We start from the raw sequence: 57,671 nt of genomic DNA, 5'->3' as shown, positions 1-57,671 counted from the left end.
TCAGGCCGTCCAGCTCGTCGACGGTGACGTCCGGCAGGCCGGCGAAGGCGGCCTTCACGGCGGCCGTGCGGGCCGTCTGGTCGGCGACGGTGGAGTTGATCTCGCCGGAGCCGACGTAGCGGTCGTACGCGGCGACCAGGCCGGACAGCGGGCCGTCCTGGCTCCCGAGGGCGGCCAGCACGTGCAGCGCGGCGAGCATGCCCGTGTCGGCGTTCCAGAAGTCCTTGAAGTAGTAGTGCGCCGAGTGCTCGCCGCCGAAGATCGCGCCGGTGCGGGCCATCTCCTCCTTGATGAAGGAGTGGCCGACCCGGGTGCGGACCGGGGTGCCGCCGTGCTCGCGCACGACCTCCGGGACGGACCAGGAGGTGATCAGGTTGTGGATGACCGTGCCGGAGCCGCCGTGGCGGGCCAGCTCGCGGGCGGCGACGAGCGCGGTGATCGCGGAGGGGGAGACGCCCTCGCCGCGCTCGTCGACGACGAAGCAGCGGTCGGCGTCGCCGTCGAAGGCGAGGCCGAGGTCGGCGCCCTCGGCGAGGACGCGCGCCTGGAGGTCGACGATGTTCTTCGGGTCGAGGGGGTTGGCCTCGTGGTTGGGGAAGGTCCCGTCCAGCTCGAAGTACATCGGTACGAGGTCCAGCGGGAGGCCGGCGAAGACGGTCGGGACGGTGTGGCCGCCCATGCCGTTGCCCGCGTCGACGACCACCTTGAGGGGCCGGATCGAGCCGAGGTCCACCAGGGACTTCAGGTGTGCGGCGTAGTCGTCGAGGGTGTCGCGGCGGGTGATCGTGCCGGTCGTGGCGGCGGGCTCGGGGGCGCCGCCGTCCAGCCAGCCCTCGACCAGCTCGCGGATCTCGGTCAGGCCGGTGTCCTGGCCGACCGGGGCCGCGCCGGCCCGGCACATCTTGATGCCGTTGTACTGGGCGGGGTTGTGGGAGGCCGTGAACATCGCGCCGGGCAGGTCCAGTTGGCCGGAGGCGAAGTACAGCTGGTCCGTGGAGCACAGGCCGATCTCGGTGACGTCCGCGCCCTGGGCCGCCGCGCCGCGGGCGAACGCGCCCGACAGTTCGGGCGAGGAGGGCCTCATGTCGTGGCCGACGACGATCGCCGCGGCGCCGGTGACCCGGACGAACGCGGCGCCGAACAGCTCCGCGAGCGATGCGTCCCACTGGTCGGGGACGACCCCGCGTACGTCGTACGCCTTGACGATCTGCGACAGATCAGCAGCCACGGCCTGCCCTCCTGAGCTCCTGGGTGGTCCGCCCCAACCTACCCGCAGGAGACGAACGCGAACTGTGGGGTGGCCGTCGGAGTCCCGTCGGTTTCGAGCCGATCCCCCGTGAGGCGGAGCCGGCCCGCGTCAGGAGTCGGGCGAGCGCAGGACGCGCAGGTGGCCGCGGCGGGTCTCGGAGACCACTGCCTGGCCGGAACCGCCGCCCGCCTCGGCCGCCCGCTCGTGCGGACGGGCCGCCTCGCGCACGGCGTTGGCGAGCGCTTCGAGGTCGTCGCCGCTGGGGCGGGAGGGCGCGGAACCGTCGGAGAGGCGTACGACCTCCCAGCCGCGCGGCGCGGTCAGCCGCTCGGAGTGCTCGGCGCACAGGTCGTAGCAGTGGGGTTCGGCGTACGTGGCGAGCGGGCCGAGGACTGCGGTCGAATCGGCGTAGACGTACGTCAGTGTTGCGACGGCAGGGCGGCCGCACGCGGTGCGCGAACAGCGACGTACAGGGCTCACGACGTTGGACGGTACCGCACTCTTGACCGGGCCGCGACGACTCTCCCCCAGCTCACTCCCCCGTGTCGTGGCGTGATCTCGGCCATACCGGCTCCGGCGGCAACTGGCCTGACCTGCACGGTGCGGTGGCCGGGAGGCGACCTCCGGCGCGGATCGCGGTCACCACTCGGTACGAATCCCATCAATCGGGGCGAGGTCGTCGGTCAGGGGAGGTTCCGGAAGCGATCGAAAGCTTGGCCGGAATGTTCAAGCTCCGACATGCGGTGGGGCCGGTGGATCACCAGGCCCCGGGGGTCCGTCGGAGGCTACCCTGCGTGAGTGATGGACAGTTCCGTACCGCCCCCGCCGGCCGAGCGCCCCTCCGAGCCCCGTCCGCGCCGCCGCGACCGGCACGGCCGCGGGATGCGCGGGCCCGTCGCGCCGCCGCAGGTCCCGCTGTCCGCGAGCCGCGCGGAGCTGTTCGGCGACCTGGTCCAGGACTCGGTGGAGCGGCTGGAGCGCCGCTGGCCGCAGCTGGCCGACGTGGAGTTCATGGTGGCCGAGGTGCCGCGGCCGGGCGGCCCGGAGAGCGGCTGGAACGACGAGGCGGTGCCGCTGGGCGCGGTGTTCCAGGGGCGCTCCGGCGGTCCCGCGCGGATCGTGGTCTACCGGCGGCCGGTGGAGATCCGTACCAAGAACCGCGACGAGCGGGCCCTGCTGGTGCACGAGATCGTCGTCGAGCAGGTCGCGGAACTGCTGGGGCTGTCCCCGGAGACCGTCGACCCGCGGTACGGACAGGACTGACCCGGCCCCGGGGCGCTCGCCGGCGCCCCGGGACCCGGTGCGGTCAGCCGCCCAGGACCGAGAGGTCCTGCTCCGCCTCGGGCACGGCCACCGTGCCCCGGTCGTCCGGCAGCGTCTGGACCGTGAACATCGGGATGCCGTCGGCGGGCAGGGCCAGGGTGCGCGCGGCGTGCACCGGGCCGCCCGAGACGGTCTCCACGGTGAGCGCGTACGAGCCCTTGAGGCCGGCCGGCACGGGCGGCTGCACGGCCAGCGTCGAGCCCGCCTTCACGGTGTACGTCTTCGTGGCCGGCTCCCCGGCCTGGGTGCCCGCGGAGGCGGTGACCTTGACGACGGCCTCCGCGCCCGGCGCGGTCAGCGAGAGGGTGCCCCCGGTCGCGCGGTTGTCGGCCGCGGTGGCCCGGTCCCCGACCGGCCCGGTGGCCGGCACGAACGCCAGCTCCTGCTTCTCGCCGGTGCCCCGGACCACCCGCAGCGCGGCCACCACCGGCGCCGCACGTCTGGCGTCGGAGGGGGACAGCACCAGCGACCCGGCCTCGCCGCGGGTGAGGTCCTTGAGGTCGGCCACGGCCGTCATGCCGGACTTCACGTGCAGCTGCTCGTGGCCGGCCGGGGAGAGGGAGCCGCCCGGTCCCGCCAGCTTCACCGTGAGGTCCGCGTCGTCCTCGCCGGGGGCGAAGGCGACCAGCCGTACGGAGGTGGCGTCGGCCGGGATGCCCGGCAGCACCAGCGCGCCCGAGGGGTCGGCGGAGGCGGGCAGCCAGTCGGCGCCGACGCCGTCCTCCAGGACCTGCACGGCCGCGCCGACCCGGCCGGTGCGCGTGGTCACGTGCACCGTGAGGTCCGCGACCGGCGTCGTCGTGAGCGTCGAGAGGAGCACCGGAACGGAGGACTTGGCGGGGACCGGGATGCCCTCACCCGCGCCGGACTCGGACTTCAGCCGGCCGTCCGGCCCGTACAGCTCGATGTCGACGACGGCCGTGCTGTCGTCGGGGTTGGTGACGTGCAGGTAGTCCTGCCGGGTCTTGGCGGTGCTCGCGCCCGGGAACCAGAAGTCCGTGTCGGGCGCCGAGCAGCCGACCCCGAGCACCCCGCGGGCGGAGCCGACCGGCACCACCGTGGTCTGCTGCGCGGCCCAGCCCGGGGCGAGCGCCCCCTCGGCCGCGCCGGCCAGGGCCGGGGCCTCGGCGCCGGAGGCCGTGGCGGCCACCGGCTTGCCGGGCTCCTTGAGGGTGAGCAGCGGCTTGACGGTCTTGCCCGCGGTGAGCAGCTGGGCGCCCGACCTGCCGCCGGCGGGTGCCCGGCCGGAGCCGCCCGCGGGGGTGACCGAGGTGTACGCGGTCTCCGCGACGTCCGAGCCGCTGGGCGCGGGGCACAGCAGCGCCGACCGCTCGACCGGCATCCGGACCGCGGCCTTCGCGGTGGTGCCACCGGGCGCGCCGGGCGCGGTGAACGAGGCGATGCCGGTGACGGCCGCGAGGGCCGCGGCCACGGCGGCGAGGGTCAGGGGTGCGCGCTTCACTGCTGGGTGCTCCCGTCGGGACGCCGGTTCTCGTGGCCGTGGGGGTCGTGGCCGTGGGGGTCGTACGGGGCGCCGTCCTGGCCGTACGCGCCGTCCTGGCCGTAGGCGGTGTCCTGGCCGTAGGCGGTGTCCTGGGCGTACGTGCCGTCCTGGCCGTACGCGGCCTGCCGGCCGTGGGGGTCGTCCTGGCCGTGGGGGTCGTACGCGCCCTCCTGGCCGGTGCCCGCGCCGTACGGGTAGCCCTGGGCGTCGGTGCCGTACGGGGCCCCGGGGTAGCCCTCCGCGTACCCGGGCTGCCGGTAGCCGCCCTGGTACGGGGTCTCCTCGTAGCCGGGCTGCTGGTAGCCGCCCTGGCCGCCCTGCTCGTACGGGGTGCCGGCGAAGGGGTCCTCGTACCCGCCCTGCCCGTACGCGTACCCGGCGGCCTCCTGGGCCGGCCGGTCGGCGTACGCGGGGGCCGGGGTGTCCCACTCGCCGTACGACGGCTGCTGCGGGACGCCCCCGAAGGCGTCGGCGGCGTCCGCCGCGGGCTCGGCGGCGTACGGGTCGGCCGTCTCGCCGTACGCGGCGGACTCCGGCGCGGCCTCCTGGGCCTCGGCGCGCAGCCGGCGGGCGCGGCGGCCGGTGCCCTCGGCTCCCTCGGCGGGGGCCTCCGGCTCCTCGGGCAGGTCGTCGTCCAGCTCCCGGCGGCGGCCCGGCAGGGCCATCACCAGCAGGACCACGGCGAGCGAGCCCTGGGCCCAGTGCCAGGCGGTGTGGCCGAGGTCGGCGCGGTACTCGAGGTCGAGCCTGCCGCCCTCGCCCGGGAGCTCGAAGCCCTGGGCCCAGCCGTCGACGGTCTTGGCCGTCAGTTCGCGTCCGTCGAGCGTGGCGTGCCAGCCGGGGGCGGCGGTGTCGGCGATGCGCAGCACGCGGCCCGCGGGCCCGGCCGGGATCTCGGTGTGCGCCTCGACCGGTCCGGAGGCGACCGGGATCGGGTCGTCGCCGGACTTGCCGGAGATGATCACGGCGCGGGCGACCTGGCGGTCCACCCGCCACAGGGCGCTGCCGTCGAGCTGGCTGAGGCGGCTCAGGCCGGGGGTGGCGTCGAGGACGCGGCCCACCTGCTTGGGGGCGCCGTCGCGGACGAGCACGTAGCGGATGGCGAAGGCGCCGAGCTGGTCGGTCTGGTCGGCGCCGGAGCCGGCGACGAGGTTGGAGACGACCTTGTCGAGGCGGGCGTCGCTGCCGGTGGCGGCGGCGATCTCGGCGTCGCCGAGCTGTCCGCCGGAACCCCGGACGAGGGTGTAGGCGATCTTGGCGGGCGAGTCGCCGCCGAGGACGAGCGTGCGGGCCTGGTCCCGGGTGCGGCTCTCCTCGGCCACGAAGGCGGGCACCTGGACCGGGTCCCGGCGCTCGACCGGGCCCGCGGCACCGCTGATCACCCAGCCGGCGGCGCCGAGCAGCGGCCCGGCCGCGGCGGCGAGGGCGATCAGCGCGGCCAGGGGCTGGCGCCAGCCGAAGGACTGGGCGGCGACCCGGGAGCGTACGCCCTCCGCGCCGACGGCGGCGGCGGTGAGCAGGGCGATGCCGTAGACGAGGGTGGCCGGCCCGGCCCAGCCCTCGCGGTTGAGGACGACGGCACCGGCCAGGCCGGTCAGGGCGACGGCCCAGGCGGCGCGGACGGTGAAGGCGCGCTCCTCGCGCAGCAGGGCGGCCAGGGCGGCCAGCACGATGCCGACGAGCAGCAGGCCGCCGGCGGTGCGGGGCCCGCCGGGGCTGATGCCGAGCAGGTCGAGTGCGGTCGCGGAGCCGGTCCCGTACGGCAGGCCGGCCTCGCGCAGGAGGGCGGCCGGGTCGGTCAGGAGGGTCAGGGACCAGGGGGCGAGGACGAGGAGGGGGACGGCCAGGTTCGCGAGCAGGCGGGGCGCGTGGGTCTTGAGCGCCGAGCGGTTCACGGCGAGGGCGGCGATCCCGAGGACCGCCGCGAACAGCCAGGCGACGGGCGTGAAGGCGGTGGCGAGGGTGAGGAGGAGGGTGTACGTCCACACCGCGCGCCAGCTGCCCCGGGCGCCGTCGGAGCCGCCGAAGCCGTACGCGGCCACGGCGGACCGCGCGAGCAGCGGCAGCAGCACGGCGAGCACGGCGGTGCCGAGGCGGCCGCCGGCGAGGGCTCCGGTGACCGCGGGCAGGAAGGCGTACGCGACCGCGCCCCAGGCGCGCAGCAGCCGGGACTCGACGAGCGGCCGGGAGGCGAAGTACGCGGTGAGGCCGGCCAGCGGCACGGAGCAGACCAGCAGCACGGTGAGCGCGAGCTGGGTGCTGCCGAGGAGCAGCCCGGAGAGCGCGGCGAGGACGGCGAGGTAGGGCGGCGCGGTGGCGGTGCCGCCGGTGCCGACGGGGTGCCAGGCGTCGAGGTACGAGCTCCAGAGCCCGGAGGCGCCGGGCGGTGCGGGCAGCAGCGCGCCGCCCATCAGCGAGCCGCCACTGAGGAGTTCGCGGCAGGCGGCGAGGGAGAGGACGAGCAGCAGGGCGAAGAGGACGGGCGCGGGCTTGCGCGCGATCCGCTTCAGGCGCGCGAACTGCTCGATCTCCAGGTAGTCCGCGTCGTCACCGCCGGGGCCGGACTCGACGGCGCCGCCGTGGCGGCCGGCCCCGGCGGAGGCGTCCTCGGAGCCGCTGCCCAGGTACCCGGCGACCTGTTCGACCGTGGCGCGGAGGGTGGCTCCGGGCGGCGGGAACAGGGGCCGCAGTTCGCCCGCGGGGACCGTGGACCGGCCGCGGCGGCGGCGCGCGCCGAGGATGCGGCCGGGCACGAGGAGGGTGCGCAGGAGTCCGCGCACCTCGTCGACGGCCTGGCCGGGGGCCTTGCCCACGAGGTAGGCGAGGGTGCGCACGAGGGTGCCGAGCACGAGGCGCAGCAGTACGTAGGGGAGCGCGGCGGCGCGGGAGTTGACCAGCATCGTGTAGACGGCGCCGGACTTGTCGACCCGGTGGGGGCTGGCGACGGAGCGGCCGGCGCAGTCGATGGGGCGGCGTTCGCGGGCCGACGCCTCGGCGTGCCGGAGCACGGCGTCGGGGGCGATGAGGACGCCGTGGCCGGCGGAGTGGGCCCGCCAGCACAGGTCGACGTCGTCGCGCATGAGGGGCAGGCGGCGGTCGAAGCCGCCGAGCTCCTCGTAGACGTCGCGGCGGATCAGCATGCCGGCGGTGGAGACGGAGAGGACGGGGCGGACGCCGTCGTGCTGGCCCTGGTCCTGCTCGCGGCGGTCGAGGCCGGTCCAGCGGCGGCCGCTGCGGGCGATGCTGACGCCGGCCTCCAGCAGCTGCTTGCGGTCGTACCAGCCGCGCAGCTTGGGGCCGATGACGGCGGCCTCGGGGTTCTCCTCGGCCACGCGGAGCAGCTCGGTGAGCGCGTCCGGCTCGGGCGCGCAGTCGTCGTGCAGCAGCCAGAGCCACTGGACGGGCTCGCCGTGGGGCAGTTCGGGGAGGTCGTACGTGTCGTCGCGCCAGGTGCGGCTGACGGGGTCCCAGCCGCTGGGGCGCTTCAGGTACGGGAGGTCCTCGGGGGTGAGGACGCCCGCGGTGCGCACGGCCTCGTCGACGGCGGCGCCGAAGCCGGTGCGGCGGGCCAGGTGGAGCACCCGGTCGTCGCCGAACGCGTCGGCGAGGAGGCGGGCGGAGTCGTCGGCGCTCCCGGTGTCGGCGGCGATGTGGTTCTGGACGGGCCGTTCCTGGCCCTGCAGGCCGGCGAGCGCCTGGGGCAGCCAGCGGGCGCCGTCGTGCGCGACCAGGACCGCGGTGACGACATGCCTCGGGAACTCGGGGGTGGCGGCCGCCGCATAAGGGGCCGTCGAGTGGCTGTGCACGGACATCGCGGTACGGGCCCTCCGGGCTGGGGGGTCCCCGGGCGGGGCCGGGGAGGGTCCGGGGGGCTGGGCCCCGGGAGGCTGCTGGACAGCGCCCCACACTAACGGCTGCGCACAAAGCGGTCCGCCTCCTGCGGGGAAGGGGCAGGAGGCGGACCGCTGGTCTGTATGGCCGGTGCCGCTGGCGGCTCGTGGCGTTTGTGAGGCTTGTACGGATCTCGGTTCGTACGATGCGCCGTCACGCGGGGCAAGTCGCGTGGCGGAAGCTTCGGTTTCCGGTCAGACGGCGGCCTTCTTCAGGCGGCGGCGCTCGCGCTCGGACAGACCGCCCCAGATGCCGAAGCGCTCGTCGTTGGCGAGGGCGTATTCGAGGCACTCGGAGCGGACCTCACAGGCGAGGCAGACCTTCTTGGCCTCGCGGGTCGAGCCGCCCTTCTCGGGGAAAAAGGATTCGGGATCGGTCTGGGCGCACAGGGCGCGCTCCTGCCATCCGAGCTCCTCGTCCGCCTCCTCGACCAGCAGTTCCTGAAACAGCTCGGTCATGTGCGCCCCTCGTCTGTCTTCGCGTCCCCGTGATGTTGCCGCCACCGATTTCCGGCCGAACGACACGAGTGAAATTACAAGTGTGTGTATCCGGGGCAGTCAAGCCGAGATCTGCTATTGGGCCCCTTATTCACTCTGCGGAACCAAGCGTATGCAGAAAGTGTTCATATCGCCAAAAATCGTGACACATGCCACATGCATCACCGGCATCCGCAGCGTCACCCATAACGGACGCGTCACGACGCGCCCGGGTTGCAGCCGCACTTGCCCTGGGCGTGTCTGCACAAACCTTTCTCCGCACACAGTAACCGGATGAGGTGAAACTTTTCCCTCAAACCGGACATTGGGTTGACAGTCGCCTCCCAAACCCGCTCTCCTTGTTTTCATGTCAGCGACCGCAGCGCACTCCCAGGCCCCCCTTCGTGGGCTCCTGAGCGCTGCCCTGGTCCGCTGTTGCTGTTGCAGCTGTTGATGCCGTAGAGCGTCCGGCTTTCTCTCCCCCTGGCTCGCGTACGAGCCGTCCGGCTCGTTGAAGAGCCGTCCTTGCGACACCCCGACAGCCCGTACTCCTGCCGAGGAACCCCCGCACATGAACAGCAGCAGCACTCCCCAGGCGGCCCCCCAGACGGCCCCCCAGATGGACCTCCGGATGGACAGCGACCTCCAGATCGCGGGCGACATCCTCGCCGTCCAGCACCTGCTCCAGCCCGCCAAGGAGCACCCGGCCACCGTCGCCGACTTCGTCGGCCTGGCCCGCTCCCTCGCCGGCGACCGCGCGCGGTGGGAGCACCTCGTCGAGTACGACGCCACCAGCCGCTGGTACCACCGCCTCACCACGGGTCCGGGCTACGAGGTGTGGCTGCTCAGCTGGGTGCCCGGCCAGGGCAGCGGACTGCACGACCACGGCGGCTCGTCCGGCGTGCTGACCGTCCTTCAGGGCGAGTTGACCGAGCGCACCGAGCGCGGCCGCCGTACGCTCGCCGCCGGCAACCAGCGCGTCTTCGCCCCCGGCTACGTCCACGAGGTCGTCAACGACTCCCTCGAACCCGCCGTCAGCCTGCACGTCTACTTCCCCGGCCTGACCGAGATGCCGATGCACGAGCGCGCCGCGGGCGCCTCGCAGTGCTCCCCGGCCGCACTGGACACCGTCCGCGCCTGACAAACTGCGGGGCATGCGCATTGTTGTTCTGGCAGGCGGTATCGGCGGGGCACGCTTCCTCCGCGGACTGAAGTCGGCCGCGCCCGACGCGGACATCACGGTCATCGGCAACACCGGTGACGACATTCACCTGTTCGGGCTGAAGGTCTGCCCCGACCTCGACACGGTGATGTACACGCTCGGCGGCGGCATCAACGAGGAGCAGGGCTGGGGCCGCACCGACGAGTCCTTCACCGTGAAGGAGGAGCTCGCCGCGTACGGCGTCGGCCCCACCTGGTTCGGACTCGGCGACCGCGACTTCGCCACCCACATCGTGCGGACCCAGATGCTGTCCGCCGGCTACCCGCTCAGCGCCGTCACGGAGGCCCTGTGCGACCGCTGGCGGCCGGGCGTCCGGCTGCTCCCCATGTCCGACGACCGGGTCGAGACCCATGTGGCGGTCGAGGACGGCGGCGAGCGGCGCGTCATCCACTTCCAGGAGTACTGGGTGCGGCTGCGGGCCTCGGTGGACGCCCAGGCCGTCGTCCCCGTCGGCGCCGACCAGGCCAAGCCGGCCCCCGGCGTGCTGGAGGCGATCGAGGCCGCGGACGTGATCCTCTTCCCGCCGTCCAACCCCGTGGTCTCCGTGGGCACCATCCTCGCCGTGCCCGGCATCCGCGAGGCCGTGGCCGCGGCGGCCGCGCCCGTCGTCGGCCTCTCCCCCATCGTCGGCGGCGCGCCCGTGCGCGGCATGGCCGACAAGGTGCTGGCCGCGGTGGGCGTCGAGTCCACGGCCGCGGCGGTGGCGAAGCACTACGGAACCGGACTGCTGGACGGCTGGCTGGTCGACAGCAGCGACGCGGAGGCCGTGGCCGAGGTCGAGGCGGCCGGCATCCGCTGCCGCGCGGTGCCGCTGATGATGACCGACCTGGAGGCCACCGCTCTGATGGCCCGTGAGGCCCTGGCGCTGGCCGAGGAGACCCGGTGACCGCACCGGCCATCCACGTCCGGGCCGTGCCCGGGATCGGCGAGGTCCGGCCCGGCGACGACCTCGCCGCACTGATCGCGGACGCCGCGCCCGACCTGCTCGACGGGGACGTCCTGCTCGTCACCTCGAAGATCGTCTCCAAGGCCGAGGGCCGGATCGTCGCGGCCGACTCGCGCGAGGCGGCGATCGACGCCGAGACGGTACGGGTGGTCGCGCGCCGCGGCACCCTGCGCATAGTGGAGAACCGGCAGGGCCTGGTGATGGCCGCCGCCGGGGTCGACGCCTCCAACACCGAGCCGGGCACCGTCCTGCTGCTCCCCGAGGACCCCGACGCCTCCGCGCGGGCCATCCGCGAGGGGCTGCGGGAGCGGCTCGGCGTGACGGTCGGCGTGATCGTCACGGATACCTTCGGCCGGCCCTGGCGCGCCGGGCTGACCGACGTGGCCATCGGCGCGGCGGGCGTACGGGTCCTGGACGACCTGCGCGGCGGCACCGACGCGTACGGCAACCCGCTGAGCGCCACCGTGGTCGCCACCGCCGACGAGCTGGCCGCCGCCGGCGACCTGGTCAAGGGCAAGGCCGGCGGGCTGCCGGTGGCGGTGGTGCGGGGACTCGGCGGTGACGTGCTCGGCGAGGGCACGGCGGCCGAGCTGATCCGGTCCGCCGCCGACGACATGTTCCGCCTGGGCACCTCGGAGGCGATCCGGGAGGCCGTGACCCAGCGGCGCACGGTCCGCTCCTTCACCGACGCGCCGGTCGACCCGGGCGCGGTACGGCGGGCCGTGGCCGCGGCCGTCACCGCCCCCGCCCCGCACCACACGACGCCGTGGCGGTTCGTCCTCCTGGAGTCGGCGGCCGCGCGGGTGGAACTGCTGGACGCGATGCGGGACGCGTGGATCGCGGACCTCCGCCGGGACGGCAAGTCCGAGGACTCCATCGCGAAGCGGGTGCGGCGGGGCGACGTCCTGCGCAACGCCCCGTACCTCGCCGTCCCGTGCATGGTCATGGACGGTGCCCACCACTACGGGCACGCCCGCCGGGACGCGGCGGAGCGCGAGATGTTCGTGGTCGCCACGGGCGCGGGCGTCCAGAACTTCCTGGTCGCCCTGGCCGCGGAACGCCTGGGCTCGGCGTGGGTCTCGTCGACGATGTTCTGCCGCGACGTGGTCCGCAAGGTGCTGGGCCTCCCGGACGACTGGGAGCCCATGGGCGCGGTGGCGATCGGCCACCCGGCCGACGCCCCGGGCCCCCGGCCGGAGCGGGACGCGGAGGCGTTCATCGAGGTGCGGTAGGGGGTGCCGGCGCTGGGCGCGGGCGCTGTGCCGCTTGTGCCCGGCACCGGGACCGCCGGGCTTCGGGCCTGCCGGGCTTGGGGCCTGCCGGGGAAGTGCCCGCCCGCTCGCGTCCGGGCGGGCCGGTCAGAGGCGGCCGATGTCCGTGCGGGGCATGCGGGGTTTGCGGCGGGGCGGGGTGAGGCCCGCCAGGAGGATCAGGCGGGTCGCGCGGTGGCGCTGGCCCTCGTACGGGGCGAGGAGTTCCAGCATGGCCGCGTCGTCGGTGGTGCGGTCGCCGGCGAGGGCGAAGCCGATGATGCCGGGCAGGTGGAGGTCGCCCACGGTGACCGCGTCCGGGTGGCCGTTGCTGCGCTGGAGGGTTTCGGCGGAGGTCCAGGGGCCGATGCCGGGGACGAGTTCCAGGCGGGCGGAGGCTTCCGGGAGGTCCATGCCGGCGGCCTCTTCGAGGCGGGGGGCGACGCGGGCCGCGCGGAGGATGGTGCCGGAGCGCTTGCTGTCCACGCCGGCCTTGTGCCAGTCCCAGGAGGGGATGCGGCACCAGGTACGGGCGTCCGGCATCGCGTACATCCGGTCCGGGGCGGGACCGGGGGCCGGGGTGCCGTACTGGCGGACCAGGATGCGCCAGGCGCGGTAGGCCTCGTCGGCGGTGACCTTCTGCTCCAGGACCGAGGGGATCAGCGACTCCAGGACCAGGCCGGTGCGGGTCAGGCGGAGCCCCGGGCGGCTGCGGTGGCTGGCGTGCACGAGGCGGTGCCGGGGGACGAAGGCGGCGGGGTCGTCCTCGGCTCCGAGGAGTGCGGGGAGGCGGTCGAGGAGCCAGTCCGCGCCGGGGCCCCAGGCCTCACCGGTGACCGTGCCGTCCGCCGCGCGGGCGGTCACCCGGAGCGTGCCGGGGCCGGCGGGGGTCTGGCTGGCCCGCCAGACCGCGCCGTCCGGGGTGACGCGGAAGGTGGGGTCGTGCGGGCCCCTGCGGAGCGGGCCGAGGACCAGGCCGAGGGTGAGGGGGCCGGGGGGTGTGTAGTGGCGGGTGCGGGGGGCCGTGCCGGTGGCCGCCTGCCCGTTGATGCCGCCGGTGGCGGTGCGGGGGCGGGCTCCGGTGCCGGTCTTTGCTCCGGTGCCGGCCGTGCCGCCCGTGGCGGTGGCGTTCGGCGTGGCAGGCGTCGGTGCGGGTACGCGGGTCGCGCCACCGCGCACGGTGGTGCGGGTGAGGGGATCGAATCTGCCGGCCACCCTCTGAGCGTAGTCCCGGCGGGGCGGTGGCCCGGGCGGTCCGAAGGGTGGCGTTCGGCACGCCCCGCCGTGCCCCGGGGCCGCGGGTCCGGTGTCTGCGGCCCGGCCGACGATGCGCCGGGTGCGGGGCACCGGGGTCGGTACGGGGCCCGGGCGTGCGGGAGGCGCGGGGGGCCGGCGGTGCGGTGCGGTGGTGACGGTGCCGGCCGCCGGAGCCACGCTGCGCGGACCCCCTGGGTCGGCGGTGGGCCGTGGCGTGCGAGGGCCGCGGGGCGGGCCGGTCGGTCCGGCCGCGTGAGGTGGGGCCGGGGGTGCAGGGCGGGCGGCGCCGGGGTGGTGCCCTGCGGGGCCGGCCCCTCCCCGCCCTTCTCCCGTTCACCGGGACTCCGCCCCGGACCCCTCCGGGGCTCCGCCCCGGACCCCGCGCCTCCCACGCCGGCGGGGCTGGACAGGGACACGGATGCCCGGCCGCAGGTCGGCCCCTCGGGGCGGGCTGCAGCCGCGACCCCGGCGGGAGGTGGGGGGTGGGTTACTGGTCCGACGAGAAGCGGATCGTGGCGGCCGGGAGGGTGGCTTCGCACCAGATTCTCGTGCCCTCGCGGAGTTCGTTGTCCGGGCCCACCACGGCCGCGTCGCCGACCACGGTGCCCGTCAGGTGGGTGCGGGCGCCGACGCGGGCGCCCGCGCCGATCAGGGAGTCCGTGACCACCGCGCCCGGCTCGACCACCGCGCCCGCCAGGACCGCGCTGCCGTGGACCCTGGCGCCGGCGCCGACCTCCGCGCCCTCGGCGACCACCGTGCCGCCCGAGAGCTTGGCGTCCGGGGCCACCACCGCGCCGGGCAGCACCAGCGACTCGCCCGTGCGGCCGGGGACGGCCGGGGACGGGGCGCGGCCCAGGACGAGGTCGGCGGAGCCGCGTACGAAGGCCTGGGGGGTGCCCAGGTCCAGCCAGTACGTCGAGTCGACCATGCCCTGGAGGTGCGCGCCGGCGGCGAGCAGGTCCGGGAAGGTCTCGCGCTCGACGGAGACCGGGCGGCCCGCCGGAATGGTGTCGATGACGGAGCGCCGGAAGACGTACGCGCCCGCGTTGACCTGGTCCGTGACGATCTCCTCGGGGGTCTGCGGCTTCTCCAGGAAGGCCGTGACCCGCCCGGTCCCGTCCGTCGGGACCAGGCCGAAGGCCCGCGGGTCCTCGACCCGGGTGAGGTGCAGGGAGACGTCCGCCCCCGAGGACCGGTGGGTGTCCAGGAGGGCGGGGATGTCCAGGCCCGTGAGGATGTCGCCGTTGAAGATCAGGATCGGGTCGTCGGGCCCCGAGTGCAGACGGGAGGCGACGTTCCGTATGGCGCCGCCGGTGCCGAGGGGCTCGACCTCGGTGACGTACTCCAGGTGCAGTCCGAGGGAGGACCCGTCGCCGAAGTACGGCTCGAAGACCTCCGCGAGGTAGGAGGTGGCGAGCACCACGTGCTCGACGCCGGCCGCCCGCGCCCGTGCCAGCTGGTGCGTGAGGAACGGGACGCCCGCCGCCGGGACCATCGGCTTCGGCGTGTGCACCGTCAGCGGGCGCAGCCGCGTTCCCTTGCCGCCCACCAGGAGGATCGCTTCAGTCAACTTCGCTCTGCTTCCTGCTGGGTCTGGCCTGGGACGGAGCCGCGGCAGGGCCGGGGCGGGCGGCCAGTTTATGCAGAGGTTTTCCTCACCTGCCCTGCAATCGCGCCGATGTGGACCGGGCCGTACCGAGCTTGCCGTAGAGCTTCTTGCCGGGGCACTCGGTGGCGAATCCGTCGCGGTGTCCGGAGATCACGTTGAGTTTGACCTGCTTTCCCTTCGGATACAGGTTCCCGCCACCGGACTTGAGGGTCGTCTTGCCGAGCGGGTTGGCCCCGTAGAGGCCGAGCTTCCACGCCGTGAGCTGCGCGATGGCCTTCACCGCGGCGGCCGGCGGCGCACTGGAGGTGAAGGTGCCGATGACGGCCACGCCCATGCTGTTGGTGTTGAACCCCATGGTGTGGGCGCCCAGGACGGCCTTGGCGACGCCGCCCGCGCGGCCCTCGTAGACGGTGCCGCACTTGTCGACGGCGAAGTTGTACCCGAAGTCGCGCCAGCCGCTGCTGACGACGTGGTAGCGGTACAGGCTGCGCAGCACGGCCGGCGCCTCGGAGCACTTGTAGTTGTTGCCGGAGGCGCTGTGGTGGACGAAGGCGGCCTTGACGCTGCCGGTGTAGACGAAGCCCTTCTCGCGCAGGGACTCGTTGGCGCCCCAGCCCTTGCGGGTGACGATGCGCGGGCGGGGGCCGATGTACGGGCGGGCGGCGACGCCGACCTTGCCGTCGGAGGCGATGAGCACGTCGGACGCGGAGCCCGCCTTGTCCCGTGCCTCGATCGCGTCCGCGCCGAGCGCGGCGAGGCCGAGGTTGGCGGCGGAGGTCTCGATGGTGGCCTGGCTCATGGCCGGGAGGACCGCGGCCTGCGCCGCGCCGGCGGTCTCCGCCGCCCCGGCTGCCTCGGCCTTCTCGTCGGGGCCGGGTCCGTCGAAGCCGGTGGCGGGCTCGGCGACGCCGGTGGCGGGGTCCGCGAAGCGGGCCGGCCAGGCGCCGTGGCGGGCCGCCCGGCTCCGGACGCCGTCGGCGGCCGGGAGCGGGCGCGCCCCCTCCTCGGCGGGCGCCGGGGTCCTGCCCGGGTCGACCAGTTCGATCCGCATGCCGGTGGGGAGCGTCTGGAGCCCGGGCTCCGCGGCCCGGTGGCCCGCGGCGTCGGAGGCCTCCCCGGCCTCCGGCGACACGGCCGCACCGGGGGCCTCGCCGGGTTCCGCCTGCACCCGCACCTCGATGCCGTCCGACTCGCCGACCCAGAGGGGCGCGGTGGCCCCCCTGACCCGGCCGGAGGCGCCTTCCGCGGTGCCGGGGTCGGCCGCGTGCTCACGGTTGTGGATCTCCACGTCCTGCCATTCGGTCCAGGTGCCCGTGTGGGCGGCCCGGGTACGGACCTGGACGCGTCCGTGGAGTTCGGTGCGCGCGTCGTCCCAGACGACGCCGACCATCGAGAAGGTGCCGGTCCCGCGGGCGGAGAGCCCCATGGCGGGGGTCTCCGGCAGCCGTGCCGACATGCCGGGGAAAGCCCGGTCGGACCGCGGGGTGAGCGGGGTCAGGGGGAGCGACTGGGTCGAGCCGGGCACGGCCGGCTCGGCCGCGACGCCGGCGGCGGGCACGGCGCCCGGTACGGCCGGTTCGGCGCCGGGTACGGCCGCCACGGCACCCGGAGCACCGGCCGGGGCGGGCGGTGCGCCCGGTCCCGCCGCCAGGGACGGAGAGGTCAGCGCGAGCGGGAGGGCCAGTGCGGCCGCCGTCGCGACGCCGATCGAGGAAACCAGGAATCCACGCATGCAGCCGATGCTGAGCACACCTCTGACGGCCCGCCAGCCGAGACCTGACGGACCATCGGATCCCGGGGCGGCGCCGTTCCCCCGTACGGCCGAGCGGGCGGCCCCCGTACGGGCGACGGACCCGCCCCCGTACGGGCGAGGGAGCCCCGGCGCCCCCACGTACGCTTACGGCGTGAACGCCAACGACCGCACCCCTGCCGACCTGCTGCGATCCGCGCTCGCCGCCGATCCCGGCCGCCCCCTGGTCACCTTCTACGACGACGCCACGGGCGAGCGCGTGGAATTGTCCGTGGCCACCTTCGCCAATTGGGTGGCCAAGACCGCCAACCTCCTCCAGGGCGACCTCGGCGCGGAGCCGGGCGACCGGCTCGCCCTGCTGCTGCCCGCGCACTGGCAGACCGCCGTCTGGCTGCTGGCCTGCGCCTCGGTGGGCGTGGTGGCCGAGGTGGGCGGGGACCCGGCCGACGCGGACCTGGTGGTGAGCGGCCCCGACAGCCTGGAGGAGGCGCGGGCCTGCTCCGGCGAGCGGGTGGCCCTCGCGCTGCGGCCGCTGGGCGGGCGCTTCCCGCAGCCGCCGGCGGGCTTCGCGGACTACGCCGTGGAGGTGCCGGGCCAGGGCGACCGGTTCGCGCCCTTCGTCCCGGTGGACGCCGACGGGGAGGGGCTGGCGGTGGAGGGGGCGGAGTTCTCGTACGCGGAGCTGGTCGACCAGGCGCGGCAGGACGCCGGGAAGCTCGGGTTCGGGCCCGGGTCCCGGGTGCTGTCGGGGCTGGGCTACGACACCTGGGAGGGCCTGTCCGCGGGGCTGTACGCGCCCCTGGCGGCCGGCGGCTCCGTGGTGCTCTGCCGGAACCTGGACCGGCTCGGGGCCGACGCCCTGGCGCAGCGGATCGAGAGCGAGCGGGTCACCCATACCGTGTAAGGGGGACCGCCCCGGCCGGGGTCCGGGGGTCACCCGGATCGCGTCATCGCAGGTCACCCACTCTGCCGAGGCTCCGTTCACCCACACCGCCCAAGGGCGGGGCCATCGCGTTTGTCACCCACATGGCGGAACACAGGGCCCCGCACCAGGGCTCTTTCCGCCGCGTCGGTGGGATGATCGACGGAAGGCCGCATACCGGACGCTCTACCCCAAAAGCAGCCGGGCCCAGCGGCCGCCGCCGACCGCCGAGGATGGACGCAGACGTGACCGATGCAGCGGGCATGCCGGGCGTGAACGGTCCGGACGGAGGCGGCAGCAAGCCCCCGTCCGGGCGCAGGCGACGCTTGCTCCGCTGGGTCGGACTGGCCATGGCCCTGATGGTGCTGGTCGGAGCGGGCGCCGCGTGGTGGCTGTACCGCAAGCTCGACGCCAACATCACGCCGGACACGTCGGCCGCCGCCGAGCTGGAGCGGTACGAGAAGGAGCGCCCCACCCAGGCCGTCCGGGGCGCCCAGAACATCCTGCTCATCGGCTCGGACTCGCGGGCCGGCAAGGAGAACGGCCGCTACGGCCAGGACGGCGGCACCCAGCGGTCGGACACCACGATCCTGCTGCACGTGGCGGCGGACCGGAAGAGCGCCACCGCGGTGTCGATACCCCGCGACCTCATGACGGAGGTCCCGAGCTGCCGCAGGGCCGACGGCAGCCGGACCACCGAGCAGTTCGCCCAGTTCAACTGGGCCTTCCAGTTCGGCGGCGCGGCCTGCACGATCCGCACGGTCGAGAAGCTGAGCGGGATCCGCGTCGACCACCACATGGTCGTCGACTTCGGCGGCTTCAAGAAGATGATCGACGCGGTGGGCGGCGTCGAGATCTGCCTGAAGCGGCCCATCGACGACACCGAGGCGAAGCTGAAGCTGCCCGCGGGACGCCAGACCCTGCGCGGCGAGCAGGCACTGGGCTTCGTACGCGCCCGCTACAGCCTCGGCAACGGCAGCGACACCGAACGCATGTCCCGCCAGCAGCAGTTCCTCGGCGCCCTCGTGAAGAAGGTGCAGAGCAACGGCGTCCTGCTGAATCCGGCCAAGCTGTACCCGCTGCTCGACGCGGCGACCTCCTCCGTCACCACGGACCCCGGGCTCGCGTCGCTGCGCGGCCTGTACGAACTCGTGCGCGACATGCGGGACATCCCGATCGACCGCACCCAGTTCCTCACGGTTCCGCGCAAGCCCTACGAGGCGAACCCGAACCGCGACGAACTCCTCGAACCGGACGCCTCGCGCCTGTTCCTCCAGCTGCGGATGGACCGCCCGGTGACCGTCTCCCCCGCCCAGCCGGCGCAGGCCGCGGCCGACCCGAAGCAGCCCGGCGAGGCCGCCGCGAGCACGTCCTCGCAGGTGACCGGGAGCGCCACCCCGGCCCCCACTTTCACCGGCACCACGGCCGACACGGCAACCTGCCGGTAAAGCAATCCAAAAAGCCGGGGGCCCGGCCGTGCGGGATGTGCGGATTGCCCGGTTATAAGGGGAGTGGAATTTGTCACCAGCATGGTTTGCAGCCGAACTGGGCGGATAGTGTGAGCGATCCGGTGCCCAGGCCAGACCAACGACCAGGCCGTGCACTGCCGGATCGACGACCAGGCGCCTGGGGGGAGGCGCTTCGTGTGGCACCGACGGAGGATTCAGACAACCGTGGATGCGCAAGGCCGTGGGCGGGCGAACGACATCGACCCCGCAGACCAGTGGGTACTCAACCCGAGCACTGGCAACTACGAACTGCGACTGGACAGCTCCGCAGGGCAGCGGCCGGTCTCCCGTCCTCGTAGATCCGCACACGCGGCACCCGCCGCCCCCTCCCCCGTCACGAGCCCGTCGGGTCCCCCCGTACGCACGGCTCCCGGCGTCCCCGCGCCCCGGCGCGGCGGCGGCACCCCGCCGGGCGGCGGCCGGCGCGGCGGCCGCAAACGCCCGGGCGGCGGCGACCGCAAGAAGAAGGTCCTGCTCATCACCGGCGGCTCGATGGCGTTCGTCCTCGTCGCCGGCTCGGTGGGCGGCTACCTCTACTACCGCCACCTGAACAACAACATCAGCACCACCGACATCGGCGACGCGGGCAGCGGCGGCTTCAAGACCGACCAGGCCATCAACATCCTGGTGATCGGCACGGACAAGCGGACCGGTTCGGGCAACACGGGCTACGGCGACAAGAACAGCCCCGGCCATGCGGACACCACGATCCTCTTCCACGTCTCCAAGGACCGGACGAACGCGACCGCGCTCTCCATCCCCCGCGACCTGATCACGGACATCCCGGACTGCCCGACCAAGCAGCCCGACGGCTCCGTCAAGACGGTGCCGGGCCAGAGCGGGGTCCGCTTCAACACCAGCCTGGGCCAGGGCGGCCGGGACCCCGGCTGCACGATGCGCACGGTCAAGAAGCTGACCGGCATCCCCGTGGACCACTTCATGATGGCCGACTTCAACGCGGTCAAGACGCTGAGCACCGCCGTCGGCGGCGTCCCGGTCTGCGTGAACAAGGACGTCAACGACAAGGACTCCAAGCTCAGGCTGACCAAGGGCGAGCACCGGCTCCAGGGCGAGCAGGCCCTGGCCTTCGTCCGCACCCGGCACGCCTTCGGCAACGAGAGCGACCTGGACCGGATCAAGACCCAGCAGGCCTTCCTGAGTTCGATGATCCGGCAGATGAAGTCCAGCGAGACGCTCACCAGCCCGACCAAGCTCTTCTCCCTGGCGGAGGCGGCCACGCAGGCCCTCACCGTCGACACGGGCATAGGGGGGATCCCCGAACTGACGCGCCTGGCCAAGGAGCTGAAGGACGTCAACCCGAAGAACATCACCTTCACCACCCTCCCCGTGGACGACAACCCGGCGGAGCGGGTGAAGGCGACCGTGGTCGTCAAGGAGTCGCAGGCCGAGCCGCTGCTCGCGATGATCCGTGAGGACACCTCCCTCACCGAGGTCAAGAAGCAGAAGGAAGCGGCCCAGAACGCGCAGAACGCCCTGCTCCAGGGCACCCGCGCACCGGCCTCGGACATCCGGGTCGAGGTCTACAACGGCGGCGGCCCCACCGGCTCCGCTCAGACCACCCTGAACTGGCTGCAGAACAACCAGGACGTCTCCAAGTCCAGCAACAACGGCAACGCGCCCGAGAAGCTGGCGAAGACGACCCTGGAGTACGCACCCAACCAGGCCGATCAGGCCCGCGCCCTCGCGGACATGATGGGTCTGCCCGCCGCGGCCCTGAAGCCCGGCACCGCCGACGCACCCGACCGCACCCCGATGAAGCTCACCCTGGGCGCGGACTTCAAGGGAGCGGGCATCCCGATCACGGCGCCCAAGAAGGCGCCCGAGGGGATTCAGCGCGTCGAGGCCGACAAGGCCACCTGCGCCGAGTAGTACACACCTGACACAGCAGGACCAATGGGGGGATACGGGTGAGGCACAGCAGCGTGCGAGGGGAGGGGGCGCCGGCCCACGCGCCCGGTGGCATACCGGACGCGGAGCCCGGTGGCATACCGGACGCGGGATCCGGCGCGCCCGGCACCCCGTCCGGTCCCCGTGACGGCGGGCCGCGCGACGGGGGCTCCCGCGACGGCGAGCCCCGCGCGGCCGGCCCGCGCGGCGCCGGCGGCCGGAAGGCCGTACGCCCCCGCCGCCAGGGCAGGCGGCGCGTCCTGCGGTACGTCGCCATCGCGCTCTCGCTGCTGATCCTGGGCACCGCCGGCGCCGGCTACCTGTACTACCGGCACCTCAACGGCTCCATCCAGACGGACGCGTTGAACCTCGGCGACGGCAAGGGCCCGCAGCACAAGCCCAACGCCTTCGGCCAGACGCCGCTGAACATCCTGCTCATCGGCTCCGACGCGCGCGACGGCGAGGAGAACCAGGAACTCGGCGGCGCCAAGGAGACCTTCAACGGCACCCCCCTCGCCGACGTCCAGATGCTGCTGCACCTGTCCGCGGACCGCAGCAACATGTCGGTGATCAGCATGCCGCGCGACACCCTGCTCAAGCTGCCCAAGTGCACCGACACCGACGGCAAGGTGTACCCGGCCACCCAGGGCGTCCGGCCGATCAACGAGTCGCTGGGCCGGGGCGGCCCCGGCTGCACCGTCGCCACCTGGCAGGAGCGGACGGGCATACCGGTCGACCACTTCATGATGATCGACTTCAAGGGCGTCGTGTCGATGGCCGACGCGATCGGCGGCGTCCCCGTCTGCGTCAAGCAGAACGTCCACTCCCGCAATTACAAGGGCGAGGGCTCCGGCCTCCGCCTGACCAAGGGCACGCACCCCATCAAGGGCGTCCAGGCCCTCCAGTGGCTGCGCACCCGCTACGGCTTCGAGGACGGCAGCGACCTCGCGCGCGCCCACGGCCAGCACATGTACATGAACTCGATGGCCCGCGAGTTCCGCAAGAACGCCAAGCTGAGCAACCCGCTCAAGCTCAACAGCCTGGCCCAGGCGGCCATCGAGGCCATGGTCGTCGACGAGGGCCTGAACCGGATCGACCGGCTCTTCGACCTGAGCATGGAGCTCAAGAGGGTCCCCACCGGCCGGATCACCATGACGACCATGCCCTGGGTCGAGAGCACGCGCTGGAGGGGCAAGGTCGAGCCCGCGGCCGACGCCGACAAGCTCTTCCGGATGGTCCGCGAGGACATCCCGCTGGACGGCAAGGCCCCGGACAAGCCGAAGCCCGCGGCCACCGCCACGGCGGTCACCGACCCGGCCGCACCGGCCGCCGAGATCCCGGTCATGGTCCGCAACGCCACCAGCGGCAAGGAGCACACCGCGACCCGGGTCCGCGGACGGGCCGCCGACGTGGCCGCGCTGCTGGCCGCCAAGGGCTTCGCCAAGGCCGTGGCCGACAGCCAGACCGCCGCCGAGGACACCACGGTCGTCCGGTACGCCGGGCTCGACCAGGCCGGCGACGCCGCCGCGGTGGCCACCGCGCTCGGCCTGCCGCCCACCGCCGTGCAGCGGTCCACCGAGGTCACCGGCGTGACCCTGTTCGTCGGCAAGGACTGGCGGGAGGGCGACAAGCCCGTCGCGCCCCCGGCCGCGCCCGCCAAGGCCCCCGACTCGGCCCGTCCGCTCAACGGCGACGACGAGGGCGCCTGCATGGAGATCCAGCGGGGCTTCACCTTCTGAGGACGCGCGTACGGAGGAGGGCGGGCCCCGACGGGCCCGCCCCCGTTACCGCGTACGGGGGAATCGGGGCGTGCCGGACGATCGGGACGGACGGTGACTGATCGTATGGGCCTACTGTTCTGAGGCCGCCTGTGACCAGTTCCTCCGCGGAGGTGTCCCCCGTGCCCCAGCCGCAGCGCTACCCCCGTCCCCGGCCTCCGCAGGGTCCCCGGCGCGGGAGCCCGCGGCGGCGCCCCGCGCAGCGGCCCCGGTGGGGCGTACGGCTGGCCACGGCACTCTCCGTGGCCGTCCTGGGCTCCGGCGCCATCGGGCACGCGGTCATGACGGGGCTCGACACCGGCATCAGCCGGGTCGACCCCTTCAAGGACATGAAGAACCGCCCGCAGGCGGGACACGGCGTGAACTTCCTCATCGTCGGCACCGACGGCCGCGAGAAGATCGCCAAGGAGGACCGGCGCGAGTACCGCCTGGGCGGCACCTCCTGCAACTGCACCGACACGATCATGCTGGTGCACGTCTCCGCCGACCGGGAGCGGGCCAGCGTGATCAGCCTCCCCCGGGACACGTACGCCGAACTGCCCGCCCACACCGACGCGCTGACCGGCAAGCCGCACTCCCCGCACCCGGTGAAGCTGAACGCGGCCTACTCGGAGGGCGGGCCCCACCTCACCGTCCGGACCGTCGAGCAGATGACCCGCGTGAAGATCGACCACTACCTGGAGGTCGACTTCACCGGCTTCATGCGGACGGTCGACGCGATGGGCGGCGTGGAGATCTGCACCGCCAAGCCGCTGAAGGACCGCTACTCGGGCCTCGACCTGCCCCCGGGCACGCACCGGCTGACCGGCGGCCAGGCCCTGCAGTACGTACGCGCCCGCCACCTCGACGGCGCCGCGGACCTCGCCCGCATGCAGCGCCAGCAGCGGTTCGTCGCCGCGCTGATCTCGCAGGCCACCCGGAGCGGGATGCTGCTGAACCCGGTGAAGTTCAAGCAGGTCAGCTCCGAGCTGCTGGGCTCGGTGCGCGCCGACCGGGGCTTCGGCTCGCAGGAGATGCTGGACCTCGGGCAGGCGATGCGGGACTTCACCCCCGCCTCCTCGGAGTTCGCCTCGGTGCCGATCCTCGCCCAGTCCCCGCCGGTGCGGCTGCTGGGCTCGGTGGTGCGCTGGGACGAGCCCAAGGCCGCCCGGCTCTTCCAGGCCCTGCGCGACGACAAGCCGCTGGCCCCGGCGAAGCCCCGGCGCAAGGACACCGCGGTGCCGGTCGACGTGGCCCCGCAGCAGATCCGGGTGCACGTGGAGAACGGCACGCGGATCGACGGGCTCGGCGGGCGGGTGGACCGGGCCCTGCGCGCGACCGGCTTCGCCACCGACCAGGCGCCCACGGGAGGGTCCGCGCGGAACGTCACGCGCACGGTGGTCTCGTACGACCCCCGCTGGGACCGCTCGGCCAAGACCCTGGCCACCGCCCTGTCCGGTGCGGCGACCCGGGCGGTGCCCGGGCTCGGCCCCGTGCTGCGGGTGACCGCGGGGACCGACTACCGCAAGGTGACGCCGGTGCGGGCCGAGGACCCGCACCAGGGCGAGTTCGGGGTGGTCACGGGCGACCAGGTGGCCTGCCGCACGACGTGACGGGGCCGGGCCGGGGCCCGCACGGCGCGCTCCGGCCGGCCCCGCCGGTCAGTCGTCGTCCAGGCCCTCGGCCGCGCGGCGCTCCCGCAGCTCCATGATCGCGCGCCGCCGGGCGAGCCGGTGGGTGCGGCGGATCTGCGCCTCCTGGTAGCGGCGCTTGTCCTGCTCGGTCTCCGGCAGCACCGGCGGCACCGTGCGCGGCTTGCCGTCCCCGTCCACGGCCGCGAAGACGAGGTACGCGCTGCCGACCTGGGTGGGCGGGGTGGACTCGTTCCACCGCTCGGCGAGCACCCGCACGCCGATCTCCATCGAGCTGCGGCCGGTCCAGTTGCACTGCGCGCGTACGTGCACCAGGTCGCCCACCCGTACCGGCGCGAGGAAGGCCATCTCGTCCATGGAGGCCGTCACGGCCGGGCCCCCGGAGTGGCGGCCGGCGACCGCGCCCGCCGCGTCGTCCACCAGCTTCATGATCACGCCGCCGTGCACCGTGCCCAGCAGGTTCGTGTCGTTGGCCGTCATGATGTGGCTGAGGGTGGTGCGGGACGCCGAGGTGGGCTTACCGGGAAGATCGCCCGAAACATCTGTCATGCACCCACCTTAAATGCGTGACGGATGCACCGGCTGTGCAACAGACCCGGCACGAAGTGCGCCCCGGCCTGTCGGACGACACGCCGGGCCAGGCATCCTTGTCCGCATGAATGACTGGCCCGAGGGGTGGACCGACAACCGCGACGAGCGCCACGGCCGTGGCAGCTCCAGCGCACAGCCGGAGGGCGCCCGGGTCATGCGCCACGTCCAGCGGGGCTCCCAGGAACCGCAGCAGCCCCGTCAGCAGCCCCCGTACCCGCCCGCGCAGCCGCCCCGGCCGCCGCGCCAGCAGGGGTACCGGCAGCCGCCGGCCCCGCAGGGCTACGGCGTGCCCTCGCAGCAGGGCCCGCAGCACGACACGTACGGCGGCTACGACAGCGGCTACAACACGGGCCAGGTCTACGGCAGCCCCTCGGGCGGCGGTCCGGGCGGCGGCCAGGGCCGCACCGGCGCCCCCCAGGGCGGCGGCCGGCCGCAGGGGCCGGTCGACTGGGGCCGGCGGCTGAAGATCGGTTCGATCGTGCTGGTCTCCACGCTGGCCGTGGTGTCCGTCGGCACGTACTTCTGGGCCGACTCCAAGATGCGGCGCGAGGTGGACCTGTCCAAGGTCATCGAGCGGCCGGACGAGGGCGACTGCACGACGTACCTGATCGTCGGCTCCGACAGCCGCGAGGGCATGTCGGCCGAGGAGAAGAAGAAGCTCCACACCGGCTCGGCCGAGGGCAAGCGCACCGACTCGATGATGGTGCTGGCGGCCTGCTCCAGCGGGAACACGATGATCTCGCTGCCGCGCGACTCGGACGTGGAGATCCCGTCCTTCGTCGGCTCGGAGTCCGGCAAGAAGTACGCGGGGCGGGGCGTCCGCACCAAGCTCAACGCCGCCTACGCGATGGACGGCCCCGAACTCCTGGTGCGCACGGTCGAGTACAACACCGGCCTGCGCATCGACCACTACGCGGAGATCGGCTTCGCGGGCTTCGCCAACATCGTCGACGCGCTCGGCGGCGTCGAGATGAACATCGAGAAGGGCTTCAAGGACAAGAAGTCGGGCGCCGACTTCAAGGCCGGCAAGCAGACCCTCAACGGCGAGCAGGCGCTGGCCTTCGTCCGTACCCGGTACGCCTTCGCGGAGTCGGACCTGGCGCGCACGAAGAACCAGCAGAAGTTCCTGTCTGCGCTGGCCAGTCAGGCGGCGACGCCGGGCACGATCCTGAACCCGTTCGAGCTCTACCCGGTGATGGGCGCGGGCCTGGACACGCTGATCGTGGACGAGGACATGTCGCTGTTCGACCTGGGCGAGATGTTCTTCGCGATGAAGGGCATCACGGGCGGCGACGGCGTGTCGATGAACATGCCGATCAACGGCTCCCGCGGCGGCAACCTGGTCTGGGACAAGGCCAAGGTCAAGCAGCTGGTCCAGCAGATCCAGAACGACGAGAAGGTCACCGTCCGCGGCAACTGAGCGCGGAACGCGAAAGGCGCCTCCCGGACGGGGGAGGCGCCTCTTCCACGTGCCGCGACCGGTGGGTCGCGGCAGGCTGCGGGCCTTACGGCAGGTTGCGGGCCATGACGATCCGCTGGACCTGGTTCGTGCCTTCGTAGATCTGGGTGATCTTCGCGTCGCGCATCATGCGCTCGACCGGGTAGTCGCGCGTGTAGCCGTAGCCGCCGAGGAGCTGGACGGCGTCCGTGGTGACCTCCATGGCGATGTCGGAGGCGAAGCACTTGGCCGCGGCGCCGAGGTACGTCAGGTCGGCGTCGCCGCGCTCGGAGGCGGCGGCGGCCTGGTAGGTCAGGGCGCGGGCGGCGGAGATCTTCATCGCCATGTCCGCGAGCATGAACTGGACGCCCTGGAAGTCGGCGATCGGCTTGCCGAACTGCTTGCGCTCCTGGACGTAGCCCTTGGCGTAGTCGAGGGCGCCCTGCGCGATGCCGAGGGCCTGGGCCGCGATGGTGATGCGGGTGTGGTCCAGGGTCTTCATGGCGGTCGCGAAGCCGGTGCCCTCGGCGCCGATCATGCGGTCGGCCGGGATGCGGACGTTGTCGAGGTAGACCTCGCGGGTCGGGGAGCCCTTGATGCCGAGCTTCTTCTCCGGGGCGCCGAAGGAGACGCCCTCGTCGCCCTTCTCGACGACGAAGGCCGAGATGCCCTTGGAGCGCTTCTCGGGGTCGGTGACGGCCATGACCGTGTAGTACTCGGAGACGCCCGCGTTGGTGATCCAGCGCTTGACGCCGTTGAGGACCCAGAAGTCGCCGTCGCGGACCGCGCGGGTCTTCATGCCGGCCGCGTCGGAGCCCGCGTCGGGCTCGGAGAGGCAGTAGGAGAACATGCCGTCGCCCTTGGCGAGCGGGGTCATGTACTTCTTCTTCAGCTCCTCGGAGCCGGAGAGGATGACCGGGAGCGAGCCGAGCTTGTTCACGGCGGGGATGAGGGAGGAGGACGCGCAGACGCGGGCCACCTCCTCGATCACGATGACCGTGGCGAGGGCGTCGGCGCCGGCGCCGCCGTAGTTCTCGGGGACGTGGACGGCGTGCAGGTCGTTGGCGACGAGGGCGTCGTGGGCCTCCTGCGGGAAGCGGGCCTCCTCGTCGACGGCCGCGGCGAACGGCGCGATCTTGGCCTCGCAGAGCGCGCGGACGGACTCGCGGAGCATGTCGTGCTCTTCGGCCGGGCGGTACAGGTCGAAGTCGGAACCCGCCAAGGTGTCTCACTCCCCAAGGTGACGCTAACTACCGTTAAGTAACCCAAGCCTAGTCCGCTACTCACCCGTAGGGATACGAGTGCGGGGCGTGAGCTGCGTGACAACCGGGCGTACCTGCGGGAAACGTCCTCCGATCGGGCCCGACTATGCTCGGTTGCCGTTGTTCTCCCCCTCCCCCAGGAGTTCCCGCATGGCCCTCAAGATCACCGTGATCGGCACCGGCTACCTCGGCGCCACGCACGCTGCCGCGATGGCCGAGCTGGGCTTCGAGGTGCTGGGCCTGGACGTGGTCCCGGAGAAGATCGAGATGCTGTCCCAGGGGCGGGTCCCGATGTACGAGCCGGGGCTGGAGGAGCTGCTGGGCGCGCACGTCGCGGGGATCGAGGGGTCCACGGGCCGGCTGCGCTTCACCACCTCGTACGAGGAGGCGGCCGCCTTCGGCGACGTCCACTTCGTGTGCGTGAACACCCCGCAGAAGCACGGCGAGTACGCGTGCGACATGTCGTACGTGGACGCCGCGGTCGAGTCGCTGGCCCCGCACCTGACCCGGCCGGCGCTGGTGGTCGGCAAGTCGACGGTGCCGGTGGGTTCGGCGGACCGGATCGCGGGACGGCTGGCGGAGCTGGCGCCGGCGGGCGACCAGGTGGAGCTGGCGTGGAACCCGGAGTTCCTGCGCGAGGGCTTCGCCGTGCAGGACACGCTGCACCCGGACCGGATCGTGGTGGGCGTGCGGAGCGCGCACGCGGAGAAGCTGCTGCGCGAGGTGTACGCGACGCCGGTCGCGGAGGGGTCGCCGATGGTGGTGACGGACTTCCCGACGGCGGAGCTGGTGAAGACGGCCGCGAACTCCTTCCTGGCGACGAAGATCTCGTTCATCAACGCGATGGCCGAGGTGTGCGAGGCGGCCGGGGGCGACGTGGTGAAGCTGGCCGAGGCCATCGGGCACGACGAGCGGATCGGCGCGAAGTTCCTGCGGGCCGGCATCGGCTTCGGCGGCGGCTGTCTGCCGAAGGACATCCGGGCCTTCATGGCGCGGGCGGGCGAGCTGGGCGCGGACCAGGCGCTGACCTTCCTGCGGGAGGTCGACTCGATCAACATGCGGCGGCGCGGGCACATGGTGGAGCTGGCGCGGGAGGCCGTGGGCGGCTCGTTCCTGGGCAAGCGGGTGGCGGTGCTGGGTGCGACGTTCAAGCCGGACTCGGACGACGTGCGGGACTCGCCGGCGCTGAACGTGGCGGGCCAGATCCACCTGCAGGGCGGCCAGGTCACCGTGTACGACCCGAAGGGCATGGCGAACGCGCGCCGGGTCTTCCCGACCCTGGCGTACGCGAAGACCGCGGCGGCGGCGGTGGCGGGTGCGGACGTGGTGCTGCACCTGACGGAGTGGCGGGAGTTCCGCGAGCTGGACCCGGCGGACCTGGCGGCACTGGTGGCGACCCCGCTGATCCTGGACGGCCGCAACGCGCTGGACGCCACCCTGTGGCGCGCGGCGGGCTGGACGTACCGCGCCATGGGCCGCCCGCGGGCCTGAGGCTCCGGGGTGGGGGCCGGTGCGGTCCCCACCCCGTTCAGCCGCGCTTCGCGCGGTAGGTGCGCATCTTCGCCCGGCTGCCGCAGACCGACATGCTGCACCAGCGGCTGCGGCCGGCCGGGCTGCGGTCGTAGTAGGCCCAGTGGCAGTCGTCGGCCGCGCAGGCCTTGAGGCGGGTCCAGGTGCCGGCCGCGAGGGCCTCGGCGATGGCGGTGGCGACGCGGGCGGTGAGGCCGGGCGCTCCGGCGGGGGCGAGTGCGGCCGCGCCCTCGTGGTCCAGGGTGACCGTCAGGGGGGCCTCGGCCAGGAGTGCGTTCAGTTCCGACAGGCGGCCGGGCGGGATGTCGTGGCCGGCGTGCGCGAGACACGCGGCGCGGAGGGCCTCGCGGAGCGCCACGGCCCGGTCGAGGGCGTCGCCGGTCAGGCCGAACTCCGCCGCCAGGCGGTCGTCTCCCGTGTCCACGCTCAGCGTGTTGACCAGCGCCTCGACGAGCGCGAGGCCTCCGGGGGCGGGCGCTCTCTCCGTCATGTCGTCGACGTTACCTCCTAGCGAAGGCAAGCGGTAACGCCTACCCTGAGGGTTACCGGTTAATGGCTTGTTCCGGTAACCCCGGCACGTTCTCTGGAGGAAAGATGGCCATCGCCAAGCTCGGGACCGTCGTCCTGGACTGTCCCGACCCGCTCGCGCTCGCGGAGTTCTACGCCGCCCTCCTCGGCGGCACGCCGGCGCTCGACGAGGAGGGCACCTGGGCGGACCTGGAGGGTCACGGGGGCGCGGCCCTCGCCTTCCAGAAGGCGCCGGGGCACGTCGCGCCGAACTGGCCCTCCCCCGAGGCCTCGCAGCAGTTCCACCTCGACCTGACGGTGGAGGACCTGGACGCCGCGGAGGGTCGGGCCCTCGCCCTGGGCGCCAAGCTGCTGGACCCGGGCCCCGAGGGCCGGACCTGGCGGGTGTACGCCGACCCGGCCGGGCACCCGTTCTGCCTCTGCGCCTGCTGAGGGAGGACCGGCCCCCGGAGGGGCGGGGGCTCAGCCCGAGCGGCGGTACTGGGCAGCCCGCGAGGTGAACTCGGCGTCCCTGAGCACGCGTTGGGCGTTGCCCCAGGTCAGCAGGGCGATGTCGGGCTCCGGCCAGCCGCGGTCGAGGAGTTCGGCGATCAGCCGCGGGTAGCCCGAGGGGTCCGTGAGCCCCTCGGGGCGGGGGGCCGCCGGTCCCGTGCCGAAGGTGCCGCCGAGGCCCACGGCGTGGGGGCCGGCCACCGTGCGTACGTGGTCCAGGTGGTCCGCCACCGTCGCGGCGGTGACCGGCACGCCGGCCGGCGCCAGCCGGTCCGCGGCGCAGGTCACCATGCACAGGCCGTTCGCCGCGCCCAGCGCCTCGAGCACGTCGTCCGGGACGTTGAGGGGGTGGGGGTGCAGCGCGGCGGCCCCGGCGTGCGAGACCAGCACCGGCGCCTTCGAGGCCGCGATGAGGGTACGGGCCGTCTCCGGCCCGCAGCCCGCGAGGTCCACCACCATCGCGAGCCGGTTCATCTCGCGTACCACCTCGTGGCCGAAGGCGCTGAGCCCGCGCTCCGCCCAGGCCGCCCCGGCGGGGGCCAGGCTGCGCACGCCGAGGGCGTGGAAGGCGCGGAGCGGGCCGAGGGAGGCGTCGAGGGCGCGTCCCGAGACGGGGCCCATGAACGAGGCGATGCGGCCGCGGTTGCGGGCGTCGGCGAGTTCGTCGGGGCCGTAGGCCGTGCACAGGCTGTCGGGGTAGCGCCGGAGCAGCTGCCGGGCGAAGTCGATCTGTTCCAGGGTCCCGGCCACCACCCTGTCGTCGTCCGGGACGGCGTCCCCGGTCGCGTCCGGGGTCTCCCCGGGCACGAGCAGGGACCAGAACAGACCGCCGACGCCTCCGGCCCGCAGCCGGGGGAGGTCGGTGTCGACGGTGCTCTCCACCGTCGCGAGGTCGTGGAAGGGGCTCTGCCGCTGCGTCCACAGCAGGGCGTTGCAGCCGTCCACGACGGGGTGCGCGGCGAGCAGGGCGGCCACGCGCTCCGGCACGGGCCGTGCCGGGGCGGGGGCGGCTTCCGGTGCGGGGGCGGGGTGGGCCGCGGGCCCGGGCACGGCGGGGGCGGGCTCGGCCGCCCCGGCGGCCCCGGGGCCTTCGTGGGTCTCATCCTGCAGGTCGGCCATGGCGTTCGCTCCGGTCTCGGCGGCAGCAGGGCGTTGTTGCCACCGTGACACGAGGGGCGCGTGCGTTCGCGGCGGGTGTGGCGTTCGGGTCAACGCCCGAACGCCACACACCACGCCGCCGCTACGGAGCGGGGGCCGGCAGTACCGCGTTCGACGGGGGTACGTGGGCCTGCGCGGCGGCCACCGACTCGGCGTCCCGCAGCACGCGTACCGCGTTCGACCAGGTCAGCTTCGCGAGGTCGGCGCGCGACCAGCCGCGGTGCAGCAGCTCGGCGACCAGGTTCGGGTAGCCGGCCACGTCGTCGAGACCGGACGGCGTGAAGGCGGTGCCGTCGTAGTCGCCGCCGATGCCGATGTGGTCGATGCCGGCCACCTCGCGCATGTGGTCGAGGTGGTCGGCGACCGTGGCGGCGGTGGCCACGGGGCGGGGGTTGGCCGCCTCGAAGGCCCGGTGGACGGCCATCGCCGGGGCGGTGGTGTCCAGGTGGTGCATGCCGTGGGCGCGCATGTTCTCGTCGGCCGCGGCCGTCCAGGCCACCGCCTCGGGGAGGATGAACTTCGGCACGAAGGTCGCCATCGCCACGCCGCCGTTGGCCGGCAGCAGCGCCAGCACGTCGTCGGGGATGTTGCGCGGGTGGTCGCAGACCGCCCGGGACGAGGAGTGCGAGAAGATCACCGGCGCGGTGGAGGCGGCGATGGCGTCCCGCATCGTGGTGGCGGCCACGTGGGAGAGGTCCACGAGCATGCCGACGCGGTTCATCTCCCGGACGACCTCGCGGCCGAAGTCGGTGAGGCCGCCGTGCCGGGGCTCGTCGGTCGCCGAGTCCGCCCAGTCGATGGTGTCGTTGTGCGTCAGGGTCATGTAGCGGACCCCGAGCCGGTGCAGTGCGCGCAGGGTGGCCAGCGAGTTGTTGATGGAGTGGCCGCCCTCGGCGCCCATCAGGGAGGCGATCCGGCCCTCCTTGCGGGCCTTCTCCATGTCGTCGGCCGTCAGGGCCCGGGTCAGGTCACCCGGGTAACGGTCGATCAGCTGGTTCACCGCGTCGATCTGCTCCAGGGTGGCGCTGACCGCCGTGTCGCCCGCGAAGTCCGAGCGCACGTAGACCGACCAGAACTGCGCGCCCACGCCGCCCGCCCGGAGGCGGGGGATGTCGGTGTGCAGGTGCCCGGACTGGTCGCCGGCGATGTCGCGCCGCCCGAGGTCGTAGCGGACCTGCTCGCGCAGGGCCCAGGGCAGGTCGTTGTGGCCGTCGACGACCGGGTGCTCGGCGAGCAGCTCGCGGGCCTCCGCGAGCCGCGCGGCCGCGCTCACTTGCCGAATCCGAACGACTCCTGGCCGGCCACCTTGTTGCGCAGCCGCTTGCCCTTCTCCGTGGCCTGGTCGTTGAGCTCCTGCTGGAACTCCTTCATCCGGGCCAGCAGGTCCGCGTCCTGCGTGGCGAGGATGCGGGCGGCCAGCAGGCCGGCGTTGCGCGCGCCGCCGACCGAGACGGTGGCGACGGGCACGCCCGCCGGCATCTGCACGATCGACAGCAGCGAGTCCATGCCGTCGAGGTACTTGAGCGGTACGGGGACGCCGATGACGGGCAGCGGGGTCACCGAGGCGAGCATGCCCGGGAGGTGGGCGGCGCCGCCGGCGCCCGCGATGACCGCCTTGAGGCCGCGGTCGGCGGCCTGCTCGCCGTACGCGATCATCTCGCGCGGCATGCGGTGGGCCGACACGACATCGACCTCGTAGGGGATCTCGAACTCGTCCAGCGCCTGGGCGGCGGCCTCCATGACGGGCCAGTCCGAGTCGGAACCCATCACGATGCCGATAAGAGGAGAGGTGCTCATTCGGTGATTGTTCCCCTGAGGTAGCCGGCAGCGTGACGGGCGCGCTCCAGCACGTCGTCCAGGTCGTCGCCGTAGGTGTTCACGTGCCCGACCTTGCGGCCGGGCTTCACGTCCTTGCCGTACATGTGGATCTTGAGCTGCGGGTCGCGGGCCATGCAGTGCAGGTACGCCTGGTACATGTCCGGGTAGTCCCCGCCGAGCACGTTGGCCATCACGGTCCAGGGGGCCCGCGGGCGCGGGTCGCCCAGCGGCAGGTCCAGGACCGCGCGTACGTGGTTGGCGAACTGCGAGGTGACCGCGCCGTCCATCGTCCAGTGGCCCGAGTTGTGGGGGCGCATGGCCAGCTCGTTGACGAGGATCCGGCCGTCGGTGGTCTCGAAGAGCTCGACCGCGAGGTGGCCGACGACGCCGAGTTCGGAGGCGATGCGCAGGGCCAGCGTCTGGGCCTCGCCCGCGAGGGCCTCGGGGAGGTTCGGGGCGGGGGCGATGACCGTGTCGCAGACGCCGTCCACCTGGACGGACTCCACGACGGGGTAGGCCACGGCCTGGCCGTGCGGGGAGCGGACGATGTTGGCCGCGAGCTCGCGGACGTAGTCCACCTTCTCCTCCGCGAGGACCGGGACGCCCGCCTTGAAGGGGGCCTCCGCGTCCTGGGCGGTGCGCACGAACCAGACGCCCTTGCCGTCGTAGCCGCCGCGCACGGTCTTGAGGATGACGGGGAACCCGCCGACCTCGTCCGCGAAGGCCACCACGTCCGCCGGATCGGCCACGATCCGGTGGCGGGGGCTGGGCGCGCCGATCTCGTCGAGCCTGGCGCGCATCACCCCCTTGTCCTGGGCGTGCACCAACGCGTCGGGCCCCGGGCGGACGGGGATTCCGTCCGCTTCCAGGGCCCGCAGGTGCTCCGTGGGTACGTGCTCGTGGTCGAAGGTGACCACGTCACAGCCGCGCGCGAAGGCACGGAGGGTGTCCAGGTCGCGGTAGTCGCCGATGACGACGTCGCTCACCACCTGGGCCGCCGAGTCCTGCGGGGTGTCACTGAGGATCTTGAATCTGATGCCGAGGGGGATGCCCGCCTCGTGGGTCATGCGGGCGAGCTGACCGCCGCCGACCATGCCGACTACCGGGAACGTCACTCCTCCAGGGTATCCGCCATTCGGGACGGGTCCGAGACCCGGCCGCCCTGGTCAGCACAGGGTGAACGGGCGGTCACGCAGGTCGTGCCGCGTGTTCAGCGAGCCACGGGCGTACCCGCGGGTCGCCGCTTACCATGACGGGGTTGACGCATTCGAGTCGACGCCATCGACCGACAGGGGCTGAACGATCACCATGAGCGCCTCCAAGCGGGCGGACCTCATCGGGCGGGCACGTGGGCTCGCACGGGAGGTCGCCAAGTTCGGAGCGGTCGGCGGCCTGGGTCTGCTGGTCAACCTGGGCGTGTTCAACCTCCTCCGGCACACCACCGACCTCCAGGTCGTGCGCACGAGCGTGATCGCGACGGTGGTCGCCATCGCGTTCAACTACGTGGGCTTCCGCTACTTCACGTACCGGGACCGCGACAAGAGCGGCCGGACCCGCGAGATGACGCTGTTCCTGCTGTTCAGCGCGGTCGGCCTGGTGATCGAGAACGGTCTGCTGTACGCGGCGACCTACGGTCTGGGCTGGGACAGCCCGCTGCAGAGCAACGTCTTCAAGTTCCTGGGCATCGCGGTGGCCACGGCCTTCCGCTTCTGGTCCTACCGGACCTGGGTGTTCCGGGCCATGCCGGTGCCGCAGCCGGCCACCACGCCCGTGCCGTCCGCCGGGTCCCCGGCCGCCGGCGGGTCCGGTACGCCGGCCCCCGCGGCCCGTGCCGCGGCGCGCTCCGGGCACCGGCCGAAGGTCCGGGCCGGGCGCTAGTCCCGCGAGCCGACTGCCGCGGTGGCGCGGCGGTCCTAGCGGACCGTGGGTTCGCGGTCGGCGGGGCGGTCGGGCGCCGTACGGCTGAGGAACAGCGCGAAGACCGGCGGCTGCGCCTGGATCAGCTCCAGCCGGCCGCCGTCGGCCTCGGCGAGGTCCCGGGCGACGGCCAGGCCGATGCCCGTGGAGTTCCGGCCGCTGATGGCCCGCTCGAAGATCCGGTTGCCCAGATCGGCGGGGACGCCGGGGCCCTCGTCGGTGACCTCGATGACGGCCTGGTTGCCGGTCACCCGGGTGCGCAGGGCGACGGTGCCGCCGCCGTGCATGAGCGAGTTCTCGATCAGTGCCGCGAGCACCTGGGCCACGGCGCCCGGGGTGCCGACGGCCCGCATGCCCTGCTTGCCGGAGCGGACGATGGCGCGGCCCTCGCTGCGGTAGGCCGGGCGCCACTCCTCCACCTGCTGCTTGACGACCTCGTCCACGTCGAAGGGGACGGCGGAGCCGGTCCGGGGGTCGCGCGAGTTCGTCAGCAGCCGCTGGACCACGTCGGTGAGCCGCTCCACCTGGTTCAGCGCGATCGAGGCCTCCTCGCGCACCGTCTCCAGGTCCTCGGTGACGGTGATCTCCTCCAGCCGCATCGAGAGCGCGGTCAGCGGGGTGCGCAGCTGGTGGGAGGCGTCGGCGGCCAGTCTCCGCTCGGCGGTCAGCATCCGGCCGATCCGCTCGGCGCTGGCGTCCAGCACGTCCGCGACCCGGTCCAGCTCGGGCACCCCGTACCGCTTGTGGCGCGGCCGGGGGTCGCCCGAGCCGAGCCGCTCGGCGGTCTCGGCCAGGTCGGTCAGGGGGGAAGCCAGCTTGTTGGCCTGGCGTACGGCGAGGAGTACGGCGGCCACGACGGCCAGCAGCGCCACGGCCCCCACCACCAGGAGGGTGCGGCCGACCTCGCGGGTGACGATCGAGCGGGATTCCTCGACGGTGACGGCCACGCCCTGGTCACCCCGGGCGGTGGCCGTGATCGCGCCGCCCTCGGGCGGCGGGCCGATCTCCAGGTCGGGGCTGCCGGGGACGACGACCACGGCGTGCCGGCCCGCGTCGAGCTGGTCGGCGAGGGCCGCCGGGTCCAGGGCCTCCTTCTCCAGCACCTTGGTCTCGACGGTGCCGAGCAGGCTCTGGGCCTCGGACTCGACGCTGTCGTGGGCGCTGTTGGTGATCGTCCGGGTCTCGACGATCACCAGGGAGACCCCGAAGACCGCGATCACCACGAGCACCACGGCGAGCGTGGAATTGATCAGACGGCGGCGCATGACCTCATCGTGGGTGGTTCAGCGGGGTTCAGCGGGTGCGGCGTGCGGGTTCAGCTCTTCTCGAAGCGGAAGCCGACGCCGCGGACGGTGGCGATGTACCGCGGGTTGGCGGCGTCGTCGCCCAGCTTCTTGCGCAGCCACGAGATGTGCATGTCGAGCGTCTTGGTGGAGGACCACCAGGTGGTGTCCCAGACCTCGCGCATCAGCTGGTCGCGGGTGACGACGCGGCCGGCGTCGCGGACCAGGACGCGCAGCAGGTCGAACTCCTTGGCGGTGAGCTGGAGCTCCTCCTCGCCCATCCAGGCCCGGTGCGACTCGACGTCGATGCGCACGCCGTGGGTGGCCGGGGGCTGCGCCGGCTCGGTGGCACCGCGCCGGAGGAGGGCCCGTACCCGGGCGAGCAGCTCGGCCAGGCGGAACGGCTTGGTGACGTAGTCGTCGGCGCCCGCGTCGAGGCCGACCACCGTGTCCACCTCGTCCGCGCGCGCGGTCAGCACGAGGATCGGGAAGCCGTGACCTTCGGCACGCAGGCGGCGGGCCACTTCCAGCCCGTCCATCCCCGGCAGGCCGAGGTCGAGCACGACCAGATCGACGGAGCCCTGCAGTCCGGCGTCGAGGGCGGTGGGTCCGTCCTCGCGGACCTCGACCTCGTAGCCCTCCCTGCGCAGGGCGCGGGCCAGGGGCTCCGAGATGGATGCGTCGTCCTCGGCGAGCAGTACACGCGTCATGTGGGTGATGGTAGTCCGACGGCGGCACACCCTGGAGTGTGATCGCGCAGGCCTGGATATCTGGTCTTATGGCTCTTGATCTCCTTCGAATGTGGCCAAACGGTTCCCTGGAATCCTGTGATCCATATCTCAAGTCCTTCCATATCCGGCACTGTCGTGTCGTATGGTGGCGAGACATCTGATGCACTGACGGTGGACCTTTATGCGTAATTGCTCGCTGAAGGTCTCTATTTCTGTGCAGCGCAAAGAACTGCGGACCGGACCATCGGGAGCGACGGCGCTCCCTGTCGGCCGTACCTCACGAGGCGCGATACCGCCCACAAAGCGAAGCGCGTCCCGAGCAAGCAAGGAACGACCATGGCGTCAAGCCTGACGAAGGACCGCGCCGGCACCCCCGGTGAGAAGACCTTCTTCGGCCACCCCCGCGGCCTGGCCACTCTGTTCATGACCGAGATGTGGGAGCGCTTCTCCTACTACGGCATGCGCGCCCTCCTCGTGTACTACATCGTCTCCGGCGGTGCGGACATGGCGAAGGGCAGCCAGGGCGGCGGCCTGGCGATGACCGCGGCGACGGCCACGGCGATCTACTCCGTGTACGTGTCGATGGTCTACCTGATGGCCCTGCCGGGCGGCTGGTTCGGCGACCGCGTCTGGGGCGCCCGCAAGACCGTCACCATCGCCGGCTTCGTGATCATGGGTGGTCACCTGGCGCTGGCCCTGCCGGGCCAGGCGGCGTTCTTCGCCGGCCTGATCCTGGTCGCGATCGGCTCCGGTCTGCTGAAGGCCAACATCTCGACGATGGTCGGCCACCTGTACGACGGTCCCGAGGACCCGCGCCGTGACGGTGGCTTCACCCTCTTCTACATCGGCATCAACCTGGGTGCCTTCGTCGCTCCGTTCGTCATCGGCACGGTCGGCAAGGAGTACAACTGGCACCTGGGCTTCGCGCTCGCCGCGCTCGGCATGGCGCTGGGTCTGGCCCAGTTCCTGTTCGGCACCCGCCACCTGAGCCCGAAGAGCTCCGTGGTCCCGAACCCGCTCTCCCCCGAGGAGCGCCGGACCGTCCTGACCCGCGTGGGCCTGGGTGCCCTGGTCGTCGCCGTGTTCTACGCCGGTGTCGTCGCCCTGGGCATGTACACCCTGAACTGGGCCATGGTCCCGCTGATGCTGGCCGGCCTGCTCATCCCGATCGCGGTCCTGACGAAGATCAAGCGCGACAAGGACCTGAGCACCACCGAGCAGTCGAAGATGACCGGCTACATCTGGTTCTTCGTCGCCGCCGCCGTCTTCTGGATGATCTACGACCAGGGTGGCTCCACGCTGTCGCTGTTCGCGGACTCCAAGACCGCCGACACCGTCTTCGGGCTCGGCTTCTCCGCCACCTGGTACCAGTCGCTGAACCCGCTGTTCGTGATGGCGCTGGCCCCGGTCTTCGCCTGGCTGTGGCTGTGGCTGGCCCGCAAGAACCAGGAGCCGAACACCATCGTGAAGTTCGCGATGGGTCTGGTCCTGGTCGGCGCCTCCTTCTTCGTCTTCATCGTCCCGATGAACATGGCGGGCGGCGGCAGCACCGTCTCCCCGATGTGGCTCGTCTCGATCTACATGATCCAGACCATCGGTGAGCTGTGCCTGTCCCCGGTGGGTCTGTCCGTGACCACCAAGATGGCGCCGCAGAAGTACGCCTCCCAGATGATGGGCGTCTGGTTCCTGGCCGTCACCGCCGGTGACTGCACCACCGGTCTGCTGTCGACGGCCGGCGTGGACCTGAACGGCATCGGCATCATCGCCCTGCAGGCCTCGCTCGCGGTGATCGCGGGTCTGGCGGTCTTCATGTACCGCAAGAAGGTCCAGGCCCTGATGGGCGACGTGCACTGACCTGAGACCGAGGTCACGCCCGGACCCCCGAGGGCGGCACTCGTACGGGAAGGCCCCGGCACACCTGGTGTGCCGGGGCCTTCGCGCGTCCCGCCGCGGGTGCGCCGGCCGCGGGGCGGCCGGCGGGTGCGGCTAGCGGGTGCCGCGCAGGCGTCGCCACGGGGTGAAGGCGAAGACCGCACCGCCGAGCAGGATCACGGTGCCGGCCACCAGGCCGAGCGCCCTGAGCGCGGCGTCGTCCTCGGCGCCGGTCTCGGCCAGGGGCGGGCCGGCGGTGGTGCCGCCGGACTTGTCGCCGGTGGTGCCGGCGGAGCCGCCCGGCTGCGCCGCGGTGTCCAGTTCCAGGGAGACGCCGGAGCTGGCCGCCTTGCAGGGCACGGTGATGGGCGTGGCGCCCGCCGCCATGCGGACCTCGATGGTGAGGGTGTCCGGGCTGAGCGTCACCTTGCCGGTCTTGCCGGGCTTGTAGGTGCCGGTCATGTCGGAGAGGGAGACGGGGCTGCCCTTGGGGATGGGCGCCGAGTTGGCGGGGCCGGAGACCCGGACCGCGCCGCTGTCGGCGCCGCCCAGCTTGATGTCCATCAGCGGCTTGAGCGCGCCCGCGGGGAGGTCCATCGGGCTGGCCATGGCGCCCTTGGCGGTCTTGACCGTGAGGTCGTAGCCGCCGCCGTTCTTCCTGGCGTTGACGGTCACCGGGGTCTTGATGCCGCCGGGGACGACCGCGCCGCAGTCGTACGCGACCTGGACGGGCTTGCCCGGGAAGTCGGTCTTGCCGCCGTCACCGCCGCCGGAGCCCGCCGTGGTGCCGGAGGTGGTGCCGGAGGTGGTCCCGGAGGTGGTCCCGGACGTGGTGCCCGCGGTCGTGCCGGACGTGCTGCCCGACGTCGTACCGGACGTGCTGCCCGACGTCGTACCGGACGTGGTCCCGGAGGTCGTGCCCGACGTGGTGCCGGACGTGGTGCCCGACGTCGTGCCGGAGGTCGTGCCGGACGTCGTCCCCGAGGTGGTGCCCGAGGTCGTGCCGCCGCTGGAACCCCCGGACACGTCGATCGTGGCGCCCACGCCCACCGAGCCCGTGGGCGCGCACTTCGTCACGAAGGTGCCGAAGGAGAAGGTGACGGCCACGTCGTACTTGCCCGGCGTCAGCGTGACCTTGCCGGCCTTGGTGAGCTTCAGCTTCCCCTTCATCACGGACATCTGCATCGGGGCCTTCTTGGGGATCGGGGGGTTCTTCTTCTCCCCCTCCACCTTCAGCTCGCCCCCGCCGCCCAGGGCGATCCAGCCCGTGGGCTTGACCGAGTCCTTGGGGATGTCCATCAGGTCGGTGTTGTTGGACGCGGGCTTGACGGTCTCCCAGCTCACGTCCACCTCGTCGCCCACCTTGGCCGAGGCGGGTGCCGTGATCTTCGCGGTGGTCTCGCCCTCGACCGGGTCGCCGCCGCCCGCGGGCGGCACACACCTGACCTTGAACGTGACCTCGGCGGCCTGGGCGGGCGAGGCCACCATGACGATGCCCGCGCCGCCGAGCACGAGCGCGGCCACGGCCGCGCCTACCCTCCGTTGGGTCTTCACGACTGTCCCTTCGTTGTCGGACGGTTCTCAGACGGTGCGGATGTCTGTGGGACGGACCCGTGGGGGGCGGATCCGTGCGGTGGGGCCGGCTCCGGTGCCGCCGCCTCCTGCGCGGCCGGCTCCCGAGGGGCCCGGTTCGGTGCCCCCGGCGCGGTGTCCGGGGCGAACCACGGCAGGACCGCCGTGGTGGTCGTGGGGTCGGGGGCCGTGCCGCCCGGAACGGCCGCCGCGCCGGGCGGCGTACCGCCGGCCGGACCGGACCGCCGGCCGGCCGCCGGGATCCGCGGCAGCTTCGCGGTGACCGCGGCCGCCCCCTCCGGCAGCCGGGCACTCCCCCGGTGCCGGCCTCCGGGGGCCGCGCCGCCGGGCCGGACGCGGTCGACGACCGCCATGCCGATGCGGAAGATCCCGGCCGGGACGACCAGGCAGAGCAGGATCCAGAAGAGCGTCACGCCGTACGGGCGGTCCACCCCCCAGGGCTGGGTGACCAGCGTCTTCTCCCCGTACTTGAGATAGACGGTGTGGTCGCCGTACGCGCCCGCGCCGAGCGTCACCTCCAGCGCGACCCGCGCCTTCTGGCCGGGCCCGACCGTGCCCTTCCACTGGCGCTCCTCCCAGACCGGGGCGAAGACCCCGTGGGAGGTGCCGATCTGGAAGAGCGGGTCCTTCACCGGGGCGGAGCCCAGGTTGCCGACCGTGACGACCAGCCTCCGGCTCGGCGGGGCGCCGAACCAGGTGAGGATCCCGTCGTCGCCCTCCAGGCGGGCCGCCGCCAGCACCGCGAGCCGGGCGCTGCCGCTCGCGGACGGCAGCGCGGCCACCGGGTGGTCGGTGATCTTCACGGCGGCGTCGACGGCGGCCTGGTCCCCGGTCACCGTGGCCACGTGCACCACGCAGGGGCAGGGCTTGGGCGGTGCGACCACCGGCAGCTGCTTGCCGAAGCGTCCGGCGTCGTCGGTGGTGACGGCGCGGCCGTCGGCGTTGGCGCAGGTGTTGGTGCCGCCGATCATGTTCTGGCCGCAGACCAGCAGCATCAGCAGGGTCCTGGGGCGCCAGCCGGTGCCCGCGACCGTGACCTCCGTGCCCTTGGCGACCTCGGGGAGGGAGAGTTCGACGGTCGGCTTCCCCTCCGCGGGGGCCGCGCCGGCCGCCGGTGCCGTGGCGCAGAGCAGTGCCAGTACGGCGACCAGCGCGGCCGCTCCCGCCAGCGCACGCCGGGCCGCAGACCCGTACCCGAGCTTGCCGCTCACCTGACCGCTCCCGTCAACTCGGCTTCCGGTACGGGCCGTCCGGCCCGCACCCCGTCCCCCGGCGCCTCCGTGCGCCGGGACCTGGTGGTACGTACGAGCAGGGCGGCGGCCGCGGCGGTGCCCGCCAGGACCAGCACGCCGGCACCCGTCCAGCCCAGCGCGCCCCAGGGCACGAACCACGCGGACGCGCTCCCCTCGGCCCGCGCTCCCCCGGCGGCGGTGACGGTCAGCGTCACGTCCGCCGACCCGAACACCGGCGCCCCGGGCCAGGATTCGGTCAGCTCGACCCGCTGGCCGGGCAGCAGTTCCAGGCCGAGCGGGTGGGCGCGGCCGTCGGGCAGGTCCCCGAACAGGCCCTCGGCGGCGACCGCGAGCTCCGGGACCACGGCGGTGTTGCCCCGGTTGACCAGGGCGTACGTGATGCGGCCCGCGGCGCCCTCGCCGGTGACGGCGACGTCCTCGACGGTCAGCGCGGACAGGGCCGGGCCGGTCACGCGCAGCTGGACCCGGACGGCCGCCTCCCGGGTGCCCTCGGCGGCCACCACGGCGGCCGGGTGGTCCCCGGGCGCCGCGCCGTCCGGCACGGTGACGGTGAACGGCACGACCGCGCGGGTGTGCGGGGGGATCCGGACCGTGGCCGGTGGCGCGCCGAAGCTCACCCAGCTCCCGGTCGCGCGGGTCTCCCGGGCCGGGCGGACGGCGAGGGCACCGCCCTCGGCGTTGTACGCGTCGGCACCCCGGAGGGTGACCGTGCGGGTCTCGCCGGTGGGGTTGTCGAGGGCCAGGCGGTCCTCCAGCACGGTGCCCGGGGCGCCTTCGAGGTAGAAGTACGGGCGCCCCTCGGCGCCTTCGGTGGCCGGCCCGGCGGCGGGCCGCGCGGTCCAGCCCGGGCCGCCGGGGTCGCGCAGGGGGCCCCGGAGGGCGGTGGCGGGCGGGGCGGCGGTCACCGCCGCGGCCGTGGCGGGCCGGGCGGCGGTGACCGCCGGGCCCGTGGCGGGGGCGGCACCGGCCGGGTGCGGGCAGAGCAGGGCCGGGAGCACCACCGCGGCGGACGTGACGAGCGTGACGAGTGAGGCTGGCCGGCTGCGGCGCGACGGCATGTACGGGTCTCCCTGTCGCGGATCGGCGTCGTGGCGTGCGGCGGCGCCGGTCAGACCCGCGATCCCTGGCCGCGCCGGGTCAGCCACAGGACCCCGGCCGCGCCGCTCAGCAGGACGGTGCCGCCGAGGGTGCCGAGGGCGAGCGCGGAGTCCATGGGCCCGGTCCGGGGCAGGGTGGCGGCCTTCTCGGCGGTCTGCGGCCTGGCCCCGCCCGCGGCGGTGACGTCCATCCGGAGGGACGGGCCGGGGCTGTTGCCGGGGGTGCAGGTGGTCTCGGTCATCATCGCCTTGATGGTGAGGACGTCCGCGGTGAAGGTGACCGTGCCGCTCTTCTTCGGGGTGTAGGTGCCCGACAGGTCGCTGATCTTGATGGGCGTGTTGGCGGGCGCGGCCACGGCGTTGGGCGGTCCCGAGACGGCGACCGTGCCGGTCTCGGCGCCGCCGACCCGGATGACGGCGCTGGGGTTCATCGCGCCCTTGCCCAGCTCGATGGGGCTGGAGGAAACGCCCTTCCGGAAGGACATCGTCAGCGTGTAGGAGTCGCCGTTCCTGACGGCGGTGATGTCGATGGGCGAGACCGCGGACTTCGGCCCGATCGGGGTCTTGCAGTCGTACTTGACGTCGACGACGTCGGCGTGGGCGGCGGGGGCGGCCATCAGTACCGCCGAACCGGCCAGTGCCGCGGCCAGCGCGAGCGCGGCGGAGCGTTTCTGCGTGGACACCTCTGAGTTCCCCTCGGACCGAAGTTACTGACGACACATCAGATTGGGCGCTCAAGGTACGCCCGGGGCCCTGCCGAGGGAAGACAAAGGACGAGCCGGATCGGCGGGTGCCGTCCGGCTCGTCCTGGCGGTCGTACGGGGGCCGCGCCGCCCGTCGCGGCTACGCCACCCGCGCGCCCCGCTGCCAGACCGCCGAGACCAGCGGGACGCCGGGGCGGTAGGCGAGGTGCACGTGGCTGGGCGCGTCGAGGAGCGCCAGGTCGGCGCGGGCGCCGGGGGTGACGGTGCCGATGTCGGTCCGGCGCAGGGCGCGGGCGCCGCCGGCGGTGGCCGACCAGAGGGCCTCGTCCGGCGTCATCCCCATGTCGCGGACGGCGAGCGCGATGCAGAAGGGCATGGAACTCGTGTACGAGGAGCCGGGGTTGCAGTCCGTGGAGAGCGCGACGGTGGCTCCCGCGTCCAGCAGCCGGCGGGCGTCGGGCCACTGGGCACGGGTGGAGAACTCGGCGCCGGGCAGCAGGGTGGCCACCGTGTCCGAGTTGGCGAGCGCGTCGACGTCCGCGTCGGTGAGGTGGGTGCAGTGGTCGGCGGAGGCCGCGCCGAGCTCGACGCCCAGCTGGACGCCCGGACCGAAGCTGAGCTGGTTGGCGTGGATGCGCGGGACGAGCCCCTTGGCCTTGCCGGCGGTCAGGATGGCGCGGGCCTGGTCGCCGTCGAAGGCGCCCTTCTCGCAGAACACGTCGACCCAGCGGGCGTACGGGGCGCAGGCGTCCAGCATCTCGCCGGTGACGAGGGCCACGTAGCCGGCCGGGTCGTCGGCGTAGTCGGGGCTGACGATGTGCGCGCCGAGGTAGGTGACCTCGTCGGTGTGGGCGGCGGCGACGCGCAGGGCGCGGGCCTCGTCGGCGACCGTGAGTCCGTACCCGGACTTGGTCTCGAAGGTGGTGGTGCCCTGGCGGCGGGCCTCGTGGAGGTGGCGCAGCAGGTTCGCCTCCAGCTCCGCGTCGGTGGCGGCGCGGGTGGCGGCGACGGTGGTGCGGATGCCGCCGGCGGAGTAGCTGCGGCCGGACATCCGGGCGTTGAACTCCTGGGTGCGGTCGCCGGCGAAGACGAGGTGGCTGTGGCTGTCCACGAAGCCGGGGATCGCGGCGCGGCCTTCCGCGTCGTACGACGCGTCCGCCGACGGGGCCTTGGCGGTGGGGCCGACCCATGCGACGCGGTCGCCTTCGAGGACGACTGCCGCGTCCCCGACCAGGCCGAGGCGACTGCCGTCGCCCTGGGCGGGGTCGTTGGTGACGAGACTGCCGATGTTCTTGATGAGGGTGGTGGTCATGCGGGTTCCTCTCAGGGCGTTGGCAGTCCCCCACCCCGCCCCTTCCCGGAGCCCCGGGGAACGGAGGATGGGCGGGTGGGGGAACTCCTCAGCTGCGGACGGCGGCGATGGCTTCGGCCAGGGCCGACGGGACGTCCGGGACGGACTGGTGGGCGCCGTCACGGACGACCTGGCGGCCGCCGACGAAGACGTGCCGGACGTCGGCGGCGGTGGCCGCGAAGACCGCCGTTTCCGCGCCCAGACGCGGGAGCGGGCCCGCCGTGCGGACCGAGTCCAGCGCGATCGTCGTCAGGTCGGCCAGCGCACCCGCCTCGATCGTGCCGGCCTCGGACCAGCCGAGCGCCGCGTGGCCGTCGGCGGTGGCGGCCCGCAGCAGCGCGGCGGCGGTCCAGTGGCCGCGCGTCCGGCTGGCCAGGCGCTCGTTGAGCTCCATGGCCCGCGCCTCCTCCAGCAGGTCGATCACCGCGTGGCTGTCGCTGCCCAGCGACAGCGGCGAGCCGGCCCGCTGCAGGCGCACGGCCGGGCCGATGCCGTCGGCGAGGTCGCGCTCGGTGGTCGGGCACATGCAGGTGCCCGTGGTGGTGCCGCCGAGCAGCGCGATGTCCGCGTCCGTGAGGTGCGTGTTGTGGACGCCGGTGGTGCGCGGGCCGAGGACGCCGTGGTCGGCCAGCAGGCGGGTCGGGGTGACGCCGTGGGCGGCCAGGCAGGCGTCGTTCTCCGCGGGCTGCTCCGAGAGGTGCACGTGCAGCGGGGCCTGCCGCTCCTCGGCCCACCGGGCGACGGTGGACAGCTGGTCCGCGGGGACGGCCCGTACGGAGTGGATCGCGGCGCCGATCCGGGCGTGCTCGCGTTCCTTGAGGGCCGACGCGCGCTCCGCCCAGGCCTCCGCGGTGCCGTCCGAGAAGCGCAGCTGGTGCGCGTTCGGGGCCTCGCCGAAACCGGAGGAGAGGTACGCCGTGTCGAGCAGGGTGATGCGGATGCCGGCCTCGGCGGCGGCCGCGATCAGCGCCTCGCCCATCGCGTTGGGGTCGGCGTACGGGGTGCCGCCGGGGGCGTGGTGCACGTAGTGGAACTCGCCGACCGAGGTGATGCCGGCCAGCGCCATCTCCGCGTACGTCGCACGCGCGAGCGAAAAGTAGTTCTCCGGGGTGAGTTTCCGGGCCACGCCGTACATGACCTCGCGCCACGTCCAGAACGAATCCGGCGCACGCCCCATGTCTTCCGCCGCGCGCGTTCCCCGCGGATGTGGGGGTGATCCGGTCCCCGAGCCGACCTGCACGGTGCCGCGCAGAGCTCGGTGGAAGGCGTGGCTGTGACTGTTGGCCAAGCCTGGAATCGTCAGCCCGCGCAGCACCTCTGCGCCAGGGGGCGGCACCTCCGTACCGGTGCGGACGGCGGTGATGCGGCCGTCGGCCACGTCCAGGGCGACGCCCGGCTCCACATGGGTGCCGAGCCAGGCGTGCTCCAGCCAGAGAGTGGTCACCGGCATGCGAGACCTTCCAGTACGTCGGCGAGGGCGAGGACACCGGCGACGCAGTCGTCCTCGGCCGCGGTTTCGGCCGGGGAGTGGGAGACGCCGGTGGGGTTGCGTACGAACAGCATCGCGGTCGGGACGGACTCGGAGAGGATTCCGGCGTCGTGTCCCGCCCCGGTGCCGAGGACGGGGACCTGCCCGCCGAGGATCCGGTTCAGCTCGTCGCGCAGGGCGTGCTCGAACTCCACGACCGGCGTGAAGGACTCGCGCACGATGGAGAGGTCGATGCCGTCGCGCTCGGCGGTCTCCCGCGCGGCCTTCTCGATGGCGGTGACGACCGTGTCGAGGGTGGCCTGGTCGGCGGCCCGGGAGTCGAGCCAGCCGCGGACGAGGGAGGGGATGGCGTTGACGCCGTTCGGCTCGACGGCGATCTTGCCGAAGGTGGCGACGGCGCCGGCGAGCGCGGCCTCCTGGCGGGCGGCCAGGACGGTCTGCGCGTACGTGAGCATCGGGTCGCGGCGGTCCACCAGGCGGGTGGTGCCCGCGTGGTTGGCCTCGCCGTGGAAGTCGAACCGCCAGCGGCCGTGCGGCCAGATCGCGGAGGCGATGCCGACCCGGTCGCCCGACAGGTCCAGGGCGCGCCCCTGTTCCACGTGCAGCTCGACGAACGCGCCGATGCGGGCCAGCCGCTCGGGGTCGGGCCCGATGGTCTCCGGGTCGTACCCGGCGGCCGCCATGGCCTGCGGGAGGCTGGTGCCGTCCGCGTCGCGCAGCGCGTACGCCTGCTCCTTGGTCAGCCGGCCCGCCGCGAGCCGGGAGCCGACGCAGGCCAGGCCGAAGCGGGCACCCTCCTCGTCGCCGAAGTTGGTGATGGCGAGGGGCTTGGTGAAGCGGGCGCCGCGGGCGCGGAGTTCGTCCAGGGCGGCGAAGGAGGACACCACGCCGAGGGGGCCGTCGAAGGCGCCGCCGTCGGGAACGGAGTCCAGGTGGCTGCCGGTGACGACGGCGTCGCCGGCCGCGGGGTCGCCGAGCCAGGCCCACTGGTTGCCGTTGCGGTCCACCTCGTAGACGAGGCCGCGGGACTCGGCCTGCGCCCGGAACCAGTCACGGCAGTCCCGGTCGGCCCCGGTCCAGGCGTACCTGCGGTACCCGCCGGTGTCTGCGTTGCGGCCGATGGGCCGGAGCTCGTCCCACATGGTGTGGAACGAGGCCCCGGCCCCCGGCGCGGGGGCCGGGGACCGGTCGTCGGACGAGGTCACGCGGAGTCACCCTCGCGCATCGGGACGCGGACGCCCTTGGCGTCGGCGACCGACTCGGCGATGTCGTAGCCGGCGTCGACGTGGCGGATGACGCCCATGCCCGGGTCGTTGGTGAGGACGCGGCGGATCTTCTCGCCGGCCAGCGGGGTGCCGTCGGCGACGGTGACCTGGCCGGCGTGGATGGAGCGGCCCATGCCGACGCCGCCGCCGTGGTGCAGGGAGACCCAGGAGGCGCCGGAGGCGACGTTGACCATGGCGTTCAGCAGCGGCCAGTCGGCGATCGCGTCGGAGCCGTCCAGCATGGCCTCGGTCTCGCGGTACGGGGAGGCCACCGAGCCGCAGTCGAGGTGGTCGCGGCCGATGGCCAGCGGGGCGGCCAGCTCGCCGCTCGCGACCATGTCGTTGAAGCGCTCGCCGGCCTTGTCGCGTTCGCCGTAGCCGAGCCAGCAGATGCGGGCGGGCAGGCCCTGGAAGTGGACGCGCTCGCCGGCCATCTTGATCCAGCGGTGCAGGGACTCGTTCTCCGGGAAGAGCTCCAGGATCGCCTTGTCGGTCTTGGCGATGTCCGAGGCCTCGCCGGACAGGGCGGCCCAGCGGAAGGGGCCCTTCCCCTCGCAGAACAGCGGGCGGATGTAGGCGGGGACGAAGCCGGGGAAGGCGAAGGCGCGGTCGTAGCCGGCCAGCTGGGCCTCGCCGCGGATCGAGTTGCCGTAGTCGAAGACCTCGGCGCCGACGTCCATGAAGCCGACCATGGCCTCGACGTGCTTGGCCATCGACTCGCGGGCGCGGGTGGTGAAGCCGGCCGGGTCCTTGGCGGCGGCGTCGGCCATGTCCTCGAACGCGACGCCGACCGGCAGGTACGACAGCGGGTCGTGGGCGGAGGTCTGGTCCGTGACGATGTCGATCGGGGCGCCCTCGGCGAGCATCTGCGGGAGCAGCTCGGCGGCGTTCCCCAGGAGGCCGATGGAGAGCGGGCGGCGGGCGTCGCGGGCCTCGGTGGCCAGCCGGAGCGCGTGGGCGAGGTCGTCGGCCTTGACGTCCAGGTAGCGGTGCTCGATGCGGCGCTCGATGGCGCGCGGGTCGACGTCGATGCAGATCGCGACGCCGTCGTTCATCGTGACGGCCAGCGGCTGGGCGCCGCCCATGCCGCCGAGGCCGGCGGTGAGGGTGATGGTGCCGGCCAGGGTGCCGCCGAACTTCTTCGCGGCCACGGCGGCGAAGGTCTCGTACGTGCCCTGGAGGATGCCCTGGGTGCCGATGTAGATCCAGGAGCCGGCGGTCATCTGGCCGTACATGGTCAGGCCGAGGTGCTCCAGGCGGCGGAACTCCTCCCAGTTGGCCCAGTCGCCGACCAGGTTGGAGTTGGCGAGCAGGACGCGGGGGGCCCACTCGTGGGTCTGCATGACGCCGACCGGGCGGCCGGACTGGACCAGCATGGTCTCGTCCTGCTTGAGGGTCCGCAGGGTGCGGACCATGGCGTCGAAGGAGCGCCAGTCGCGGGCGGCCTTGCCGGTGCCGCCGTAGACGACGAGCTTGTCGGGGTGCTCGGCCACCTCGGGGTCGAGGTTGTTCTGCAGCATCCGCAGGGCGGCCTCCTGCTGCCATCCCAGGGCGCTGAGCTCGGTACCGCGCGCGGCACGTACGGGGCGGGGTCCTGACATGGCGTTGCCTCCTGAGGATGTTGGTCAATCCATTCACATCCTGGCGGGCTGAATAGATTCAGTCAACAGCTGCGCGGGGGACTCCCCGGTGATTGGCTGGGTCCCATGGCCGCAGACCGGGCACCGGAAAGCTCCGCGCAGGACGCCGTCGTACGCCGTGACCTGGCCGTACGCGCCGCCGTCGACCAGGGACTGATCGGCGGCGGGGACGGTGACGAGCCGCTGGTGTGCCTGCTGGACGTGGCGGGGATCCGCGCGTCGGCCGCCGCCCTGACCGCCGCCTTCGCCACTGCCCTGCCCGCCGGCACGCCCGTGCTGCACGCCTTCGCGGTGAAGGCCGCGCCCCTGGTGCCGGTGCTGCGGCTGCTGGCCGACGCCGGGCTGGGCTGCGAGGTGGCCAGCCCCGGGGAGCTGGCACTGGCCAGGGCGGCCGGGGTGCCGCCCGAGCGGACCGTGCTGGACTCCCCCGCGAAGACGCCGGCCGAGCTGCGGGAGGCGCTGGCGCTGGGCATCGCGGTGAACGCCGACAACGCCCAGGAGCTGGCCCGGCTCGACGCCCTGGTGGGCTCGGCCCCGACCCGCTCGCCGCTGGGGCTGCGGATCAACCCACAGACCGGGGCGGGTGCGATCGGCGCGCTGTCCACCGCCACCGCCACCTCGAAGTTCGGCTTCGCGCTGCGGGACGCGGGGATGCGGGAGTGGCTGGTCGCCGCGTACCGGGACCGTCCCTGGCTCACCCGGCTGCACGTCCACTCCGGCTCCCAGGGGGTGCCGCTCGCCCGGATGGCGGAGGGCGTACGGGAGGTCCACGCCCTGGCCGGGGAGATCAACGCCGCGGCCGGGCGGCGCCAGGTCGACACCCTCGACATCGGCGGGGGGCTGCCGGTCGACTTCACCTCCGGCACCGGGTCCCCGACGTACGCGGAGTACGTCGGCGCCCTGCGGTCCGCCGCGCCGGAGCTGTTCGGCGGCGGCTACGGGCTGGTGACCGAGTTCGGGCGGTCACTGCTGGCCAGGCACGGGCTCGTCGTCACCCGGGTGGAGTACACCAAGGCCTCGGGCGGCCGGGCCATCGCGGTCACCCACGCGGGCGTCCAGCTCGCCACGCGGACCGTGTACGTGCCGGAGGCCTGGCCGCTGCGGGTGCTGGCGTACGACGCCAAGGGCACCCCGAAGGAGGGACCGCCGGTGGTCCAGGACGTCGCGGGCCCGGCCTGCTTCGCGGGCGACCTGCTGGCCGCGGGGCGGGCGCTGCCGGAACTGGCGCCGGGCGACCTGGTCGTCGTACCGGACACGGGCGCGTACTGCTTCGCCACCCCGTACGGCTACAACAGCCTGCCGCGCCCGGCCGTCCACGGCTTCATGGTCGACGGGACCGGCGTCCGCTTCGCGCTGGTGCGCGAGGCGCAGGGGGCGGCGTCGATCGTGGCGGAGGCGGGAGGCGGGCAGCGGGACGCGCTGCTGTAGGGCGTGGGCGGGGCAGCGGCATGGGCTGCCGTAGGACAGGGGCCGGGGCGGGCCGTGCCGGGCCTGGCGGCCGGGGCCACCACCGGCGGCCGTAGGCCCTGTCTTTCGGATCACGCCGGGCTCGCGGGGCCTGGCACGCACGCTCGCCGCGTTGTCGTCGGTCGCCAACGCTCCGCGTTGACTCCCTCCTCCGCCTTGCGATCGCACGCACCAGGCCCCGCTCCCTGATCCGGCCTGATCCGAAAGACAGGCCCTAATCGACGAACAGGCCCCGGGCCGCCGCCTTCGCGTCGAACTCCTCCAGGCGTGCCTGCGCGTCCGGGAGGGCGTCGGCCATCGCCTCCAGCAGCACCCGGCCCAGCAGCATCGGCGAGCACGCCGTGTCGAAGGCCAGGCCGGTGCCCACCGCGGCCGGGATGAGGAGGTCCGAGACGCGGGCCACCGGGGCGAAGGCCGAGTCGGCGACCGTGACGACGGTCAGGCCGGCGTCCCGTGCGTGTTCCAGGGCCTCGACGACCTCCCGCGGATGGCGCGGCAGCGCGAAGCACAACAGCGCCGTGGCGCCGGCCCGGACGGACGCGTCGATCCGGTCGGCCAGCATCGAGCCGCCCTCGTCCAGCAGCCGTACGTCCGGGTGGACCTTGGCCGCGAAGTACGCGAAGCCGCGGGCCTGCGACGAGGCGGCCCGCAGGCCGAGCACGGGCAGCGGGCGGGACGCGGCCAGCAGGCGTCCGGCCTCCTCGACCGGCGCCGGGTCGGCCAGCATCGCCGAGAGGTGCCGCAGGTTGTCGATCTCGGCCTGCACGGCCTGCTGGTAGGAGTTGTACGAGTCCTCCGCGCCGGTCTCGGGCGGTGCCGCGGCCGGGGCCACCTCGCGCAGGTAGCGCCGGAGCGCCGGATAGCCGTCGAAGCCCAGCGCCACCGCGAAGCGGGTCACCGAGGGCTGGCTGACGCCGGCCAGCTCCGCGAGCTCCACGCTCGACAGGAAGGGCACGTCGGCGGCACCGCGCACCATGCAGTGGGCGATCCGCCGCTGCGTCGGCGTCAGGCGGTGCCCCTCGAACAGCTTCTGCAGCCGCGCTGCCGGGCTGTCACTCATCCGCCCCTCCCATCCATTCAGTCACCCTGCACTGTGCATGCATCTATGCAGCACGGCAAGCGGCGACCGAGGGGCGGATAGGGGTGCTGGCCCCAGTGACCCGGAATGCGGTCCTTCCTACCGTGGCGGACGTGGGCACCCGGAGACCCGGGCGCCCGGGCACCCGAGGAGGACGGTCGTCATGGACGCGGTGGACAAGGACGTGCTGAAGAAGGACCTGGAGGCGACGCTCCAGACCCGCCGCGACCTCGGTCCGGAGTACGAGCCCGCGCTGGTCGAGTCCTTCCTCGACAAGGTCGACGTACAGCTCACGCGCCGGCTGGCCGAGCAGCGCGTCGCGGCCGCGCGCGGCACGGACCAGGGCCCCGACCTGCGGGGGTTCGGCGCGCGGTACGGGTTCGCGGCGCTCAGCCTGGTGCTGGCGGTCCCGCTGTCGGCGATCGGGGTCGCCAACGCGGGCATCGGGGGGCTGCTGGTGGCCTGGGGCGGCATCCTCGGCGTGAACTTCTGCGCGGCCGCGAAGTCCTGGCGCCGCGACGCGGAGGGCTGACCTCCGCGGGGGATCCCGCGCCTGCGCGGGTCCGGCTCGGCGGGCCGCGCCGGGTCCGGGGCCGGGGTCTGGCGCGGGGACCGCCGCACCCCCGGGGCGGGCCCGGGGGGCGGGACGACGGCGGTCCCCGCGGAGGACACGGGCTCCGGGTCAGGGCCGGTGCCGCGTCCGAGGCTGCCTGGAGGTCCGGGAGCCGCTCCGGAGGTTCCTGGCGCCGTTCTGTGCCGCCGGCCGGCCCCTCCTCGGGCCCTGCCGACGCACACCACTGTGCCGGAGGCGTGTTAAGCCGGTGCTGCCGTCACGTGTCGCGCTCGTACCGGTTTCGCGAAACCCACCGCCGGTCCGCCGCGGCCGTCACCGGTCCACCCCGGCCCCTCGCCGGTCCACCGCCCCCGGCCCCTCGCCGGTCCACCGCCCCCGGGCCGTCGTCGGCCCGCCGCGTGGGGCGGGCCGGCGACGGGCCGGGGCCTGCCGCTACTTCGCGCCCTTGGCCAGGAAGGCCAGCAGGTCCTGGCGGCTGACCACACCGGTCGGCTTGCCCTCGACCAGCACGATCGCGGCGTCCGCCTCGCCCAGAGCGGCCATCAGGTCGGACACCGGCTCGCCGGAGCCGACCTGCGGCAGCGGCGCGCTCATGTGCTTCTCCAGCGGGTCGGACAGGGCGGCCCGCTGCGCGAAGAGCGCCGACAGCAGCTCCTTCTCGACGACCGAGCCGATGACCTCGGCGGCCATCACGTCCGGGTGGCCGGCGCCCGGCTTCACCACGGGCATCTGGGAGACGCCGTACTCGCGCAGCACCTCGATGGCCTCGCCGACGGTCTCCTCGGGGTGCATGTGCACCAGGGACGGCATGCTGCCGCCCTCCTTGTCGGCCAGGACGTCGCCGATGCGGGCCGCCGGGCCGGCCTCCTCCAGGAAGCCGTGACCGGCCATCCACTCGTCCGAGAAGATCTTGCTCAGGTAGCCCCTGCCGCTGTCGGGGAGCAGTACGACGACCACGTCGTCCGGCCCGAGGTCCTTGGCGACGCGCAGCGCGGCCACCACGGCCATGCCGCAGGAGCCGCCGACGAGCAGGCCCTCCTCCTTGGCGAGGCGGCGCGTCATCTGGAAGGAGTCCTTGTCGGACACCGCGATGATCTCGTCGGTGACGTTCGGGTCGTAGGCGGTCGGCCAGAAGTCCTCGCCGACGCCCTCGACCAGGTACGGACGGCCGGAGCCGCCGGAGTACACCGAGCCCTCGGGGTCGGCGCCGATGACCTTGACCGTGCCGCCGGACACCTCCTTGAGGTAGTTGCCGGTGCCGGAGATGGTGCCGCCGGTGCCCACGCCCGCGACGAAGTGGGTGATCTTCCCCTCCGTCTGCTCCCACAGCTCGGGACCGGTGGTCTCGTAGTGCGAACGGGGGTTGTTCGGGTTGCTGTACTGGTCGGGCTTCCAGGCGCCGGGCTCGCGGGCGAGGCGGTCGGACACGTTGTAGTACGAGTCCGGGTGCTCCGGGTCGACGGCGGTCGGGCAGACCACGACCTCGGCGCCGTACGCGCGCATCACGTTGATCTTGTCCGTGGACACCTTGTCAGGGCAGACGAAGATGCACTTGTAGCCCTTCTGCTGGGCCACGATGGCGAGTCCGACACCGGTGTTGCCGCTCGTGGGCTCGACAATCGTGCCGCCGGGCTTCAGCGCGCCGCTCTGCTCGGCGGCCTCGATCATGCGGACGGCGATGCGGTCCTTCACGGACCCGCCCGGGTTGAAGTACTCGACCTTGGCGAGAACCGTGGCCTGAATGCCTTCGGTCACGTGGTTGAGCTTCACCAGCGGGGTGTTGCCGACGAGGCTGATCATCGAGTCGTGGAATTGCACCATGTTCTCCAGGGAGGGGACTCCACGGGTTCTCCGGGAGGCACCGCCAGAGTAAGCCGAAAGCGATTGGCGGACCGGCGGTACGGGGCAGGTAGAGGCATGTACGGCCGGGTCGCGACGAGGAGGTGGCCGGAAGGGTGTCGAGAGCGAGGACGGCGCGCCGCATCGCGGCGGGCGCCGCTTACGGCGGTGGCGGCATCGGTCTGCTCGGGGCTGCGGCCGTGGGGCTGGTGCTGGCCGAGGTGCAGCTGGCGAAGCGCGTGGTGGGGACCGGGCAGCCGGATCCGCCGCGGGCGGACGGCCGGTACGGCTCCGAGTTCGGCGGCCCGGACGCGCGGCCGCTGAGGCTGGCCATGCTGGGCGACTCCACCGCGGCCGGACTGGGTGTCCACCGGGCCGGGCAGACCCCGGCGGCGCTGCTGGCCTCCGGGCTGGCGGCGGTGGCGGAGCGGCCGGTGGAACTGCGGAACGTGGCGCTGTCGGGAGCCATGTCGGACGACCTGGACCGGCAGGTGGGTGTGCTGCTGGCGGACCCGTCGGCGTACGCGCCGGACGTCTGCGTGATCATGATCGGCGCGAACGACGTGACCCGGCGGATGCCGCCGACGCAGTCGGTGCGGCTGCTCACCACCGCGGTGCGGAAGCTGCGGGCGGCGGGGGCCGAGGTCGTCGTGGGCACGTGCCCCGACCTGGGGACCATCGAGCCGGTGTACCAGCCGCTGCGGTGGGTGGCCCGGCGGGTCTCGCGGCAGCTGGCCGCCGCGCAGACCATAGGGGTGGTCGAGCAGGGCGGGCGGACGGTGTCGCTGGGCGACCTGCTGGGGCCGGAGTTCGCGGCGAACCCGCGGGAGCTGTTCGGGCCGGACGCGTACCACCCGTCGGCGGAGGGGTACGCCACGGCGGCGATGGCCGTGCTGCCGACGCTGTGCGCGTCGCTGGGTCTGTGGCCCGAGTCGGACCGGCTGGACACGACCCGGAACGAGGACATGCTGCCGGTGGCCAAGGCGGCGTCCGCGGCGGTGGCCGTGGCGGGTACGGAGGTCACGGCGGCCCGCGCGCCGTGGGCCCTGCTGAAGCACCGGCGCCGGCGGCGGGTGGCCGCGCTGGAACCGGCCGAGGTCACCCCGGCAGCGGCCCAGAACCCGTCCCCCCAGCCGTAACCCCGCGGGGCCCAACCGTCCCCCTCCCGATCCCGGCCCGGCACCGGGGGGCGCCGCGCCCTGGCCCTCACCGGCCGGGCGCCGGGGGGCGGGGGCGCCGCCCCGCTGCCCCGCACCGGCCCGGCACCGGGGGGGCGGGGGTGCTGCCCCGCGGGCCCGGGCTCCCGGGGCGCCTGCCCCGGCCCCGACACCGGCCCCGCGGCTACGCCGGCACCAGGGAGCCAACCCATGGCGGCCGGCCCGCTGCTGCGAGCAGCGGGTGCTGGGGCCCGTCCTGCGGACGGCCGGCACTGCGGCGGCCGGTGCTGTGGGCGCGCCGTCCAGCGGGCGGCCCGCCCTGCCGGCGCCGGTACTGCGGGCCGCCCGTCCTGCGGGGCGTCGAGGGGCGACGGAGCTCCTGGGGCCCCACACGGCCCCTGGAGCCTCTCCAGGCCCGTTGGGGGACCCCCGCGGCCCCCTGAGGCCGTTCGGGGGCGACGGCGCCGCTGGGGCGCCCTGCGGGGCCGGCCCCACCCCACCCTTCTCCCGTTCACCGTGGGCTGCGCCCCCGGGCCCCCGCCGGCACCCCCGAGACCGCGTCCGGGCCGCGGAGGCACAGCGAGGTACAGCCCGTGGGGTTCGATCGAGGGACACCCTCGACCGGAGGGTCAGGGGCCGGGCCCCTGCGGGGGCGCGGCCGGGGGCCGGGGGCCACCCCCGTGAACGGGAAAAGGGCGGGGCGGGGAGCCTACGAGCGGTGGCCGAGGGCCGGCCGGCCCCGCAGGCACCCTCAGCGCAGCCCGGCGGGCCACCGCGGCGCAGCGACGGCGGCCAGCAGGGGCGGTGGCTACGGCGGCAGCCGGGGCAGGCCCCGCAGGCCGTGGCTGCGGCGGCCGGGGCACGCCGCGCAGGGCCATGGCTGCGGCCCGGGCCGGGGTACGGCCCCTGCGGGCGGGGGCTGCGGCGGTCGGGGTCGGGGCAGGCTCGTAGGGCGATGCGGCACTCGTCACACGCGTCAGGCGGTGACCTCGACCGTACGGACCGGTAACTTCACCTGCGGCCTGCCCTTTTCCGTACCGCATCCCCCTTGGAGCCGTGATGCCCGAAGCCGTCATCGTTTCCGCAGCCCGCTCACCGATCGGCCGCGCCTTCAAGGGGTCGCTGAAGGACCTCCGCCCGGACGACCTCACCGCGACCATCGTCCAGGCCGCGCTCGCGAAGATCCCCGAGCTGGACCCGCGCGAGATCGACGACCTGATGCTCGGCTGCGGCCTCCCGGGCGGCGAGCAGGGCCACAACCTGGGCCGCATCGTCGCGGTCCAGATGGGCATGGACCACCTGCCCGGCTGCACCATCACCCGGTACTGCTCGTCCTCCCTCCAGACCTCCCGCATGGCGCTGCACGCCATCAAGGCGGGCGAGGGCGACGTGTTCATCTCGGCCGGCGTCGAGATGGTCTCCCGCTCGGTGAAGGGCTCCTCGGACGGCCTGCCCGACACCCACAACCCGCTCTTCGCCGACGCGGAGGCCCGTACGGCCGCCGTCGCCCAGAGCGAGGGCAGCGACTGGCACGACCCGCGCGAGGACGGCCTGATCCCGGACGCGTACATCGCCATGGGCCAGACCGCCGAGAACCTGGCCCGCCTGAAGGGCGTGACCCGCCAGGACATGGACGAGTTCGGCGTCCGTTCGCAGAACCTCGCCGAGGAAGCCATCAAGAAGGGCTTCTGGGAGCGCGAGATCACCCCGGTGACCCTCCCCGACGGCACGGTCGTCAGCAAGGACGACGGCCCGCGCGCCGGCGTCACGCTGGAGGGCGTGCAGGGCCTGAAGCCGGTGTTCCGCCCCGACGGCCTGGTCACCGCCGGCAACTGCTGTCCGCTGAACGACGGCGCCGCGGCGCTGGTCATCATGAGCGACACCAAGGCGCGCGAGCTGGGCCTGACCCCGCTGGCCCGCATCGTCTCCACCGGCGTCTCGGGCCTCTCCCCCGAGATCATGGGCCTGGGCCCGGTCGAGGCCTCGAAGCAGGCGCTCAAGCGCGCCGGCCTGACCATCGGGGACATCGACCTGGTCGAGATCAACGAGGCCTTCGCGGCCCAGGTGATCCCGTCGTACCGGGACCTCGGCATCGACATCGACAAGCTGAACGTCAACGGCGGCGCCATCGCCGTCGGCCACCCCTTCGGCATGACCGGCGCCCGCCTCACCGGCACGCTGATCAACAGCCTCCAGTTCCACGACAAGCAGTTCGGCCTGGAGACCATGTGCGTCGGCGGCGGCCAGGGCATGGCCATGGTCATCGAGCGCCTGAGCTGACGCCCCGGGGGCCGGCGACGCCGACCGCGCCCCCCTTCCC

General features: G+C 73.8%; 45 protein-coding genes (1 of these 45 running past the window's edge). 18 read left to right on the top strand and 27 right to left on the bottom strand.

Annotated elements, in window-relative coordinates; translation table 11 throughout:
* Both ACIQUR_RS07510 and ACIQUR_RS07505 read right to left on the bottom strand, forming a co-directional pair.
* Positions 1–1,228 carry the 5' portion of a phosphomannomutase/phosphoglucomutase gene (locus ACIQUR_RS07510; protein WP_403659767.1) on the bottom strand. It extends 137 nt beyond the left edge of the window, so 1,228 of the gene's 1,365 nt are visible here — the first part of the coding sequence; it begins with the start codon at positions 1,226–1,228; the stop codon falls past the left edge of the window.
* Positions 1,229–1,357: 129 nt separating this feature from the next.
* Entirely contained in the window at positions 1,358–1,780 is a 423-nt protein-coding gene (locus ACIQUR_RS07505) for a DUF3499 domain-containing protein (RefSeq protein WP_403659871.1), read from the bottom strand.
* A 270-nt stretch (positions 1,781–2,050) separates the two neighbouring features.
* Here ACIQUR_RS07505 and ACIQUR_RS07500 point away from each other — a divergent pair, with 270 nt between their 5' ends.
* Entirely contained in the window at positions 2,051–2,512 is a 462-nt protein-coding gene (locus ACIQUR_RS07500; RefSeq protein WP_403659868.1) for a metallopeptidase family protein, read from the top strand.
* Positions 2,513–2,555: 43 nt separating this feature from the next.
* Here ACIQUR_RS07500 and ACIQUR_RS07495 read toward each other — a convergent pair whose 3' ends face one another.
* From ACIQUR_RS07495 to ACIQUR_RS07485, 3 genes are all read right to left on the bottom strand, one after another.
* The gene (locus tag ACIQUR_RS07495) at positions 2,556–4,034 is read right to left on the bottom strand and encodes a DUF5719 family protein (protein ID WP_403659764.1); all 1,479 of its coding nucleotides are present in this window, start codon (positions 4,032–4,034) and stop codon (positions 2,556–2,558) included.
* The gene (locus ACIQUR_RS07490) at positions 4,031–7,888 is read right to left on the bottom strand and encodes a glycosyltransferase family 2 protein (protein ID WP_403659761.1); all 3,858 of its coding nucleotides are present in this window, start codon (positions 7,886–7,888) and stop codon (positions 4,031–4,033) included. Before ACIQUR_RS07490 ends, ACIQUR_RS07495 begins: the two co-directional genes overlap by 4 nt.
* 273 nt (positions 7,889–8,161) lie before the next feature.
* A complete protein-coding gene (locus tag ACIQUR_RS07485) occupies positions 8,162–8,425 on the bottom strand; it encodes a WhiB family transcriptional regulator (RefSeq protein ID WP_003983763.1) in 264 nt (87 codons plus the stop codon).
* Positions 8,426–9,062: 637 nt separating this feature from the next.
* On the opposite strand from ACIQUR_RS07485, the gene ACIQUR_RS07480 reads away from it, so the two are divergent.
* From ACIQUR_RS07480 to ACIQUR_RS07470, 3 genes are read left to right on the top strand one after another with little or no spacing between them, the layout of a single operon-like run.
* Complete coding sequence (locus ACIQUR_RS07480; RefSeq protein ID WP_403659865.1) at positions 9,063–9,584, top strand: cysteine dioxygenase; 522 nt, start codon at positions 9,063–9,065, stop codon at positions 9,582–9,584.
* A gap of 13 nt (positions 9,585–9,597) precedes the next feature.
* A complete protein-coding gene (gene cofD, locus ACIQUR_RS07475; RefSeq protein WP_403659758.1) occupies positions 9,598–10,551 on the top strand; it encodes a 2-phospho-L-lactate transferase in 954 nt (317 codons plus the stop codon).
* Positions 10,548–11,843, top strand: a complete 1,296-nt coding sequence (locus tag ACIQUR_RS07470; protein WP_403659754.1) for a coenzyme F420-0:L-glutamate ligase — start codon at positions 10,548–10,550, stop codon at positions 11,841–11,843. The genes cofD and ACIQUR_RS07470 overlap by 4 nt, the downstream gene beginning before the upstream one ends.
* A gap of 126 nt (positions 11,844–11,969) precedes the next feature.
* Here ACIQUR_RS07470 and ACIQUR_RS07465 read toward each other — a convergent pair whose 3' ends face one another.
* The 3 genes from ACIQUR_RS07465 to ACIQUR_RS07455 all read right to left on the bottom strand — a co-directional run bounded on the left by ACIQUR_RS07465 (position 11,970) and on the right by ACIQUR_RS07455 (position 16,459).
* Positions 11,970–13,076: a DNA-3-methyladenine glycosylase family protein gene (locus ACIQUR_RS07465; protein WP_403659751.1), complete on the bottom strand. Its 1,107-nt coding sequence runs from the start codon at positions 13,074–13,076 to the stop codon at positions 11,970–11,972.
* Between the two features lie 529 nt (positions 13,077–13,605).
* Positions 13,606–14,688 (bottom strand): sugar phosphate nucleotidyltransferase, encoded by a 1,083-nt coding sequence (locus tag ACIQUR_RS07460; RefSeq protein ID WP_403659748.1) that lies wholly within the window; start codon positions 14,686–14,688, stop codon positions 13,606–13,608.
* A gap of 85 nt (positions 14,689–14,773) precedes the next feature.
* A complete protein-coding gene (locus ACIQUR_RS07455; protein WP_403659745.1) occupies positions 14,774–16,459 on the bottom strand; it encodes an N-acetylmuramoyl-L-alanine amidase in 1,686 nt (561 codons plus the stop codon).
* Between the two features lie 172 nt (positions 16,460–16,631).
* Here ACIQUR_RS07455 and ACIQUR_RS07450 point away from each other — a divergent pair, with 172 nt between their 5' ends.
* The 5 genes from ACIQUR_RS07450 to ACIQUR_RS07430 all read left to right on the top strand — a co-directional run bounded on the left by ACIQUR_RS07450 (position 16,632) and on the right by ACIQUR_RS07430 (position 24,185).
* Positions 16,632–17,381 carry a TIGR03089 family protein gene (locus ACIQUR_RS07450; protein ID WP_403659742.1) on the top strand — a complete coding sequence of 250 codons (750 nt, stop codon included), beginning with the start codon at positions 16,632–16,634 and terminating at the stop codon, positions 17,379–17,381.
* Between the two features lie 122 nt (positions 17,382–17,503).
* Entirely contained in the window at positions 17,504–18,847 is a 1,344-nt protein-coding gene (locus ACIQUR_RS07445; RefSeq protein ID WP_403659739.1) for an LCP family protein, read from the top strand.
* 225 nt (positions 18,848–19,072) lie between these two features.
* Positions 19,073–20,797 carry an LCP family protein gene (locus ACIQUR_RS07440; RefSeq protein ID WP_403659736.1) on the top strand — a complete coding sequence of 575 codons (1,725 nt, stop codon included), beginning with the start codon at positions 19,073–19,075 and terminating at the stop codon, positions 20,795–20,797.
* 38 nt (positions 20,798–20,835) lie between these two features.
* Entirely contained in the window at positions 20,836–22,554 is a 1,719-nt protein-coding gene (locus ACIQUR_RS07435; protein WP_403659733.1) for an LCP family protein, read from the top strand.
* A 320-nt stretch (positions 22,555–22,874) separates the two neighbouring features.
* Complete coding sequence (locus ACIQUR_RS07430; RefSeq protein ID WP_403659862.1) at positions 22,875–24,185, top strand: LCP family protein; 1,311 nt, start codon at positions 22,875–22,877, stop codon at positions 24,183–24,185.
* 48 nt (positions 24,186–24,233) lie between these two features.
* Here ACIQUR_RS07430 and ACIQUR_RS07425 read toward each other — a convergent pair whose 3' ends face one another.
* Entirely contained in the window at positions 24,234–24,773 is a 540-nt protein-coding gene (locus ACIQUR_RS07425) for an acyl-CoA thioesterase (RefSeq protein ID WP_403659731.1), read from the bottom strand.
* A 106-nt stretch (positions 24,774–24,879) separates the two neighbouring features.
* Here ACIQUR_RS07425 and ACIQUR_RS07420 point away from each other — a divergent pair, with 106 nt between their 5' ends.
* On the top strand, positions 24,880–26,235 hold the full coding sequence (locus ACIQUR_RS07420; RefSeq protein ID WP_403659728.1) for an LCP family protein: 1,356 nt from the start codon (positions 24,880–24,882) through the stop codon (positions 26,233–26,235).
* 85 nt (positions 26,236–26,320) lie between these two features.
* Here ACIQUR_RS07420 and ACIQUR_RS07415 read toward each other — a convergent pair whose 3' ends face one another.
* On the bottom strand, positions 26,321–27,475 hold the full coding sequence (locus ACIQUR_RS07415) for an acyl-CoA dehydrogenase family protein (protein WP_403659725.1): 1,155 nt from the start codon (positions 27,473–27,475) through the stop codon (positions 26,321–26,323).
* 190 nt (positions 27,476–27,665) lie between these two features.
* Here ACIQUR_RS07415 and ACIQUR_RS07410 point away from each other — a divergent pair, with 190 nt between their 5' ends.
* On the top strand, positions 27,666–29,006 hold the full coding sequence (locus ACIQUR_RS07410; RefSeq protein WP_403659722.1) for a UDP-glucose dehydrogenase family protein: 1,341 nt from the start codon (positions 27,666–27,668) through the stop codon (positions 29,004–29,006).
* Positions 29,007–29,043: 37 nt separating this feature from the next.
* On the opposite strand, the gene ACIQUR_RS07405 is transcribed toward ACIQUR_RS07410, so the two are convergent.
* Positions 29,044–29,535, bottom strand: coding sequence for a CGNR zinc finger domain-containing protein (locus ACIQUR_RS07405; RefSeq protein ID WP_403659719.1), 492 nt, complete (start codon positions 29,533–29,535; stop codon positions 29,044–29,046).
* Between the two features lie 104 nt (positions 29,536–29,639).
* Here ACIQUR_RS07405 and ACIQUR_RS07400 point away from each other — a divergent pair, with 104 nt between their 5' ends.
* Positions 29,640–30,005 carry a VOC family protein gene (locus tag ACIQUR_RS07400; protein ID WP_403659716.1) on the top strand — a complete coding sequence of 122 codons (366 nt, stop codon included), beginning with the start codon at positions 29,640–29,642 and terminating at the stop codon, positions 30,003–30,005.
* A 30-nt stretch (positions 30,006–30,035) separates the two neighbouring features.
* Here ACIQUR_RS07400 and ACIQUR_RS07395 read toward each other — a convergent pair whose 3' ends face one another.
* The 4 genes from ACIQUR_RS07395 to ACIQUR_RS07380 all read right to left on the bottom strand — a co-directional run bounded on the left by ACIQUR_RS07395 (position 30,036) and on the right by ACIQUR_RS07380 (position 34,156).
* A complete protein-coding gene (locus ACIQUR_RS07395; protein ID WP_403659713.1) occupies positions 30,036–31,184 on the bottom strand; it encodes a dipeptidase in 1,149 nt (382 codons plus the stop codon).
* A gap of 121 nt (positions 31,185–31,305) precedes the next feature.
* Positions 31,306–32,496: a dipeptidase gene (locus ACIQUR_RS07390; protein WP_403659710.1), complete on the bottom strand. Its 1,191-nt coding sequence runs from the start codon at positions 32,494–32,496 to the stop codon at positions 31,306–31,308.
* Positions 32,493–33,020 carry a 5-(carboxyamino)imidazole ribonucleotide mutase gene (gene purE, locus ACIQUR_RS07385; protein WP_403659707.1) on the bottom strand — a complete coding sequence of 176 codons (528 nt, stop codon included), beginning with the start codon at positions 33,018–33,020 and terminating at the stop codon, positions 32,493–32,495. The genes ACIQUR_RS07390 and purE overlap by 4 nt, the downstream gene beginning before the upstream one ends.
* Positions 33,017–34,156 carry a 5-(carboxyamino)imidazole ribonucleotide synthase gene (locus tag ACIQUR_RS07380; RefSeq protein WP_403659704.1) on the bottom strand — a complete coding sequence of 380 codons (1,140 nt, stop codon included), beginning with the start codon at positions 34,154–34,156 and terminating at the stop codon, positions 33,017–33,019. Before ACIQUR_RS07380 ends, purE begins: the two co-directional genes overlap by 4 nt.
* 193 nt (positions 34,157–34,349) lie before the next feature.
* Here ACIQUR_RS07380 and ACIQUR_RS07375 point away from each other — a divergent pair, with 193 nt between their 5' ends.
* Entirely contained in the window at positions 34,350–34,919 is a 570-nt protein-coding gene (locus ACIQUR_RS07375; protein WP_403659701.1) for a GtrA family protein, read from the top strand.
* Between the two features lie 35 nt (positions 34,920–34,954).
* Here ACIQUR_RS07375 and ACIQUR_RS07370 read toward each other — a convergent pair whose 3' ends face one another.
* Positions 34,955–36,223 carry an ATP-binding protein gene (locus ACIQUR_RS07370; RefSeq protein ID WP_403659698.1) on the bottom strand — a complete coding sequence of 423 codons (1,269 nt, stop codon included), beginning with the start codon at positions 36,221–36,223 and terminating at the stop codon, positions 34,955–34,957.
* Positions 36,224–36,273: 50 nt separating this feature from the next.
* Positions 36,274–36,951 (bottom strand): response regulator transcription factor, encoded by a 678-nt coding sequence (locus tag ACIQUR_RS07365; RefSeq protein ID WP_399950063.1) that lies wholly within the window; start codon positions 36,949–36,951, stop codon positions 36,274–36,276.
* A gap of 357 nt (positions 36,952–37,308) precedes the next feature.
* Between ACIQUR_RS07365 and ACIQUR_RS07360 the strand changes: the two genes are divergently transcribed.
* Complete coding sequence (locus ACIQUR_RS07360; protein ID WP_403659694.1) at positions 37,309–38,826, top strand: peptide MFS transporter; 1,518 nt, start codon at positions 37,309–37,311, stop codon at positions 38,824–38,826.
* 132 nt (positions 38,827–38,958) lie between these two features.
* On the opposite strand, the gene ACIQUR_RS07355 is transcribed toward ACIQUR_RS07360, so the two are convergent.
* From ACIQUR_RS07355 to hutU, 8 genes are all read right to left on the bottom strand, one after another.
* Positions 38,959–40,368, bottom strand: coding sequence for a hypothetical protein (locus ACIQUR_RS07355; RefSeq protein ID WP_403659690.1), 1,410 nt, complete (start codon positions 40,366–40,368; stop codon positions 38,959–38,961).
* Between the two features lie 26 nt (positions 40,369–40,394).
* Positions 40,395–41,648, bottom strand: coding sequence for a hypothetical protein (locus ACIQUR_RS07350; protein ID WP_403659688.1), 1,254 nt, complete (start codon positions 41,646–41,648; stop codon positions 40,395–40,397).
* On the bottom strand, positions 41,645–42,748 hold the full coding sequence (locus ACIQUR_RS07345; protein WP_403659685.1) for a hypothetical protein: 1,104 nt from the start codon (positions 42,746–42,748) through the stop codon (positions 41,645–41,647). The genes ACIQUR_RS07350 and ACIQUR_RS07345 overlap by 4 nt, the downstream gene beginning before the upstream one ends.
* Positions 42,749–42,798: 50 nt before the next feature.
* On the bottom strand, positions 42,799–43,470 hold the full coding sequence (locus ACIQUR_RS07340; RefSeq protein WP_403659683.1) for a peptidase: 672 nt from the start codon (positions 43,468–43,470) through the stop codon (positions 42,799–42,801).
* 160 nt (positions 43,471–43,630) lie between these two features.
* Entirely contained in the window at positions 43,631–44,803 is a 1,173-nt protein-coding gene (gene hutI / locus ACIQUR_RS07335; RefSeq protein WP_403659680.1) for an imidazolonepropionase, read from the bottom strand.
* 88 nt (positions 44,804–44,891) lie between these two features.
* Positions 44,892–46,292, bottom strand: coding sequence for a formimidoylglutamate deiminase (locus ACIQUR_RS07330; RefSeq protein ID WP_403659677.1), 1,401 nt, complete (start codon positions 46,290–46,292; stop codon positions 44,892–44,894).
* Positions 46,283–47,473, bottom strand: a complete 1,191-nt coding sequence (locus tag ACIQUR_RS07325; protein WP_403659859.1) for an allantoate amidohydrolase — start codon at positions 47,471–47,473, stop codon at positions 46,283–46,285. The genes ACIQUR_RS07330 and ACIQUR_RS07325 overlap by 10 nt, the downstream gene beginning before the upstream one ends.
* Positions 47,474–47,532: 59 nt before the next feature.
* Entirely contained in the window at positions 47,533–49,197 is a 1,665-nt protein-coding gene (hutU, locus tag ACIQUR_RS07320) for a urocanate hydratase (protein ID WP_403659674.1), read from the bottom strand.
* Between the two features lie 105 nt (positions 49,198–49,302).
* Between hutU and ACIQUR_RS07315 the strand changes: the two genes are divergently transcribed.
* Positions 49,303–50,664: a diaminopimelate decarboxylase gene (locus ACIQUR_RS07315; protein WP_403659671.1), complete on the top strand. Its 1,362-nt coding sequence runs from the start codon at positions 49,303–49,305 to the stop codon at positions 50,662–50,664.
* A 253-nt stretch (positions 50,665–50,917) separates the two neighbouring features.
* Here the strand turns inward: ACIQUR_RS07315 and ACIQUR_RS07310 are convergent, their stop codons facing one another.
* Positions 50,918–51,763, bottom strand: coding sequence for a MurR/RpiR family transcriptional regulator (locus tag ACIQUR_RS07310; protein WP_403659668.1), 846 nt, complete (start codon positions 51,761–51,763; stop codon positions 50,918–50,920).
* 181 nt (positions 51,764–51,944) lie between these two features.
* Between ACIQUR_RS07310 and ACIQUR_RS07305 the strand changes: the two genes are divergently transcribed.
* On the top strand, positions 51,945–52,313 hold the full coding sequence (locus ACIQUR_RS07305) for a hypothetical protein (protein WP_403659665.1): 369 nt from the start codon (positions 51,945–51,947) through the stop codon (positions 52,311–52,313).
* A 474-nt stretch (positions 52,314–52,787) separates the two neighbouring features.
* Here ACIQUR_RS07305 and ACIQUR_RS07300 read toward each other — a convergent pair whose 3' ends face one another.
* Positions 52,788–54,173 carry a cystathionine beta-synthase gene (locus ACIQUR_RS07300; protein ID WP_399950208.1) on the bottom strand — a complete coding sequence of 462 codons (1,386 nt, stop codon included), beginning with the start codon at positions 54,171–54,173 and terminating at the stop codon, positions 52,788–52,790.
* A gap of 137 nt (positions 54,174–54,310) precedes the next feature.
* On the opposite strand from ACIQUR_RS07300, the gene ACIQUR_RS07295 reads away from it, so the two are divergent.
* The gene (locus tag ACIQUR_RS07295; RefSeq protein ID WP_403659662.1) at positions 54,311–55,333 is read left to right on the top strand and encodes an SGNH/GDSL hydrolase family protein; all 1,023 of its coding nucleotides are present in this window, start codon (positions 54,311–54,313) and stop codon (positions 55,331–55,333) included.
* 1,077 nt (positions 55,334–56,410) lie between these two features.
* The gene (locus tag ACIQUR_RS07290; RefSeq protein ID WP_403659659.1) at positions 56,411–57,631 is read left to right on the top strand and encodes an acetyl-CoA C-acetyltransferase; all 1,221 of its coding nucleotides are present in this window, start codon (positions 56,411–56,413) and stop codon (positions 57,629–57,631) included.
* Positions 57,632–57,671 lie beyond the last annotated feature (40 nt).

The sequence above is a fragment of the Streptomyces sp. NPDC101132 genome (assembly GCF_044759225.1).
GTDB lineage: Bacteria > Actinomycetota > Actinomycetes > Streptomycetales > Streptomycetaceae > Streptomyces.
This window is presented reverse-complemented; position numbering and strand designations above follow the sequence as displayed.

What these genes read in the sequence shown, in the direction of transcription:
- ACIQUR_RS07500 (WP_403659868.1), top strand. Translation starts at nt 2,051, where the DNA reads ATGGACAGTTCCGTACCGCCCCCGCCGGCCGAGCGCCCCTCCGAGCCC.
- ACIQUR_RS07490 (WP_403659761.1), bottom strand. Translation starts at nt 7,888, where the DNA reads ATGTCCGTGCACAGCCACTCGACGGCCCCTTATGCGGCGGCCGCCACC.
- ACIQUR_RS07485 (WP_003983763.1), bottom strand. Translation starts at nt 8,425, where the DNA reads ATGACCGAGCTGTTTCAGGAACTGCTGGTCGAGGAGGCGGACGAGGAG.
- ACIQUR_RS07480 (WP_403659865.1), top strand. Translation starts at nt 9,063, where the DNA reads ATGGACCTCCGGATGGACAGCGACCTCCAGATCGCGGGCGACATCCTC.
- cofD (WP_403659758.1), top strand. Translation starts at nt 9,598, where the DNA reads ATGCGCATTGTTGTTCTGGCAGGCGGTATCGGCGGGGCACGCTTCCTC.
- ACIQUR_RS07455 (WP_403659745.1), bottom strand. Translation starts at nt 16,459, where the DNA reads ATGCGTGGATTCCTGGTTTCCTCGATCGGCGTCGCGACGGCGGCCGCA.
- ACIQUR_RS07445 (WP_403659739.1), top strand. Translation starts at nt 17,504, where the DNA reads ATGGCGGAACACAGGGCCCCGCACCAGGGCTCTTTCCGCCGCGTCGGT.
- ACIQUR_RS07430 (WP_403659862.1), top strand. Translation starts at nt 22,875, where the DNA reads ATGACGGGGCTCGACACCGGCATCAGCCGGGTCGACCCCTTCAAGGAC.
- ACIQUR_RS07425 (WP_403659731.1), bottom strand. Translation starts at nt 24,773, where the DNA reads ATGACAGATGTTTCGGGCGATCTTCCCGGTAAGCCCACCTCGGCGTCC.
- ACIQUR_RS07420 (WP_403659728.1), top strand. Translation starts at nt 24,880, where the DNA reads ATGAATGACTGGCCCGAGGGGTGGACCGACAACCGCGACGAGCGCCAC.
- ACIQUR_RS07410 (WP_403659722.1), top strand. Translation starts at nt 27,666, where the DNA reads ATGGCCCTCAAGATCACCGTGATCGGCACCGGCTACCTCGGCGCCACG.
- ACIQUR_RS07405 (WP_403659719.1), bottom strand. Translation starts at nt 29,535, where the DNA reads ATGACGGAGAGAGCGCCCGCCCCCGGAGGCCTCGCGCTCGTCGAGGCG.
- ACIQUR_RS07400 (WP_403659716.1), top strand. Translation starts at nt 29,640, where the DNA reads ATGGCCATCGCCAAGCTCGGGACCGTCGTCCTGGACTGTCCCGACCCG.
- ACIQUR_RS07395 (WP_403659713.1), bottom strand. Translation starts at nt 31,184, where the DNA reads ATGGCCGACCTGCAGGATGAGACCCACGAAGGCCCCGGGGCCGCCGGG.
- purE (WP_403659707.1), bottom strand. Translation starts at nt 33,020, where the DNA reads ATGAGCACCTCTCCTCTTATCGGCATCGTGATGGGTTCCGACTCGGAC.
- ACIQUR_RS07375 (WP_403659701.1), top strand. Translation starts at nt 34,350, where the DNA reads ATGAGCGCCTCCAAGCGGGCGGACCTCATCGGGCGGGCACGTGGGCTC.
- ACIQUR_RS07370 (WP_403659698.1), bottom strand. Translation starts at nt 36,223, where the DNA reads ATGCGCCGCCGTCTGATCAATTCCACGCTCGCCGTGGTGCTCGTGGTG.
- ACIQUR_RS07365 (WP_399950063.1), bottom strand. Translation starts at nt 36,951, where the DNA reads ATGACGCGTGTACTGCTCGCCGAGGACGACGCATCCATCTCGGAGCCC.
- ACIQUR_RS07360 (WP_403659694.1), top strand. Translation starts at nt 37,309, where the DNA reads ATGGCGTCAAGCCTGACGAAGGACCGCGCCGGCACCCCCGGTGAGAAG.
- ACIQUR_RS07345 (WP_403659685.1), bottom strand. Translation starts at nt 42,748, where the DNA reads ATGCCGTCGCGCCGCAGCCGGCCAGCCTCACTCGTCACGCTCGTCACG.
- hutI (WP_403659680.1), bottom strand. Translation starts at nt 44,803, where the DNA reads ATGACCACCACCCTCATCAAGAACATCGGCAGTCTCGTCACCAACGAC.
- ACIQUR_RS07330 (WP_403659677.1), bottom strand. Translation starts at nt 46,292, where the DNA reads ATGCCGGTGACCACTCTCTGGCTGGAGCACGCCTGGCTCGGCACCCAT.
- ACIQUR_RS07325 (WP_403659859.1), bottom strand. Translation starts at nt 47,473, where the DNA reads ATGTGGGACGAGCTCCGGCCCATCGGCCGCAACGCAGACACCGGCGGG.
- hutU (WP_403659674.1), bottom strand. Translation starts at nt 49,197, where the DNA reads ATGTCAGGACCCCGCCCCGTACGTGCCGCGCGCGGTACCGAGCTCAGC.
- ACIQUR_RS07315 (WP_403659671.1), top strand. Translation starts at nt 49,303, where the DNA reads ATGGCCGCAGACCGGGCACCGGAAAGCTCCGCGCAGGACGCCGTCGTA.
- ACIQUR_RS07310 (WP_403659668.1), bottom strand. Translation starts at nt 51,763, where the DNA reads ATGAGTGACAGCCCGGCAGCGCGGCTGCAGAAGCTGTTCGAGGGGCAC.
- ACIQUR_RS07305 (WP_403659665.1), top strand. Translation starts at nt 51,945, where the DNA reads ATGGACGCGGTGGACAAGGACGTGCTGAAGAAGGACCTGGAGGCGACG.
- ACIQUR_RS07290 (WP_403659659.1), top strand. Translation starts at nt 56,411, where the DNA reads ATGCCCGAAGCCGTCATCGTTTCCGCAGCCCGCTCACCGATCGGCCGC.